Here is a 55,309-nt window from a genome sequence, read left to right as displayed (position 1 = left end):
CAACAAGTCCATCGAGGACTTCGCGCGGGCCTCCTTCTCCTACGGCCTGCAGCGCAACTACCCGGTGTACATGTCGACGAAGAACACCATCCTCAAGGCCTACGACGGTGCCTTCAAGGACATCTTCCAGGCCATCTTCGAGGCCGAGTTCAAGGCCGAGTTCGACGCCAAGGGCCTCACCTACGAGCACCGCCTGATCGACGACATGGTCGCCGCCGCGATGAAGTGGGAGGGCGGCTACGTCTGGGCCTGCAAGAACTACGACGGCGACGTCCAGTCCGACACCGTCGCCCAGGGCTTCGGCTCCCTCGGCCTGATGACCTCCGTGCTCTCCACCCCCGACGGCCGCACCGTCGAGGCCGAGGCCGCGCACGGCACCGTCACCCGGCACTACCGCCAGCACCAGGCGGGCAAGCCCACCTCGACCAACCCGATCGCGTCCATCTACGCCTGGACCCGCGGTCTGGCCCACCGGGGCAAGCTCGACAGCACCCCCGAGGTCACCGGCTTCGCCGAGACCCTCGAGCGGGTCGTCATCGAGACCGTGGAGAGCGGCCGGATGACCAAGGACCTGGCCCTGCTGGTCAGCAAGGACCAGGAGTGGCAGACCACCGAGGAGTTCCTCGCGACGCTGGACGAGAACCTGCAGAAGGCCGCAGGCTGACGCGTTCTCCCTTCGACGGCCCCCGCACCCAGGTGCGGGGGCCGTCGCCGTTTCCCCGCGCACCCGCTCCTGCGGGTCTGCTGGAGGTCCCGGCGTGCGCCGCGGTGCGCCGTGACTGTCGGTGCCCGGCGTTGGCTCCAGTGGGTGGTTCGGGCCACGGGCACTGGCGCGGGTCGGTGTGGTTGCGGGACCGTGGTGGGGAGCCGTCCGCGCACCGTGGAGTGTGAGTCGTGTTGCTGCCCAAGGGCACCCTGCTCGTCGGTGGTGGGATCATCGCCGTCGCGATCATCTATTCGATGGGGGTCGACCCGCCCAACGGCGAGTCGGCGCCGACCAGTGGCGTGGGTGGCTGCCGGGTCGCGGTCACCGCCGACGTGCTCAACGTGCGCGCGGCGCCGGAGGCCGCCGGGGCGATCGTCGGCAAGTTCAAGAGCGGCGCGGAGACCGACGCGGACAAGCTCGTGCAGAACGGCTACCGCAAACTCGGCGAGAACCGGTGGGCGTCGAACGAGTTCCTCAAGCCGCTGGACGGGCGCGACTGCGGGTAGCCATAGGGTGGTGGCGTGCTGACTGTCGCCACCGTCAACGTGAACGGGCTGCGTGCCGCCGCCAAGAAGGGCTTCCTGGAGTGGCTCGCCGCCACCGAGGCCGACGTGGTCTGCCTGCAGGAGGTGCGCTCGCCGGTCGACGAGCTGCCCGCCGAGTTCAGCGAGGGCTGGCACGCGGTGCACGCCGAGTCGACGCTGCTGCGCGGGCGCAACGGGGTCGCGGTGTACTCGCGGGAAGCGCCTGAGGCCACCCGGGTCGGCTTCGGCGTTTCCGAGTTCGAGGCCAGCGGCCGCTACGTAGAGGCCTGGTTCCCCGGCGTGGTCGTAGGCAGCGTCTACCTCCCCAGCGGTGAGGTCGGCACGCTGCGACAGGACCAGAAGGAACGCTTCATGGAGACGTTCCTGCCCTACCTAGTCGAACTCCGCGCTAAAGCCGCCGCCGACGGTCGAGAGGTCCTCATCTGCGGCGACTGGAACATCGCGCACCAGGAGATCGACCTGAAGGCGTGGAAGGCCAACCGCAAGAACGCGGGCTTCACCCCGGGCGAGCGCGCCTGGATGACCACCGTCTTCACCGACGCCGGCTACCGCGACGTCTTCCGGCAGCTGCACCCTGAAGGCCCCGGCCCGTACACCTGGTGGTCCTACCGCGGCAAAGCCTTCGACAACGACTCCGGCTGGCGCATCGACTACCACGTCTCCACCCCGCGCCTGGCCGACCGCACCACCACCATCACCGTCGAACGCCCCGAGAGCTACGACGCCCGCTGGACCGACCACGCCCCGGTCACCGCCGTCTACAACTGGCCGCCCACCGACTGACGCCCAGGCCGCGCTCCGGGCGGGCCTGTGCCGTGGCCGAACGGAATCTCGCGGAGCGCCGGAGGTGATGGCGGTGCACGAGCTCGTCGCGGCCAGGCTGCCCGCGATCGAAGACCTCTGCCGCTGGACCGGGGTCCGCAGGCTCGACCTGTTCGGATCGGCGCTCGGCGAGCGCTTCGACCCCGAGACCAGTGATGTCGACGTCCTCGTCGAGTTCGCGGGTGGTCCGGGGTTCGACCACTTCGACGCCTACTTCTCGCTCAAGGAGGGGCTCGAAGCCCTCCTCGGGCGCCCGGTGGACGTCGTGACCACCGCTGGGCTCCGAAATCCCTACTTCCGGCAACAGGTGCTGGAGAGCAGGGAGATGCTCTATTTCGCTGTGTGACGCCCGGGGTGCGACGACGTGGTCAGCTTTGCTCCCGTGGTGGTGGGTTCTGGGCAGCTGGGCACGTGATCGGGTGTCACCCGGGTAGGTGGTCTGTGGGGCGCCTGTGGGTCACCAGGTGCAACCGCGCGCCTACCCAGCGTCCCGGTGTCCGGCCAGGCCAGCGGTGACCTGCGCCACTGCGCAGACTGCGACGTGGCCATCTGGTGATCGACTACCCCGTGCCGCCGGGCGCTGTGGACAGGGCTAGTCTCGCGGGCGTCAACCGAACGTGCGGTCCAGGCCGCCACGATCGGTCGCGGGTTCCGGGGACCAGGCCGATGGTGCTAGTCCAATCGAGGGACGGTAGCGCAGTGTCAAGTGGTGTCGATTCGTGAGCGCGCGGACTCTGCGCGCGCTGGGGTCGCGCGTGGCGGTCGCCACGACCGGGGCGGTGGCCCTCGTCCTCGGGTCCACCCAGGTCGCCTCGGCGGCCGTTGACGGTGCGGTGGAGAGCAGCGTGCCGTTCACCGTGGCCGGTCCGGTCGGGATCGCGGCCGTGATCGTCGGGGTCGGTGGGTTCGCCGTGGGGCTCGTGCGCAGGCGCAAGGCGACCAAGGCGCCCGCGCCCGCGGTGACGCCGTTGAAGGTGCCCGCGCCGCGCAGGGCGCACCAGGCCGACAACCGGGCCTGACCCAAGAACAACGCGAGAGCCCCCCGTGCGCGAAGCACGGGGGGCTCTCGTCGTCGAACGGAGTCGAGCGGGTCGAGCGGACTAGCGGACCGCGGCCAGGGCGTCGATCAGGCCCGAGCCGTAGAACCCGCGACCGGAGCGACCACCCTCGCAGGTCGCCGCCCAGACGCCGGTGCCGTCCGGGTCGTACACGCCGCTGGGGCACGCCTGGCGGTCGGCACCCACGTGCAGGGCGCCGATGACCAGCGGGGCGGGCCAGTTGCGGTGCGTGGAGCGGATCAGCGCGACCACACCGGCGGCGTGCGGGGACGCCATCGAGGTGCCCTGCTTGTAGCCCCACGCGCCACCGACGACGGTCGAGAGCACGCGGCCGTTGGCGTCGGGGGTGGTCGGGATCTGCATCCGGTCACCGCCGGGGGCGGCCACGTCGGTCTCGGTGATGCCGTAGTTGGAGAAGTAGGACTTCTCGTTCTTCACACCGGTCGAGGACACGCCGACGACGCCGTCGATCTCGCTGGGCAGGTTGAAGCACTCGGGGCCGGTCTCGCGGGTCACCGGGGTGCCGTTGTTCGGGCTGCCCGAGTCGGTGATGTCGTGCGAGAGGTCCCAGTTGCTGTTGCCGAGCGCGGCGACGTTGACCACGCCGCGGTGCGCCGAGTAGTTCACCGCGCGGGTCACGGCGGTGATCACGGCGCGCTGGTCGGCGTCGGTGCGGCACCACAGGAACCACGGGTCGATGAAGTACGAGTTGTTCGTGACGTGGATGCCCTTCTCGGCCGCCCACACGAACCCGCAGATCGCGTACTCGGGGTAGATGTAGCCCTCGTCGTCGACGACCTTCACCGAGGCCAGCTTGACGTTCGGGGCGACGCCGACGACGCCGACACCGTTCTTGGCCGCGGCGATGATGCCCGCGACGTGGGTGCCGTGGTCGCTGGTGGTCGGCGCCCAGGCGGCCGGGTTGGTGTCCGGCACGCCCTCGTTGGTGCAGCCGACCGAGCGGGACGCGTCGACGTTGGCCGCGAGGTCGGGGTGGCTGGCCTCGATGCCGGAGTCGAGCACGCCGACGACGACGTTGGGGCTGCCGCCGGAGCGGGCGTGGGCCTGGTCGGCCTTGATGGCCTTCAGGTTCCACTGGTTGACGCTGAGCGGGTCGCCCGGGTCGGTCGGCTTGCCCTTGCCGCCGTTGGTGACGACCGCCTCGGTCGCCTCCAGCGCGCGCGAGTTGCCCTGGGCCGCGGCGATGCGGGCCGCGGGCGGGGTGGTGGCCAGCTCGACGCGGTCGCGGGTCGCCCCGGCACCGCGGACACCCGGCTTGCCGCGGACCACGGTGGCGAAGTCGGCGTTGGGCGAGGTCGCCACCACGACGCCGATCTGCGGCCAGCTCTTGACCACGGTGCCGCCCGCGGCGCGCACCGCGCGCTCGACCTGGCCGAGGTTGCGGCCCTCGTCACCGAGGACGACGAAGTGGGCACCGCCCGCCGCCACGGCGGCCGAGTCCTGCGCCGCGGGTGCCGCGTTGGCCTGACCCGCTGCGGTCGCCAGGCCGGTCGCTGCGGTGGCGAGCACCACCGCGGCGCCGATCAGGCGGAGTCGGGAACGTCTGTGCACGGGAGAACCTCCAGGTCGGGGATCGGGCGGCCAGGCGCCGGTCGGGCGCGCGCGAGGCGCGGCTGGCCTGCCGAGAACCTGTCACCTTGGGACGGTGGGCACAATCCGCCGGTTGGGCCAGCGCATCCGGCGGGGGCCGCGCCTGCGACACTGGGCGCCGTGTCCACCGAGAGCAGCCCGGAGCGCAAGCCGCGCGTGTTGTCCGGCATCCAGCCGACCGCCGACTCCTTCCACCTCGGCAACTACCTCGGCGCGGTGCGCCAGTGGGTGGCGCTGCAGGACACCCACGACGCCTTCTACTTCCTGGCCGACCTGCACGCGATCACCGTCGAGCACGACCCGAAGCTGCTGCGCAAGCGGACCAGGACCTCCGCGGCGCAACTGCTGGCGCTGGGCCTCGACCCGGCGCGGACCACGCTGTTCGTGCAGAGCCAGGTGCCCGAGCACGCCGAGCTGGGCTGGGTGATGCAGTGCCTCACCGGGTTCGGCGAGGCCGGTCGGATGACCCAGTTCAAGGACAAGTCGGCCAAGCAGGAGGTCGTCAGCGTCGGCCTCTTCACCTACCCGATCCTGCAGGCGGCCGACATCTTGCTCTACCGGCCGCAGTACGTGCCGGTGGGCGAGGACCAGCGGCAGCACCTAGAGCTGACCCGTGACCTCGCGCAGCGGTTCAACTCGCGGTTCGGCAAGACCTTCACCCCGCCCGAGGCCTACATCCTCAAGGACACGGCCAAGATCTACGACCTGCAGGAGCCGGGGGCGAAGATGAGCAAGTCCGCCTCCAGCCCCAACGGCATCATCGAGTTGCTCGACGACCCGAAGGTGTCGGCGAAGAAGATCCGCTCCGCGGTCACCGACACCGGCCGGGAGGTCGTGTTCGACCAGGAGAACAAGCCGGGGGTCAGCAACCTGCTCGGCATCTTCTCGGCGCTGACCGACCGGACCATCGATGACCTGCAGACCGCCTACGACGGCAAGGGCTACGGCGACCTGAAGAAGGACCTCGGCGAGGTCGTCGCCGAGTTCGTCACGCCGGTGCGCGACCGGGTCAAGTCCTATTTGGACGACCCGGCCGAACTGGACAAGATCCTGCGCGCCGGTGCCGAGCGGGCCCGAGAGGTCGCCTCGGCCACGCTGTCGCGGGTGTACGACAAGACCGGCTTCCTCGCCTAGTACCCCTTCGCCTGGTACTCAGCGCCCGGTACGCCTGGTGCCTGGTGCCCTCGTGCTGAGTGCCCTGGTACCGGGTGCCTGGTGCTGGGTGCCCTGGTATCGGGTTCCTGGTGCTGAGCCGGACAGCCGGGCACTCCCGGCTCCCCGACCTGCGACTCCGCGCCAGCGGGGTGACCTGGATTCACCCGCCCCAGCGACAGAAGTTATCCACATGTGGATCTTCGCCGCCCCACTTTCAAGATCCTTTGTCGGTGGGGCCCAGTAGACTGGCCCTGGGGCCGCCCCCCGGTGAGGGTGGGGGCTGCGCCCCCGACCCGCGCGCGGGGGTCTGGTGGTTGGCGGGGTGCGGTGGCGCTAGCTGTAGTCGATCGTCCAGGTGCTGCCGGTGAATACCGCGTTCGCCTTGGTCTTCCCGCCGGGGAAGCTCAACCGCACGGCGGCAGCGGTACCGGGGTCGATGACGGCTCCGGCGGCATAGCGCGCCAGGGTGAGCCAGTACTCGGGGTGCGGGTCGAAGGTGAGGTCGACGCCCGGTTCGGTTGGGGCGACGAAGGTGGCCGCGCCGTCCATGCCGATGCCGACGCAGCCGCGGCGGTACGCGCCCGCGCCGGGGACGGTGTCGTCTTGGAACACGGCGAGAACGCCGTCGGGGTGGTTGCCGAGTTCGCGGTGGAAACCGAAGTTCCCGGCCCGGTAGGACAACCCGGCGACGTTATAACGGGCAAGTCTTGCGTCAAGAATTCCTGCGCGGCCGTAATCGACTCCGTCGTGCAGGTTGCCCTGCCTGCCGTGGACGAAGCAGTAGTTCAGCGACCATTCCAGCGTGGCGGTCGTGCCGGGGCGGGAGAGGCGGGCCAGCCAGGCCAGCGGGACGGCGTTGTCCGGCAGCGACGGCGAGCTCTGGAACACCACGGCGTTCCGTCCGTCCACAGTGGAACGGTTGGTGACGGTCACGGAGTGCTGGGCGCCCAGCGACGGAACCAGGTCGGCGACGTCGACGCCCTGGAGGGTGTGGGTCATGGTGGCCTTTCATGATCGGTGCAGACGCGGATCCCGCCGACGCTAGGGGGTCGCGGGCCGCCGGGAGAACGATGATCACCCGTTCTCCGCACAACTGCGCCCGTTCGGGCGATGGGCCGGTCGGAAACCCGCGCGCCTGAAGATCTTTCGCGTTGCGGTCCCGGCCTGGGCGGCTAGAGTTCCCGTGGTGACCGAGAACGAGTCGGCCCTGACCCGGCTGCGCGCCCGTCGCCCTGCCATCGACCACCTGATCCGGGCCTTCGACGCGTTCACCGAGCGCTACGGCAACCACTTCGCCGCGTCGATCACCTACTTCAGCGTCCTGTCGCTGTTCCCGCTGACGCTCATCGGTGTCGCGGTCATCGGTTTTGTGGTGGTGGGCCAGCCCGACACGTTGTTGGAACTGCGCGGCACCATCATCGAGGCGGCGCCGACCAGCATCCGGCGAACTCTCGACGACCTCGTTCAAACGGCAATCGACGAGCGCGGGAAGGTCGGGATAATCGGTCTTCTTACCGCCGCTTACACCGGTCTCGGCTGGATGAGTAACCTCCGTGACGCCCTTACCGCGCAGTGGGGCCAAAAGCTCGACCAGCGCCCGTTCTTCCGCGGGATGCTGATGGACCTGTTGGCACTACTGGGCTTGGGCGCCGCGCTAGCCGTGTCGTTCGGCCTTAGCGCTATCGGCAGCGGTCTTGCTGACACCTTGCTCGACGCGGTAGGCCTAGGTGGCTACGGGTGGGCCAAGGTCGTGCTGTTCATCGTGACCACGGTGCTGTCTATAGGCGCGAACTGGCTTGTGTTCCTGTGGGTCATCGCTCGGCTGCCCCGCAGGCCGGTAAGCGTCAAGAGTGCTGTGCGTGGTGCTCTTGCCGCCGCTATTGGGTTCGAACTGCTTAAGCTGGTCGGCGCCCTCTACTTGAATACCGTGCTGGGCGGACCTTTGGGGACAATCATCGGCCCGATCGTCGGTCTGCTGGTGTTCGCGAACCTGGTCTCCCGGTTCCTGCTGTTCATCACCGCGTGGACGGCCACCGCCAAGGAGAACATCGTCAAGGAACCCCCGGCGGCCCCACCCCCCGCGGTGATCCGCCCCTTGGTCGAGGAAGCCCGCACCCCCCGCCTCAAAGAAGCCCTCGGCCTCATCGGCGTCGGCGCCGCCCTAGGCCTGGCCTGGCGCCGCCGGAAGTAAACCCTTCCCACCCACCGCAGCTTTCACCCCAACCGGCCACCCCAGCCGACCCACTCCGCTGCCCCAAATCCCCAAAACCGCTGCCCCACAACCGCCCCAGGCCGACCAAGATCGCCCGCCCCAGCCCCCACCCTCTCCGGGGGGCGGCCCCGATGCCAGTCTATCTGGTTACAAGATCAAACGGTGGGTCGCCGAAAATCTGTGGATAACTTGGGCGTTGTGGATAACTTCGGCCCGGACGGAGTTCTTCCGGGGCGAGTTCGTGCGCTGAAGTGGGTTTAGCCGAGGATGCTGCCCAGGGGGCGATGGCATTCGAACCGTGAAGCTGAATGGTCAACGCAAGTTCGCACAGTGGGCCCGGCACGGAGTGGCGACTACCAGCCCATGTCCCGGGCGACCGCTTCCTGCGCCGCGGCGATCTCCTCCGCCGTGGACCCGGCGATGTCGCTGTCCACGTCCGCCTCCAGCCGGGACAGCAGGTCGGTCAGCGCCTGCTTCTGCGCCGGGTGGGTGATCGGCACCGTGTTCAGGTCGGTGCTCATCAGCCAGTCGAACAGCACAATGGCGTCAGCTCGCCACAAGGGGATGTTGACGTTGTCCACGTCGCTCATCCTGCCCGCAATGCCCGCATCGGCAACCCCGGCCGGGTCAGCCGGTGGCGGTGCGGGCAGCTCGGGCGGCGCGGGCTCGCTTGCGACGGAACCACAGGCCGAACGTGACCAGTACCGCCACGCCTGCCAGGGCCACCAGCGGCGCGCCGTAGTTGCCGAACGCTGACCGTTGCGCGTCCGGCGGGAGGGCGGTGTCTGCGGCCGGGGCGCTGCCGCTCGAGGGCTGCTGCGGTTCGTTGGACGACGTCGTGCCCAGGCCGGTGTCCTGCTTGGGCTGCGCCTCCGGGGCGTGGTCCACGAGCTGTCCGACCGGCTTGGCCTTCTCGGCGGCCAGGGCGAAGCCGTAGTCGAGTAGCCGGGATGCCTGCTCGGCCAGCGGGTTCGGGTTCAGCTCGCCGCGCAGCAACACGACCGCGATGCGGGTGTTGCCGCGCTTGGCGCCGCCGACGTAGGTGTGCCGGGCGTCGTCGGTGAAGCCGGTCTTGCCACCGGTGAAGCCCTGGTAGCGGCCGAGGAGCTTGTTGTCGTTGATGACCTTGTAGCCCGGCTTGGTGCCGTAGCCGGGGAAGTCGAGCGACTTCGTGGCGATGGCCTCGGCGAACTCCTTGTGCTTCATCGCCGCGCGGAAGACCAGGCTCAGGTCGTAGGCCGAGGTGCTCATGCCGGGCCCGTCGAGGCCGGACGGGGTCGCCGCGCGGGTGTCGAGCGCGCCGATCTCCTTGGCCAGCGCGTTCATCTTCTCCAGCGCAGCAGGCACGCCGCCGAGCTGACCGGCCAGCGCGTGCGCCGCGTCGTTGCCTGAGCGCATCAGCAGGGCGAACAGCAGTTGGCGGACCGTGTACTGGCCACCGGGGCCGATGCCGACCTTGGTGCCCTCCTGGTTGGCGTCGTCCTGGGTGCCGGTGACGACCTCGTCGAGCCGCAGCTCGCGGATCACCACCACGGCCAGCAGCGTCTTGATCAGCGACGCGGGCCGCTCCCTGGCGTGCGGGTCCTTGGCGGCCAGCACCGCGCCGGTGTCGACGTCGGCGATGACCCACGACGCCGAGGTGATGTCACCGGTGATGGCGGCCTTCGCGCCGTTGGGCACCACCAGGCCGCACTCGCCCATCCGCGTGCCGCCGACCGGCTCCTTGGGCACCGGCAGCGGCTCGGGGCTCGGCTGGCCCGGCTTGGGCTCCTCCGAGGTGTCCACCGGGGGCGGCGGCCGGTCGTGGTTCTGGCACTGGGCGCTGTTCGACGTGGGCGCCTGGGTGCCGGTTGTCTGCTGCTGGGCCTTGCGGACCACCGGCTGCGCGGCCACCGGGGTCGCGAGCGTGGCCCCGAAGAGCAGGGCGCACAACGGGACGAAGAGGGCGGTCACGGTCCTGCGGGCTGCGAAGCGCACCCCTGCAGGGTAGGGCCTGTCACGATCCGGCCACGATCCGGCCTGTCACCCACACGTGGGCAGCCGCCGTCCGCGCTGGATACTGCCCGTATGAGTCGGCGCGCGGCGTTGTTCCTGGTGGGCTTCGGGGTGTGGTCGTGGGTGATCTGGCCCATGTTCTTGCGCAACATCTGGGCCGACCCGCGGTCCTTCGCGCCGGGGCCGACCGGTTTCTTCCTGGTGCACGCCCTGCTGACCGCCGCGTCACTGCTGTTCGGCACGATGATCGGCGTCATCGGCTGGCGGGCCTGGAGGAGGAGTTAGGCGTGGAGTTCGTCCGACACTTGCTGGTCTTCCTGCACCTGCTGGGCATGGGTGCCCTGATCGGGGCGTTGCTGCTGCAGTTCCGTTCGCCCGAAGAGGTGAACAAGGGCTGGTTGCACGGCGCCGGGCTGCAACTGGTGACCGGGATCGCCCTGATGGCGTTGGCCCCGCTCACCGGGGCCGAGTACAACCACATGAAACTGGGCATCAAGCTGCTGGTCGTCGTGGCGGTCCTGGTGCTGGCCGTCACGTTCACCGCCAAGAAGGCGAACCCGCGCTGGCTGCCACCGACCCTGGGCGGGTTGGTCGTGCTCAACGTGGGGCTGGCCGTCTTCTGGACGTGAGGTTACCGGTCGGTAAGATGAGGTCATGCCTACCGGCCGCAGGTTCGACGTCGTGTTGTTCGGGGCCACCGGGTTCACCGGTCAGCTGACCGCTGAGTACCTGGCGCGCCACGCGCCCACCGGGACCCGGTGGGCGCTCGCCGGGCGCAACCGGGCGAAGCTGGAGGCCGTGCGCGACCGCCTCGGCGTCGAGGGCGTCGACCTGCTGACCGCGGATGTGAACGACCCGGCCTCGCTCGCCGCCGTCGCGGAGGCGACCCGGGTCGTCATCACCACCGTCGGCCCGTACATCACCTACGGCGACCCCCTGGTGGGCGCGTGCGCCGCCGCTGGCACCGACTACGTCGATCTCACCGGTGAACCCGAGTTCGTCGACCGCACCTACCTGCGCCACCACGCGAAGGCGGTGGAAACAGGAGCCCGGCTCGTCCACTGCTGCGGTTTCGATTCGATCCCTTACGACCTCGGCGTGCTCTACACCGTGAACCAGCTACCGGCCGACGTACCGCTAACTGTCAACGGTTACCTCACCGTCTCAGCCTCCATCTCCGGCGGGACGTTCCAGTCAGCCGTGAACGCCTTCTCGCGCCTCGGCGACATGCGCAAGGCAGCTGCTGAGCGTCGCAAGGTCGAGCCAAGGCCCGCTCGTAAGGCTCGGGGTCGGGGTAAGGCGGGGCGGGTGGCTGATCTGGGTATCTGGGCGGTACCGCTACCGACCATCGACCCACAGGTGGTCCTACGGTCCGCCCGCGCGCTGGACCAGTACGGACCCGAGTTCAGCTACGGCCACCACCTGGCCGTCAAACGCTTCCCCGCGGCCCTAGCCGTCTCCGGCGGCGCTATAGGCCTCATCGCGGCATCTCAGGTCCCACCACTGCGCAACTGGCTGCTGACCCGCAAGCCCGCCGGTGAAGGCCCGACCGAAGCCCAGCGCGAACGCTCTTGGTTCAAGGCCACCTTCATCGGCACCGGCGGCGATAGGCGCGTCCACACCGAAATCACCGGCGGCGACCCCGGCTACGGCGAGACCTCCAAGATGCTCGCCGAATCAGCCCTCTCCCTAGCCTTCGACGCCCTCCCGCCCACCGCGGGCCAGGTAACCACCGCGACAGCCATGGGCACCGCGCTCATCGACCGCCTAGTGGCCGCAGGCATCGAGTTCCGCACAGTGTCTTCCGCCGTTCGAACCTGACCTATCGCGGTAGCTCTGCCGCGATAGTGACGGCTTGCTGGAAGATCGCTGGATCTGGCTTCCCAGACACAACAGCACCTTCGGCGACGACAAGGACGTCCTTACTCGGCCGTGAGCGGAAGGGGGTGCCGGTGAACCGCACGCCTTGGTGCTTAAGCAGGTCGAACCCGAGCGACTTGACGCTGCCGGTGCCATCGGTGTCGATGAGCTTCTTAAGCGGCGGCACATCCTTCGCTGACCGCATGCGCACCCACGAGACGGACACGACGAACGTGTTCCCTGCCGGATCAGCGAGGGTGAACAGCGTCCGGTCGAGGTCGGCGCACGGGTTGCGCAGGAAGAAGTCCCGCACCTGGCCGTAGGAGTTGATCGCGCAGTCGAGCGCGTTCTCCGTGGCCTCGCGGACATTGCGCAGCCGCAGCTTGCGCCAGCCGTCATCGGCCTTGGCTTTGCGCGCACCGCGGTTCGGCTTCGCCGCCGCTTCAGCCCTCGCCGCATTCGCCGCCTGTGCCGCACCATCCACTACCGCGCCGCCCGCCGCCGCACCACCCGCCCCGCCCCCGCCGACGACCGCCAGCCCCACAGCCACCGCCGCGACGCTCACCCCGGCCCCACCCTTGATCCACTTGCCATCCGGTCCGCGCGGTTGATCCCACCAGCCCATGAGTCCCCTCTCCTCGGTGCCGGAGACTGGCAGCGGGACCGCCTGGAAAAGTACGCATTGGCACGGATTCACCCCATCGTGAGCACTCTCACGCCATGCGGAGGCATTGGCGGTCCAGGCGAAGCCCTCGCCCTTGATCCACCGCAGTCGGCGGTCGTCCGGTGCGTACGAGTGGTGATTCGATCGTTTGTCCGGCTTCTGTCGTCAAGATCGACCGGACGGTCTCCGGCGGCGGGGGTCGTGAACTGGGGGAGCGAGCGGTTCCGAAGCTCGTCACCTGATCGTGGGTACTGTCGCGGCATGTGGAGGAGTCTGTTGGTGGTGCTCGCGCTGAGCGCGGTTGTGGGGTGTGCCGCTCCTGAAGAGGAGCCCGCGACCACTTTGGCCGAGTTCGGTGTGCGGCCGGTTGCCCTGATCACCGGGGACGCGCTGGGTGAGGTGTTCCCCGAGACCGCTGGGCAGGTTCTCTGCGGGGCTGTGCGGTGGGGTGAGGTCGTGGGGCCGGTCGACGCAACTGTCACGGTGGCGGGGGCGTGTGTGCTGCGGGGCGGGGACCGCGTTGTCACGGTGCGGCTTGGGGGGCCGGGCTTGGATCTGGGGGCCACTTCGGTCAATGTGACTGTTGAGCCGGAGGACGCCGCGTTGCGGGAGCGGGCGTTGGCCGCGTTGCGCCCGGTGCTCACCGGGCCGTCCAACCTCGACGGTGCCAAGCTGGTTGATCTGCCCAAGCCTGTCCGCACGGAACGGCTCTGTGCGCTCCTGGCGGCGGAGAAGGGCGACGGGAAGTGCACCGCGGGGCGCAACGAGGTGGGGTTGGAAGCGAGCCTGTACAGCGTCTCCAGCTACAACGAGCACGTAGGTGGGCGGCCCGCGCTTGTCACCGGTTCCGCGGTCTTCGTCCGCGTCCACCCCGATGTCCCGGTAGATCTAAGAGTGTCCGGTGAGGGCGCGCGTGAGCTAGCGGAGACAGTGGTGCCGAAATTGAAAGAGGCCGCGTCCGGGTGAACGCGGCCTCTAGATAGAGCACAACTCAGCGGCGGAACAGGAGGGCGCGCTTGACCTCTTGGATCGCCTTGGTCACCTGGATGCCGCGCGGGCAGGCGTCCGTGCAGTTGAACGTCGTGCGGCAGCGCCACACGCCTTCGGCGTCGTTGAGGATGTCCAGGCGTTCTTGGGCGCCCTCGTCGCGGGAGTCGAAGATGAAGCGGTGGGCGTTGACGATGGCCGCGGGGCCGAAGTAGCTGCCCTCGTTCCAGAAGACCGGGCACGAGGTGGTGCAGCAGGCGCACAGGATGCACTTGGTGGTGTCGTCGAAGCGCTCGCGGTCGGCGGCCGACTGGACGCGCTCGCGGGTGGGCTCGTTGCCGTAGGTGATGAGGAACGGCTTGACCGCGCGGAACGCCTCCATGAAGGGCTCCATGTCGACCAGCAGGTCCTTGTGCACCGGCAGGCCCTTGATCGGCGCCACGGTGATCGTGGTGTGCTTGCCGCCGCCTGCCATCAGGTCCTTGACCAGGACCTTGCACGCCAGCCGGTTCACGCCGTTGACCTGCATGGCGTCCGAGCCGCAGATGCCGTGCGCGCAGGACCGGCGGAAGGTGAGCGTCCCGTCGAGGTACCACTTGATGTAGTGCAGCAGGTTCAGCACCCGGTCGGTGGGCAGCGCGGGCACCCCGAAGGACTCCCAGCGCGGTTCGGAGTCGACCTCCGGGTTGAACCGCATGATCTTCACGGTGATGGTGATCGCACCGTCGGGCACCGGCGGCTGGTCCCCGCGCGCGCCCGAGGCCGCCCGGTCCACAGTGGCAGCAGTCATCAGTACTTCCGCTCCATGGGCTTGTACCTGGTGAAGGTCACGGGCTTGTAGTCCAGCCGGATCTCGCTCTTGAGACCGTCGCCCTGCTTGTAGAACATGCTGTGCCGCATGTAGTTCGTGTCATCGCGGTTGGGGTAGTCCTCGCGGGCGTGGCCGCCTCGGGACTCCTTGCGCTCCAGCGCGCCCACGACCAGGATCTCGGCCAGTTCGAGCAGGAAGCCGAGCTCGACCGCCTCGAGCAGGTCGGTGTTGAACCGCTTGCCCTTGTCCTGCACGGAGATGTGCGCGTAGCGGTCCTTAAGCGCCTGCACGTCGTGCAGTGCCTGCTTGAGCGTCTCCTCGGTGCGGTACACCGAGGCGTTGGCGTCCATCGTGGCCTGCAGCGCGGTGCGGATGTCGGCGACGCGCTCGCGGCCGTGGTCCGACAGCAGCAGCGCGACCTGCTCTTCCACTACCGTCGTCGGGTTCTCCGGCAGGTCGATCAGCTCGTGGTTGGCCGCGTAGTTCGCCGCGGACAGACCTGCCCGGCGGCCGAACACGTTGATGTCCAACAGCGAGTTGGTGCCAAGACGGTTCGCGCCGTGTACCGAGACGCAGGCGCACTCGCCTGCCGCGTAGAGGCCGGGGATGACGTTGTCGTTGTCCCGCAGTACCTCGCCGTGGATGTTGGTGGGGATGCCACCCATCGCGTAGTGCGCGGTCGGGTACACCGGCACCGGTTCCGTCACCGGGTCCACCGCGAGGTAGGTCCGGGCGAACTCGGTGATGTCGGGCAGCTTGGTCTCCAAGACCTCCGCGCCCAGGTGCGTGCAGTCGAGCAGCACGTAGTCCTTGTTCGGACCGGCGCCGCGGCCCTCCAGCACCTCCAGGGCCATCGAGCGGGCGACGATGTCGCGCGGCGCGAGGTCCTTGATGGTGGGGGCGTAGCGCTCCATGAACCGCTCACCCGAGGCGTTGCGCAGGATCGCGCCCTCGCCGCGGGCACCCTCGGTGAGCAGGATGCCCAGTCCGGCCAGGCCGGTCGGGTGGAACTGGTAGAACTCCATGTCCTCCAGCGGCAGGCCCTTGCGGAAGATGATGCCCATGCCGTCACCGGTGAGGGTGTGCGCGTTGGACGTCGTCTTGAAGACCTTGCCGAAGCCGCCGGTCGCGAACACGACGGCCTTGGCCTGGAACACGTGGATCTCGCCGGTGGCCAGCTCGTAGGCGACCGCGCCGGTGCAGACCGGACCGGACTCGGTCTCGGTGAGGCAGATGTCGAGCACGTAGAACTCGTTGAAGAACTCGATGCCGTGCTTGACGCAGTTCTGGTACAGCGTCTGCAGGATCATGTGGCCGGTGCGGTCGGCCGCGTAGCAGGCCCGGCGCACGGCGGCCTCGCCGTGGTTGCGGGTGTGGCCGCCGAAGCGGCGCTGGTCGATGCGGCCCTCCGGCGTCCGGTTGAACGGCAGGCCCATCTTCTCCAGGTCGAGGACGGCGTCGATGGCCTCCTTCGCCATGATCTCGGCGGCGTCCTGGTCGACCAGGTAGTCACCGCCCTTGATCGTGTCGAAGGTGTGCCACTCCCAGTTGTCCTCTTCGACGTTGGCCAGCGCGGCGCACATGCCGCCCTGCGCCGCGCCGGTGTGCGACCGGGTCGGGTACAGCTTCGTCAGCACCGCGGTGCGCGGCGCGTGCCCGGCCTCGGTGGCCGCCGCCAGGGCCGCGCGCATGCCCGCGCCACCTGCCCCGACGATCACCACGTCGTACTTGTGGAACTGCATGGGTCAACCGCTTCTTCCGACTCGGGTGTGGTGGGGGCGCGCTCAGTGCGTGGTCGGGATCGTGGCGTCGAAGGTGAAGATCACGTAGGTGCCGAGGAACAGGATCAGCACCATCGACACGTACAGCATGATCTTCAGCCAGAACCGGGTGCTGTCCTTGCGCGCGTAGTCGTTGATCACCGTGCGCAACCCGTTGCCGCCGTGGATCTCGGCCAGCCACAGCATCAGCAGGTCCCACACCTGCCAGAACGGGCTCGACCAGCGCCCGGCGACGAAGGCGAAGTTGATCCGGTGCACGCCGCCGTCGAGGATGTTCATGATCAGCAGGTGCCCGAGCACCAGCACGACCAGGGCCAGCCCGGACACCCGCATGAAGACCCAGCTGATCATTTCGAAGTTGCCCCTGCGCGCGGCGGGGCGCCGCGGCGAGCGCGGCTTGTCCAGGGCGAGCGCCATGATCAGTTGCCCCCGAACATCTCGCGCACGGTGCGCTCCATCATGAAGTAGGCACCGGGGACCATCACCACGACCCAGATGCCCAGGATCGTCCACAGCATCGGCTTCTGCAGCCGGGGTCCGCGCGACCAGAAGTCGACGAGCAGGACCCGCAGGCCGTTGAGCGCGTGGTAGAGCACGGCGCCGACGAGACCGACCTCGAGCAGGTTGACCACGGGGGTCTTGTACGTCTCGATGATCTCGTCGTAGGCGTTCGGCGAGACCCGCACCAGCGCGGTGTCCAGCACGTGCGCGAAGAGGAAGAAGAAGGTGAGCACCCCGGTGATCCGGTGCGCCACCCAGGACCACATGCCCGGGTCGCCGCGGTAGAGGGTCCCGGTCCGCCGGGATCCGCGCGGCGCCACCTGCTCGGTGGCGATGGCCGAGTCGGACATCGGAAGCAGGCCTCCTTCCTCGCTGACTGACCAGCACTGGCTGACCAGTGCTGACTGGTGCCGGCTGACTCGCCGGTGCTGCGCCGCGGCGTGCGGGGACTCCACACGAAACGGGTCTTGACTCAACGGATGCTAGACCTGACAAGCGGAGCGCACCCAACCCGCCGATCCCCTCTGTGACGGACAAGACACGCGCTGGACCGCCGTCCCCCGCTGGTGGGGCCACTGCCGCCCGGCATCCCGGCGGTGGTGGTGACGCAGGGTCGCGGTCGCTCCCCGGTCGGGGTGGCGCTGGTTCTGGATCGATTCGGCGAACCCCTGGTCCTGGCCACCCGGCACCCCTACCGGCGACCCCTATATGTCCACACTGGACAGGTGGGCGGCGCTGGTCGGGCCGGGTCCACCGGTCTGACCACCCGGTCGGGTCGCCCGGTGGCCACGCCGGGTGGTGCCAACCAACAATTGGGTCACGCCCCGGGTCGTGCCGGGGAAAGTCCCGTACCGGGGAGTACGGTCCTGCGGAACGACAGCGTCCGGCGCGGACGGCTGGAGATCCGGAAGGAGAACGCCTTGCGTCGAGTGCGAGGACTTCGTCTCGCGGCAGGCCTGATGGCGCTGGGGCTCACCCTGGCCGCCTGCGGCTCCAAGAACGACAGCACCACCGGTGGGACGAGCGGCACCCCGAGTGCAGGCAAGCCCGCGTCCAACCTCAAGATCGGGTTGGCCTACGACATCGGTGGTCGCGGCGACCAGTCCTTCAACGACTCGGCCGCGCGTGGCCTGGACAAGGCCAAGTCCGAGTTCGGCTTCGACATCAAGGAGCTGGAGGCCGCGGCGGGGGAGACCGACGCGCAGAAGGAGGACCGGCTCCGCCAGCTCGCCGAGGGCGGCTACAACACCGTGATCGCCGTCGGGTTCGCCTACGCGACCGCGCTGGAGAAGACCGCCAAGGACTACCCGGACGTCAAGTTCGCCATCATCGACAGCGCCGACCCGAAGGTCGACAACGTCGCGAACCTGACCTTCGCCGAGCAGGAGGGCTCCTTCCTGGTCGGTGTCGCCGCCGCGCTCAAGAGCAAGACCGGCAACGTCGGGTTCATCGGCGGCGTCAACGTGCCGCTGATCCAGAAGTTCGAGGTCGGCTTCGCCGCGGGCGTCAAGGCCGTCAAGGCCGACGCGACGGTGCAGGTCAAGTACCTGACCCAGCCGCCGGACTTCACCGGCTTCAACGACCCGGCCAAGGGCGAGACCGCCGCCAAGGGCATGTACGACGCGGGCGCCGACATCGTCTACGCCGCCGCGGGCGGCTCGGGCAACGGCGTGTTCAAGACGGCCAAGGCGAACGGCAAGTTCGGCATCGGTGTCGACTCCGACCAGTACAACCTGCCCGCGCTCGCCGACGTCAAGGACGTGATCATCACCTCGATGATCAAGGAGGTCGACGTCGCGGTGTACGACTTCATCTCCTCGGTGAAGGACGCGAAGTTCGCCAAGGGCGAGAAGGTCTACGACCTCAAGGCCGGTGGCATCGACTACTCCACCAGCGGCGGCAAGATCGACGACATCAAGACCAAGGTCGACGAGTACAAGGCCAAGATCGTCTCGGGCGAGATCAAGGTCCCGTCGACCAAGTAGCGGGTACCCCGACTCGAACGGGCCCGGGTTCCGCCTCGCGCGGCCCCGGGCCCGTCGGGCATTCCCCGCGAGTCCCCACCAGCCAGCGACGAAGGATTCGGCAGTGTCAACGGAGCCACCAGCGGGCGGTGCGCCCGCCCCAGCCGTCCAGTTGTCCGCGATCACCAAGCGCTTCCCCGGCGTCGTCGCCAACTCCGACGTCAACATCAGCGTCCGGGTCGGCACCGTGCACGCGCTGGTGGGGGAGAACGGCGCGGGCAAGTCGACCCTCATGAAGATCCTCTACGGCATGCAGCAGCCGGACGAGGGCACCATCGCCATCGACGGCGCCCCGGTGATCTTCGCCTCGCCCGCTGACGCCATCCGCGCCGGTGTCGGCATGGTCCACCAGCACTTCATGCTGGCCGACAACCTCACCGTGCTGGAGAACGTGGTCCTGGGCAGCGAGCCGCGCAAGGGCGTCGGGCTCGACTTCGCCACCGCGCGCGCCCGGATCACCGAGATCTCCTCCGCCTACGGCCTCGGGGTCGACCCGGACCGGCTCGTGGCCGACCTCGGTGTCGGTGAGCGGCAGCGCGTCGAGATCCTCAAGGTCCTCTACCGCGGCGCGCGCACGCTCATCCTGGACGAGCCCACCGCCGTCCTGGTGCCGCAGGAAGTCGAGGAACTCTTCGGCAACCTGCGCGATCTCAAGGCCGAGGGCCTGACCATCCTCTTCATCTCGCACAAGTTGGACGAGGTGTTGTCGGTCGCCGATGACATCACCGTCATGCGGCGGGGTACGACGGTGGCGAGCGTGTTGCCGCAGGACGTCACGGCCCGCAAGCTGGCGGAGTTGATGGTCGGTAGCGCTCTGCCGGTGCCGGAGCTGCGCGAGTCCACTGTCACTGATGAAGCTGTCTTGTCTGTCGACGGTCTTACCGTGGTCAACGCTGATGGCCGTACCGTGCTCGACGACGTTTCCTTCACCATTCACGCCGGTGAGGTGCTTGGCATCGCGGGCGTTGAAGGCAACGGGCAAGCGGAGCTCGTTGAGGCTCTTATGGGTATCAGGCCATGTAGCGCTGGCACGATCACCTTGTCCGGTAGGGATATCACGCGTGCGACGACCAGGCAGCGCCGAGAGTCCGGTATGGGCTACATCCCCGAAGACCGCCACCGCCAAGGGCTGCTACTAGAGGCGACCCTGTGGGAGAACCGGGTCTTGGGCCACCAGACCAGCAAACCCAACGTGCGCGGCCCGCTGCTGGACCGCCGGGGCGCTAAAGCCGACACCGAGCGGATCGTGGCGGAGTACGACGTGCGCACCCCGGGGATCGAGGTGCACGCCGCCGCGCTCTCGGGTGGCAACCAGCAGAAGCTGATCGTCGGCCGGGAGATGAGCGGCTCCCCGGTGCTGCTGATCGCCTCCCACCCCACCCGCGGCGTCGACGTCGGCGCCCAGGCCGCGATCTGGGAGCACATCCGCCGGGCCCGCGCCGAGCGGCTCGCGGTCCTGCTCATCTCCGCCGACCTCGACGAGCTGATCGGCATGTCCGACACCCTGTCGGTGATCCTGCGCGGCAGGCTCGTCGCCGACCACGACCCGGCGGCGGTGACCCCGGAGCAGCTCGGCTCCGCGATGACCGGCGCGGGGAGGGAAGACTGATGCGCAACCTCACCCTCCGCTCCGTCCTGCTCGGCCTCGCCGCCCCGGTCGGCGCGCTGGTGTTCGCGGCGCTGCTGTGCGCGGGGATCCTCGCCGTCACCGGGCACTCGCCGGTGGACACCGTCGACGCCATGTCGGCCTCGGCGCAGCGGCCGCGGACCCTGGTCAACTCGCTCAACACGGCGGTCTCGTACTACCTGTCCGCGGTCGCGGTGGCCATCGGCTTCCGGATGAAGCTGTTCAACATCGGCGTCGACGGCCAGTACCGGATGGCCGCGCTGCTGGCCGCGGCGCTCGCGGGCGCGGCGTTCATGGAGGGCGTCCCGCCGGTGCTGCGGGTCACCATGACCGTGCTCGCCTCGATGCTCGTCGGCGCCGCCTGGGCCGGGATCGCCGCGCTGCTCAAGGTCACCCGCGGCGTGTCCGAGGTGATCTCCACGATCATGCTCAACGCGATCGCGACGTACCTGGTGTCCTACCTGAACAACCCCGCCAGGCTCGCCGAGGTCAACCCGGGTAGCAACGACGTCAAGACCCCGGACATCACCGCGGGCGGGCAGGTCCCCGGCTTCGAGGTGACCGGGTCCTCGAGCAAGGTCTACGGCCTGGTGTTCCTGGCCGTGCTGGTCGGGTTCCTGTACTGGTTCGTGCTGTCGCGGACCCGGTTCGGGTTCGAGCTCAAGGCGACCGGCCTGTCGGAGTCCGCCGCGGTCGCCAGCGGGGTCAGCGTGAAGAAGATGGTCGTCATCTCGATGCTGCTCTCCGGCGCGGTCGCCGGACTGGTCGGCATTCCGGAGCTGCTCGGCGCCTCGCACAGCTACTCGCTGAACTTCCCGGCGGGCGTGGGCTTCATCGGGATCGCCGTCGCCCTGCTCGGGCGCAACCACCCCATCGGCATGGCCGTCGCCGCGCTGCTGTGGGGCTTCCTGTTCAACACCGCCAACTCGCTGGACACCGCGGGCGTGCCCCGCGAGATCGTCGACATCATGCAGGGCGTGATCGTGCTGTCCGTCGTCGTCGCCTACGAACTCGTCCGGCGCTACCGGGTGCGTGCCGAGCAGCACGCCGTCGGGCACGCGCTCGGTCGCACCAAGACCGCCGAGGAGGTGTCGGCATGACCGTCGGTGGACTGTCGGTGGGGTTGGCGAAGGCTCCCGCGCGGCGCAGTAGGCGGATTCCGCCGTACGTGTACCTGCTTATCGCGGTCGGGGCGCTTGCGGTGGTGTCGACCGTGCGCGTCTTTACCGGCGCTACAGACCTCACATCGTCTGGCACCGTGCAGGCAGCTCTTACCGCCGCTGTGCCTCTTGCCATGGCCGCGCTAGGCGGGGTGTGGACCGAACGCGCAGGCGTGGTCAACATCGGGCTAGAGGGCATGATGGTGCTGGGTACGTTCGGCGCCGGATACGCGGGCTACCAGTGGGGTCCTTGGGCCGGTGTGGTGTTCGGGTTGATCCTCGGTCTTGTCGCGGGGTTGCTGCACGCCGTCGCCACGGTCACCTTCGGGGTCGACCACATCGTCTCCGGTGTCGCCATCAACCTCTTGGCGCCAGGGATCGCTTTGTTCCTGTCGAAGCTGTACTTCGCGGACGCGCCCGGTGGCGGCCAGAAGCAGTCACCGCGGCTTGAAGACGCCGCGAAGGTGACGCTGCCTGGGTTCTCGGACTTGATGGGGACTATCGAGACTAAGCGGTGGTTCTTCGTGTCGGACCTCGCGGGCGTCTTGCGCGGTCTTACGACGCAGGTCTCGCTATTGACCCTGCTCGCGGTAGTGCTGATTGTGGCTACCGCGTGGGTGCTGTGGCGGACACCGTTCGGACTGCGCCTGCGGTCTTGCGGTGAGTCGCCCTCGGCGGCGGAGTCGCTGGGTGTGAACGTCTACAAGTACAAGTACCTCGCGGTGACGGCGTCCGGTGCGTTCGCCGGGCTCGGTGGCGCGTTCTTGGCGGTGAGCTCCGGGCAGTTCCGCGACGGGCAGACCGCTGGGCGCGGGTTCATCGGGTTGGCCGCCATGATCTTCGGCAACTGGCGGCCGGGCGGGTTGGCCACCGGCGCCGGGTTGTTCGGCTACACCGACGCGATGGCGTTGCGCAGCGCGGACGCAGTGCACGCCTTGTTGCTGCTGTTGGGGATCGCGCTGATCGTCGTGGCCGCCATCCAGTACCGGTCGGGGCACTACGTGCTTTCCGGTGTGGCCGCCGCGATCGGGGTCCTGTTCGGGTGGTGGTTCTTCGCCAGCGACGAGGTGCCGCCGGAGCTGGTCGGTGCCGCGCCTTACGTGGTGACCTTGCTGGTGCTCGGGTTGGCCTCGCAGCGATTGCGGCCGCCCAAGTTCGTCGGTGAGCCCTATAGGCGGGGGCAGGCGGTATGACCGTCGACTGGGACGCACTGCGTTCGGCAGCGGTATCGGCGGCTGCGTTGGCCTACTGCCCGTACTCCGGGTTGCAGGTCGGCGCGGCTGCCGTGGTCGACGACGGCAGGATCATCACCGGGTGCAACGTGGAGAACGCCTCTTATGGCTTGGCGTTGTGCGCGGAATGCACCCTGGCTGGACAGTTGAGGCTGACTGGCGGCGGTCGACTTGTCGCGCTTGCTTGTCGTAGTGGCACGGGCGACCTGTTGATGCCTTGCGGTCGGTGCCGCCAAGTCATCTACGAGCTCGGCGGCCCCGACTGCCTCGTCGACACCCCTGACGGGCCACAGCCGATGACCGTGGTCCTCCCGCACGCCTTCGGTCCGCACGACCTGCCCGCGAAAGAGGCCTGATGTTCACCGCCATCGACGTCATCCGCGCCAAGCGCGACGGCCACCGGCTCAGCGACGACCAGATCGACTGGGTGATCGACGCCTACACCCGGGGCGTTGTCGCCGACGAGCAGATGTCCGCGCTGGCGATGGCGGTGTTCCTCAACGGGATGGACGCCGAGGAGACCGCGCGCTGGACCGCCGCGATGGTCGGCTCCGGCGAGGTGCTGTCCCTGGCGGTGGACCGGCCGACCGTCGACAAGCACTCGACCGGCGGCGTCGGCGACAAGATCACCCTGCCGCTGGCACCGCTGGTCGCCGCGTGCGGTGCGGCCGTCCCGCAGCTGTCCGGCCGGGGCCTCGGGCACACCGGCGGCACCCTCGACAAGCTCGAGGCGGTGCCCGGGTGGCGCGCGCAGCTCTCGGTCGAGGAGATCCAGCGCCAACTGGTCGAGGTCGGCGCCGTGGTCTGCGCCGCGACCACGGGCCTGGCCCCCGCCGACCGCAAGCTCTACGCCCTGCGCGACGTGACGGGCACGGTCGAGTCGATCCCGCTGATCGCCAGCTCGATCATGAGCAAGAAGCTCGCCGAAGGCGCCTCCGCGCTGGTCCTGGACGTCAAGTTCGGCTCCGGCGCCTTCATGAAGACCCTCGCCGACGCCCGCCGCCTCGCCGACGCCCTGGTCGCCATCGGCACCGCCCACGGCGTCCGCACCTCGGCCTTGCTGACCGACATGTCCATCCCCCTCGGCCGCGCCGTGGGCAACGCCGTCGAGGTGGCCGAGTCCGTCGAGGTCCTCCAAGGCGGCGGTCCGGCGGACGTCGTCGAGCTGACCCTGGCGCTGGCCCGCGAGATGCTGTCCCTGGCCGGTCTGTCCCATGTGGACCCCGCCGCGGTACTCGCTTCCGGTGCGGCCTACGACGTGTGGTCCCGCATGATCGCGGCCCAGGGCGGCGACCCTGCGGCCCCGCTGCCCAAGCCCGCTCACATCCACACCATCACCGCCCCCAGTGACGGCATCGTGTCCACCCTGGACGCCTACGCCGTCGGAGTGGCCGCTTGGCGCTTGGGTGCTGGTCGAGCCCGCAAGGAAGACCCGGTCCAACTCGCCGCGGGCATCCTCTGCCACGCCAAACCCGGCGATGTCGTCCGTGCAGGCGACCCCATCCTCGAACTCCACACCGACACCGAAGACGCCATCCCCGCCGCCCTGGCCTCACTGGACGGCGCCTTCACCCTCGGCCCCACCGCCCCCGCTCGTGGACCGCTGGTGGCTGACGTCATTCGGCCCTGAACCGCCACTTGGTGATGGCGGCCCGGGTCTTCTCCGTGGCTGGGTGGTGCGGCCCGCGGGTCCGGATCAGGTCCGCGAGTACCGCCTCTAGTTCGGTGAGCCCGGCTGCCCTTTCGCCCGCCTCGGCGCGGAACTGGGCGATGTTGTGCCGGGTGTTCAGTGTGCTTGGGTGCTCTCGACCGATTTCGCGGACTTGATCCGCCAGTACCGACTCTAGTTCGGTGAGCGCCGTGACGAGGTCGCCCGCCGCTGCGCGCCAGTAAGCGATGTTGTGGCGGATGGTAAGACCGCTGGAGTGGCTCCTGTCGACTTTGGTGAACAGGGTGGCGAAGTAGGCCTGTGCGTCGGCGGGATGCCCTGCTTCGCCCAAGCTGTTGCCCGCCTTGAACAGGACGCTGTGAACGCCGTTGCGCCACAACGACGAACCCGTCCTCTTGGTCAGAAACGCCGTGTTGTCGCGGAATGTCGCCGCGAGGGGGTCATCGCTCGCAGGCCACGCCGCTGCGAGAGCGTCTGCGGCGACCTGGGCGGCGCTTTGCTTTGGACCGGCCTGTTCCCAGGTGGCCCGCTGGACGACGGGGTGGAGGCGGATTGTCTTGTCGTCAAAGGTGATCAGGGAGAGTCGGTTCAGGCAACCGAGGGCGTCCCAGGCGTCTTCACGGGTTGTGGACAGGTCGTCCAGAACGGGTTGTGAGGTCAGGGCCGTGATGGGAATGCCGCGCGGGTCCAACACGGCGGCGATGTGCAGCAATGGGGCCGCTAAGCCCGCCGGCTCCAGGGAGTTGGCCAGCTCGATCGAGAGTTGCCAGGTGTGGGCCGGGAACAGCTCGCGCAACGGCTTGGTGCGCCAGCGGGTCAGGTACTGCGCACAAGTGAGGTTCCGGTCGGCCATGTAGGCGCCCGCGTGACCGACGGCCAGCGGGAGGTGCCCCAGCGCCGATGCCAACTCCTCGGCGCCGAACATCAACGGCGGGTCCAGGTGTGCGGACAGGCACGTGCGGGATTCCTCCGGGGTGAACAGGTCCACCGGCACCCTGCGCCGACCGTGGCCGACCAACTCGGAGTCCTGGCGGCGAGTGGTCACCAGCACCCGCCCATTGGGCGGCGGCCACAAACCGTCGAGATCCCGCGGATCCCGCACGTCATCGAGGACGACCAACCAGGCGGTTGTGGTCTCGCCGAGCCAGCCGAGCGCCCACCGCACCGCGCGATCGGTGGGCATGTCGTCGCCGGTGAGCCGGTGGGCCAGGTCCGCATAGGCGGAGACGAGGCCGTCACGACTCGAGGCCGTGATCCACGCCAACAGACCGAGCTCCCCCGTCAGCCACTGGTCCTCGGCGAGGCCCGCGGCCAGCTGAGTCTTGCCGTGACCACCGCTCCCGCTCAACACAACACAATCCCGGGTATCCGGCACCGCCCGCCGCTGATAGCCCCCCGCCAGCGGCGGAACCGGCCCGAACCGACACGGCAGAACATCGGCGGCCCGGCTGCCATAGACGTTGACATCTCCATGGATGTGGCTCGCCTGAACAACATTCTCAACGCTGCCACTGACCTGGTTCGCGGCGTCCATACCCCCAGGATCGTACGGCCTACCCCACCCCCGGACGACCCCTTCGCGCCAACCCCCGGCGGCCATCAGATCCGCTAGAAAGCACCCCGACCAGGCAAACACGAGCCCCGACCGACGGCTCTCAACTTCGCCAGCCGCAACCACCGGCCGACACCCAGCCCCCACCCTCACCGGGGGGCGACCCCGGTGCCAGTCTATCAGTTCTGAGCTGCGGAAACAGGGCCGCCGAGAATCTGTGGATAACTCAGGCGTTGTGGATAACTCATCGTGGCGTGGCGTGGCGTGGCGTGGCGTGGCGTGGCGTGGCGTGGCGTGGCGTGGCGTGGCGTGGCGTGGCGTGGCGTGGCGTGGGCAGGGCAGGGCAGGGCAGGGCAGAGCGCGGACTCCGGGGTGTGGAGAGGGCCGGGGTCGGCTCGCCGGGGTCCCGGGCGGGCCGGGGTCGGTGTGGTGTGAGCACTCGCCGCCGGGGGGCGGTGGGGTGTGGAGGTGGTGACAGGCGGGTTGGGGCTACTGCGACTTCGCGGTGATCAATGCGGCGAGGCCGTCGAGGAAGCGGTCGAGGGACCAGGCGAACTCGACGTCTGGGTGGTCGTCTTGGGTCATGACGTCGGTGTCGAGCATGGCGAACAGGTGGGGGAACTCGGCCTGCGGCAGCAGGTGGCGCAATGCCTTGGCGTAGTTCGGCATCATGTCGCCGGTCGCGCCGATGTCGTGGGCGAGGGTGGCGTCGTTGCGGGCCAGGCCGCTGAGCATGAGCAGGGTGCTCATCTTCTCGGCTGCGGTCAGCGGCGTCGGCGCCAGGGCGGCCAGGCCTGCTTCCAGCCAGCGCAGCTGGTTCGGGGTCACCGGGGGGCCGCTGATGGGGATGCGGACGGTCCACGGGTGGGCGCGGTAGCCGCGGATGCAGCCCCAGGCCAACTCGGTGAGTGCGGTGCGCCAGTCCGCACCCGGGGTCACCTCGGCCGCGTCGCCGAAGACGGCGTCGGACATGAGGGTCAGCAGTTCGTCCTTGGCGGAGACGTAGCGGTAGAGCGACATCGCGCTGGTGCCCAGTTCGGCGGCGACCCGGCTCATGGACAGGCCGTCGAGGCCCTCGGCGTCGGCGACGACCACCGCGGCGGTGACGATCCGGGCCAGGCTCAACGCGCGCTTGGGTCCGCGCGCGGGCCGCTGCACGCCCCAGGCCGCCTCGATGCTGGCCGGGAGTCCGGTTTCGGTCATGTCCTCGTTCCCTGGATCGGCTTGACGTCCCACCCTACAGCTGCGTATAACGTAAACAGAAGTGCGTACGACATAAACAACCAGGAGCGGTCATGATCGAGCCACGTGCCGGGCGCAGGGAGTGGATCGGCCTCGCCGTCCTTGTCCTGCCGTGTTTGTTGATCTCCATGGACGTCAGCGTGCTGTTCTTCGCGCTGCCGTTCATCAGCGCCGACCTGCACCCCAGCGGCACCGAGCAGCTGTGGGTGATGGACGTCTACGGGTTCGCGCTGGCCGGACTGCTGATCACCATGGGCGCGCTCGGCGACCGGATCGGCAGGCGCAAGCTGCTGCTGATCGGCGCGGCCGCGTTCGGCGTCGCCTCGGTGGTCGCCGCCTACTCGTGGTCGGCCGAGGTGCTGATCCTCACCCGCGGCCTGCTCGGCGTCGCCGGTGCGACCCTGATGCCCTCGACGCTGTCGCTGATCCGGGCGATGTTCCACGACGGCGCGCAGCGCAAGACCGCCATCGCGGTGTGGACCGGCGGGCTCACCCTGGGCGCCACCGTCGGCCCGATCGTCGGCGGCTTCCTGCTCGAGCACTTCTGGTGGGGCTCGGCGTTCCTGATCAACGTGCCCGCCATGGTGCTGCTGCTGGTGCTCGGCCCGGTCCTGCTGCCCGAGTACCGCAACCCCGACGCGGGCCGGTTCGACCTGCGCGGCGCTGCTCTGTCGCTGGCCGCGGTGCTGGCGGTGATCTACGGCATCAAGCAGTTGGCCGTCGACGGGTTCGCGCCACTGCCGGTGGCCGCGCTCGTCGTGGGGCTGTTGCTGGGCTGGGCGTTCGTGCACGGCCAGCGCACCGGCCGCTCCCCGCTGGTCGACGTCGCGCTGTTCCGGGTGCCCGCGTTCAGCGGGGCCGTGGTGGTCAACGTCATCGCGATGTTCTGCTTCATCGGGTCGACCTACTTCACCACGCAGTACCTGCAGTTGGTGCTCGGCATGCGCCCGTTCACCGCCGCCCTCTGGTCGCTGGCCGCGATGCCGCTGGTCATCGTCGGGATGACGGTGACCGGGGTGCTCGCCAGCAAGGTCCGCGTCGCCGCGCTGGTCGCGACCGGGCTGGTCGTCCTCGCGATCGCCTTCCTCGTGCTCACCCGACTCACCCCGACTTCGCCGCTGTGGCTGGTACTGCTCGGCGCGGGCGGTGTCGCCGCCGGTGTGTTGATGACCACTTCGCTGACCTCGGACCTGATGCTCACCGCCGCCCCCGCCGAACACGCGGGCGCCGCCTCGGCGGTCTCCGAGACCGCGAGTGAACTCGGTGGGGCACTGGGTATGGCGATCCTCGGCACCATCGGCACCGCCATCTACCGAGCCGACCTCCCGGCAGGCCCATCAACCCTCGGCGAGGCAACCGGCAGCGGCGACCCCGCCCTCATCGCGGCAGCCCGGGAAGCCTTCACCCACGGTTTAACCGTGACAGCAACGGTTACCGCCGCCGTGGCCGCAGTGCTCGCCTTCTTCGCCTATCGCATCCTGCGGCACATCCCGGTCACCACAAACGAACCGGTAGCCGCCTAGAACACCTCAGGCAGCCCGCAAGAGCCGCTGTTGCCGCGGTGCTCGCCTATCGCATCCTGCGGCACATCCCAGTCACCCAAGGATCCGATAGTCGCCTGACAACGCCGATGGGGCCGCCCTCAAGAGAGGGCGGCCCCATCAACACGTCGTCTTAAGCGCCTGCGGCGATGTCGCTGTCTTCGGCGTTGTCGTCGCGCTTCTCGGCGGGTACGACGCCCTTGCCGTTGGAGCGGCGGCGGGTGCCCTGCCGGGGGAGCGTGGTCGGCGGGGGCGGGGTGGGCTGGCCGCCGCCGAGCATGAGCTCGGCGAAGGTGGCCATCGCCTCGTCCAGGTGACCGCCGATCCGCCGGACCGACTCGTCGTTGCCGCGCTTGACCAGCGACTCCACCGAGTCCGCGTCGGGGCGGTGCGACAGCGTGCCCTCGACCTTGCTCAGGCCGCGCTCGATGGCCCCGCCCAGCTCGCCGAGCCGCTCGGTGAAGCCGTCCTCGACCGTGTCCAGCCGGGTCGCCATCTCGTCGAGCCTGCTGGTGACCTTCTCCAGCCGCTGCGCCAGCGACTCCAGCCGGTCGCTCGCGTCGACCGTCTCCTTGGTCTCGCGCAACGCCTCCTGCAGCGCGCCGGTGGCCTCGTCGAGGCGCCCGTGCACCGCCTCGCGCGACTCGCCGACCGCGCCGCGCAGGTCAACCAGGGCCGCGGCGGTCGCGTCGTGCTTGCCGTGCAGGGAGTCCGAGGTCTCGGTGAACCGGCCGTGCAGCGCGCTGGTCGACTCGTCGACGGCCCCGCGCACCGCGGTACCGGACTCGGTCACCGCGGCGCGGATCGTGTCCGACTGCTCGCCGACGACCCGGGCCAGCGCGTCCTTGGTGCCGTCGAGGTGCTCGTGCACGCCCTCGTCGACCTCGTCGATGCGCCCGCGCAGCGCGGTCTCCAGGATCTCGATCCGCTCCCGCACCGGGCCGTGCACCGCGCCGGGCACCTGCTCGAGCCGGTTGTCCTGCTTGTCCAGGTGGCTGTCGAGCTCGTCGATGCGCCGGTGGATGCTGGAGAGCTTGTCCTCCAGGCCGTCCATCCGCCCCGCCACGCCCTCGAACCGGCCCGCCACCCCGTCGAGCCTGCCGTCGAGCTGCGCGAACGGCGTCGCCAGCTTGTCCACGATGCTCTCCACCGCGCGCCCGATGGCCGCGATCGCCGCGTCCTGCGCGTCGAGCTTGGTCATCGCCTCGTCCAGCCGCTCGGCCAGCACGCCGACCTCGGTGCGGTCGGGCATCTCCGAGAGCCGCTTGCGCACCGACCCGATCGACTCCAGCGGGGCGAGCCTGGCGTGGATCTCGTCGAGGGCGTCGAAGATCTGCTGCTGTTCGCTCTCTCGGATCTCGGCCGCGCGGGTGAGCATGTTGCGCATCCGGTCGAACGACACCGTGGGATTGTTTTCGTTCACGGAGGTGACCTTCGTCCTGGGGAGGGGAGAGGGGACGGGGCTGGGAGATGGGCCAGCGCTCGGAGTTGGGGCGGACGCAGGGGAGCCTAGCCAGTCCCAGAACGCGTCCATACACCACCCGTGGCTCGTACGTCGGTCTCGACACGATCGATTAGCCCGATCGGTCGACGGCCATCCAGCGGTACGCGGACGGCTGGACCCACCTTACGTGACCACCCGGCTACCCGATCGGGTGGAGGCCGGGGCATGGGTACCGTGATCGCCATGGCCGCCTCCCAGCCGGTGCCGCTGACCGCCGACACCATCCGCGACGCCCCTAAAGTCCTGCTCCACGACCACCTCGACGGTGGCCTGCGGCCCGCGACGGTGGTGGAACTGGCCGCCGCGGCCGGCTACGGCGCGCTGCCCACCACCGACCCCGCTGCCCTCGGGCAGTGGTTCCGCGACGCGGCCGACTCCGGCTCGCTGGTGCGGTACCTGGAGACCTTCGCGCACACCTGCGGTGTCATGCAGCACGAAGATGCACTCGTTCGGGTGGCAGCCGAATGCGCGGAAGACCTTGCTGCGGATGGAGTCGTGTACGCCGAGGTGCGGTACGCGCCCGAGCTGTTCACCGAACGCGGGCTTGATCTCGACACGATCGTGAACGCCGTTCAAGCGGGCTTCCGCGAGGGCGAGCGCCGGGCCGCAGCGGCGGGCCGGGTGATCCGGATCGGGACCCTGCTGTGCGCGATGCGGCAGAACGCGCGGTCGCTGGAGATCGCCGACCTCGCCGTGCGCCACCGCGGCGCCGGGGTCGTCGGGTTCGACATCGCGGGCCCGGAGGCGGGCTTCCCGCCCACCCGCAACCTCGACGCGTTCGAGTTCCTGCGCCAGCAGAACGCGCACTTCACCATCCACGCGGGCGAGGCGTTCGGGCTGCCGTCCATCTGGGAGGCCATCCAGCACTGCGGTGCCGAGCGGCTCGGGCACGGCGTGCGGATCGTCGACGACATCGAGGTGACCCCGGACGGCGTCGTGCTCGGCCCGCTGGCCGCCTACGTGCGCGACCGGCGCATCCCGCTGGAGATGTGCCCGACGTCGAACCTGCAGACCGGCGCCGCCAGCTCGATCGCCGAGCACCCGATCGGCCTGCTCACCGAGCTGCGCTTCCGGGTCACCGTCAACACCGACAACCGGCTGATGAGCGGCTGCACCGTCAGCAGCGAGATGGCCGCCCTCGTCGACGCCTTCGGCTACGACTGGACTGACCTGCGCTGGTTCACCATCAACGCGATGAAGTCCGCGTTCATCGACTTCGAGCAGCGCCTGGAGATCATCAACAACACGATCAAGCCCGGGTACGCCGCGCTGCTCGGCACCCCGTGACCGTCGTGCGCGCACAGTAGAAGCGGACAGTAGAAGGGGGCCACCGCGAGCGGTGGCCCCCTTCCTCGTCCGTGATCAGCGCTCGGTGAGCCGGTCCTGCAGGTCCTGCACCAGCTTGTTCCACTTGGCCGCCTCGTCGGCGAACGGCGGGCTCGGCGCCAGGCGGGTCGGGTCCGGGGCCAGGATGAAGCTGACCAGCCAGCCCAGCGACTCGGACTGGTTGAGCGCCTCGGCGACCGACTCGTCGCCCGCCCAGTCGGCCGCGTCGGTGAGCAGCTCGACGGCCAGGTCCAGCTGCACCGGGTCGACCGCGTCGACGCCGTCGCCGAGGTCGTCGCCCAGTCCCTCCAGGACGTAGGTGTTGTCCGCGTCGACGGTGATCTCCAGGCTGCCGTCGGTCGCCTTGATCGCGACCTCGTCCCAGGTGGAGACCTCGGTGAGGTCGTTGTCGGTCAGGTCGGTGGTGGCCAGCAGCTTGGCCAGCCCGCGCGCCGAGGTGGCCACGCCGATCTTGCCCTCGCTGCCGAGGAACACCGGCTCGTCGTCGAGGTAGCAGCGCAGCGTGTAGTACTCGCTGCCGCCGGTGATGATCTTGATCGGGTCGATCCCGACCTCGCCCCAGAAGCCCACCGGCGCGGCCTCGGCCTCGGTCTCGGCGGTGTCGACCGGCTCGATGTCCTCGCCGTCGGCGGCCTCCTCGGCCTCAGCGGCCTCGGCGTGGAACGCGGCGAGCTCCTCGGCGCTCTTCTCCAGCGCGGTCTCGTCCACGTCCGGGACGGTCACCACCGAGTCCAGCGCGTCGAGCACCTCGTCCCAGCGCTCGGAGATGGTCTCGGCCATGTCCGTCCACAACCGCTCGCCGTCGCGGCCGGTGAACGGGAAGGTGCCCTGCTCGAGCACGGCGAACCCGTCGGCGGAGTTGAGCACCTCGTGCACCTCGTCGAGCTCGCACACGTCGGCGAGGGCGCGCACGATCCCGACGATGTCGGCGAGCTCGCCGACGGTCCACGTGTCGGGCTCCTCCGCGACCAGCTCCGGCACGCCGACCAGGTCGAACTGGTGGTCCTCGTCGGGCATCAGCTCGGCCACCGACAGCGCGGGCACCAGGTGCCACGCCGGGTGGTCGGACAGGTCGTGCTCGCTGGTGGTGCGCACGAACGCCGCCAGGTGCGCGGCGTCCGGGAAGGCGTAGAGGTCGTCCTCGTGGCCGAGGAACGCCTCCCACTCCTCACCGTCTTCCCGCCACCGCGGCGCCCACAGCGTGACGACGTCACCCTGCGGCAGCCCCAGCTCGATCGGGACGATGTCCTGGGCCATTGGAGGTCCTCCTGGTCGCGCAGCCATCGGCGTACGGTGCGCGCGCACACCCGCGCGGCGCGTCGGCAGCCTACGGGGTGCGGATCACCGGTCGGAACGTAGGGAGGACAGGTCGAACGCGAGCGGGTCGTCCGGGTCGAAGCCGTCGTCCGCCCCGGCCCGCCCGCGCCCGTCGTCGGCCCGTCCGGCCGCCGTCGTCGCCCCGCTCGGCGCCACCTGCCCGGCTGCCGGATGTGCTTGTCCGCCAATGGTTCCCGCACCGGGCGCGGGTTGTCCACCCGGGACGCCGTCCCCCTCGGCCGCCGGTGCGCCCGCCGAGCGCGCGTGCATCCGCTCGTCGCGTCTGCGCTGGAACTCCTCGGCGGTGATCCCCGGGCGGGTGTCGCGCCTGGCCGGGGCCGCTCGACCGGAGAGCAGCTCGATCGCCTGGGTCATCGAGTCGCCGAGGATCGGGCCCAGCTTGTTGTAGCCCGCCTGGGTGGCCTGGGCCAGCGCCGCGTCGGCCACCGCGACGATGAGCGCGCCGAGCCGCTGCGGCCCCCAGCGCACCGCGTCCTGGCGCAGCCACAGGTCCAGCAGCTTCCCGCGACCGTCCACGGTGACCCGCACGCTGCCGTGCTCGTCGTAGGCGGTGCCCCGGACCGCGGCCAGGACCGCGTCCACCCCCGCCATCGCCTCCTGGCGGGCGCGGCCGTCCTCGATCAGCTGCCGGGTGCTGCGCTCCACCGGGTCGCGTCCGGTCATCGGCGCGGCCGCCTCGGCGGGCCGAGCGGGCTCTCGAACACGGTGTCCGCGACGTCCTCGACGTCGTGGTCGATCGGTTCGTACCCCAGCGAGGTCAGGTGCTTCTCCCCGTCGGGCCCCAGCACCGGCGCCAGCGCCTGGTGCATCGCGGCCCCGGCGCGCCGGGTGGCCTGCTCGGCGAGCGCCATGATCCGGGCCGCCAGCTGCTCGGCGCCGCCCGCGAGGGCGGCCGGGGTGAGCTGCACCTGCGACAGCTGCCCACCCGGCCGGACCTCGACGCCGACGGCGCCGTCGCTGGCCTGACCGGTGATCGGGCCGACCTGGTCCAGCCGCGCCAGCGCCCGCTCCTCGGTCTGGCGCACGCGGCGGTCGACCGCGTCCAGCTCGTAGTCGATGTCGATCTCCACAGGACTCCCGTCAGCCGGTCGGGCGGTAGAAGCCCACGAACGGCATCCCCGAGTTGGTGGTGCGCAGCGGCCCCACCTGCACCGGGTCGCCCGCCTCGACGATCTGGCCCTCGCCGATGTACATCGCCACGTGGCCCTCCCAGCACACCAGGTCGCCGGGCAGCAGCTGGTCGGCGGAGGGCACCTCGGCGCCGATGTCCTGCTCGCGGGAGGTCCGCGGGATGTCCAAGCCGCCCTCGCCGTAGGCGTACTGGGTCAGGCCGCTGCAGTCGAGGCCCACGCCGGGAGCCGTGCCGCCCCAGACGTAGGGGACGCCCAGCTGGCTCAGCGCCGCGCGCACGGCCCGGGCCGCGGTCTCGTTCGGGGCCATCACCGTGCTGCCGTCCGGCAGGTTGATCGCCACGCCCGAGCCCGGCTGCGGCGGGATCGCCATCGGCAGCCGCCGCTTGGTGACCCGGCCGCCACCGCCCCCGCCACCTCCGCCGCCCGCGTAGCCGCCACCTCCGCCGCCCCCACCGCCACCGCCGCCCTGGTGCTGGTTGTACGCGGCGGGCGGCGGGGGAGCGGTGACCGGCGCGCTCGCGGGCGAGGTCGCGCCCGCGCCGCCGGTGAGCGTCGTGACGACCCCGGAGAGCTGGGTCATCACCGTCTCGAGGTTCTGCGAGGTGTCGCCGGTGAGCCTGGACGCGTACTGGGCCAGCTCGGTGAGCTTCTGCTGCGCCCCGGCGGGGTCACCGGCGCGGCGTAGCGCTGCCGCCGCCTGCAGCAGCCCGGCGGCGACCCGGTTGAAGTCGTCGATCTGCGCCTGGTTGGTCCGCTGGCCGACCTTGAGGATCGCTGCGGCGTCGTGCACCGCGCGCTGCACCTCGGCGCTGTACTGGCCCAGCTCCGCGCCCGCCGCCCGCTGCGCGACGACGTCCTGCTCGTGGCGGGCCGACCCCTGGCCGGTCCACCCCTCGCGCAGCGACCCGGCGTAGCGGGTGGCGTCGTGGTCGACGGTCGCGAAGGTGGTGCTCATGGCGCCGTGGGCCTGCCCGAGGCGGTCCACGGCGTCGTCGTCGGTGGCCAGGTGGCGCTGGGCGGTCGCGGCGGGCTGGATCATCGGTTCCAGCAGGTCGCGCACGGACGCGGTCACGTGAGCTCACCTGCCGCGCGGCGCACCGCTGCCCCGGAGTCCTGCTCGGTCGCCTCCAGGTTCGTCCAGGTGTTGCGCACCGCGTCCACGGTGCCGCCCAGGCTGTCGGCCAGCCCGCGGGCGCCGTCGAGTTGGCGCTGGGTGGCCGTGCGCAGCGCGTGCGACAGGCCCACCTCGCTGCCGATCTTGGAGAAGGCGTGCTCGTCGAACGCGCCGGGCCCGGCCAAACCGCGCTCGGCCGACTCCCGCAGCTGCTCGGCCAGCGGCCGCACCCCGGTGGTGTACGCCTGGAAGGCGTCCTCCTCGCCCCGGTAACCCGAGGTCACCACCTGTTCGCCAGCGTCGGACTCCCCGCCCATGGCTCTCCCCTCTCCCGCCGCGCACCCGTCCGGCCCGACCCCGCCCGCACTAGGACGTACACCGGACGCGATCGGCTCCCCTGACCGCTGGACCAGGTTAGGACAACGCCGTGGCCCGGCGTGCGAAGTTGTCCACAACCCCGGGGTGGTGGGGGTCGCGGGCGGTATGATGGAGGGGAACACCGAGCCGAGGAGCATGGCGTGGCGTCAGTGCACGATGTGGTGGCCGCCATCCTGGACCGCACCGGTCCGGAGTCGCCGATGAAGCTGCAGAAGCTGCTCTACTACACCCAGGGCTGGCACCTGGGTCTCACCGGCGAACCGCTGTTCCCCAACCGGATCGAGGCGTGGACCGCGGGCCCCGTCGTGCCGGAGGTGTACCTCTGCCACGAGGGCAGCCGGGAGGTCGACGGGTGGCCGGGCGGTGACGGCGGCAGGCTCAGCGAGTCCGACGCCGACCTGGTCAGCACGGTCGTCGACCGCTACGGCAGCTTCGACCGCCACCAGCTCAGCGCGATGACCCACGAGGAAGAACCCTGGCGCTCGGCGCGGGGGGACCTGCCCGACACCGCCCCCAGCACGGCCCGGTTGTCCGAGGCGGTGATGGCCCGCTTCTTCGGCAGGATGATCACCGATCCGGCCACCGCGGTCGCCGAGGCGAAAGCCAGCGCGCACCTCGAGGGCCTAGAGGTCTCCGACAGCGCGGTAGCCGCATGTGCTGACGTCGCGAGCGGGGCCATCACCACTGATGAGGCTGTCCAGCGACGGTTGCGCCAACTGCTCAAGACCGCCTGACCGCCGCCCATCGCGCTTAGCCCGACGTACAAGGACGAACCCCGGGTGTTATCCCCGCCGCGCCCTAGTGGGCCGCGCACGTGACCGACCCGTATGTCGACCCCGCCTCCGGGGTCCTGCGCAACATCCACGACTTCACCGACGCCACCGTCCTCGCCGAGGCCGAGCGTGACCTGGCCTTCCTGCGGGACGAGGAGCTCAAGCGCTTCCCGCTGCCGGGTGGCTACGACACAGCCCACCTCCGCGCTTTCCACAAGCACCTCTTCGGGGACGTCTATGCGTGGGCAGGCCAACCGCGCAACGTTGACCTAGCTAGAGGTGGCTCCCCTTTCGCGCACTGGCGGCACGTTGAGCCTGCCTTGGATGACTTGTTCACCAAGCTTCACGCGGAGCGGTTTCTCGGCGGTCTAGAGCTCCCTGACTTCCTTGAGCGGTTCACGTACTTCTTCGCCGAAATCAACGTCGTCCACCCGTTTCGCGAGGGCAATGGTCGGACCCAAAGAGCCTTTTTCCGGCAGTTGGCCCTCTTCGCCGGATGGCGTGTCGACTTCAGCAGGCTTGACCGCGAGCGCTACTTGGTCGGTTGCGTCGCCGCCATGGTCGGCGAGTTGGACACCCTGGCCGACCAGTTCGCGTTAGCGCTCGTGGGCAAGGCGTAGAGATGCCCGTGCCCCGGCAGTGGGGACCACCGCCGGGGCACGGGTTCCTCGGCACAGGGCTACCGAGGCTGGTAGAGCGGGTTTAGCCGACGCGCCAGAGGGCGGGCACGTTCGGCGGCTCCCAGCCGGGCTGGGCCTGGTGGCCCTGCAGGCAGGTGTAGCTGCTGCCGCCGTAGGTGACCTTGGCGCCCGCGGCGTAGTTGGTACCCGCCGCCCACGAGCCACCGGGGGAACCGGTCGTCGTCGTGGTGGTGGTCGGGTTGGTGGTCGTCGAGTTGGTCGGGCGCGTGGTGGTCGTGGTGGGGCGGGTGGTGGTGGTCGGCCCGGTGACGTTGAGGACGAAGTCGAACGACGCCTCCTTGCCGCTGCCCACGGTGCGGACGTTCATCAGCAGTCGCGGGTCGTAGATGGTGTCGGTGTTGTTGCGCGGCTCACCGGGGAAGTACGTCTGCGTGGTGAGGATGCGGCCGCCGGGGTTCTGCACCTTCATGTGGATGTGCCGGGTGCGGCCGGGGTAGAGGCCGGGCACGATCGTGGTGAGGGTGTACTTGCCGGTGGCGTCGGTGTACTGGTGGCCGCGGAAGCGGTAGGTGGTGTTGTCGTAGTTGCCGCCGTTGTCGGCCTGCCAGAAGTCCAGCAGCACGTTCGCCAGTGGCTGGCAGTTGCGGCCGAACACGTAGCCGGTGACGGTCAGCGGGGTGCCGGGGTAGCCCGGCTCGATCAGCGAGGTGCGCTGCGGTGAACCCGGCTTGAAGTACGGACCCTCGGTCTGCGCGATCGTCGGCGCGTCGCCGTCGCTGCAGTCGGGGGTCAGTTCGAGCAGGGTGCCGTTCGCGGCCTCTTCGGCCTTGGTGCGGGCGAGCGCGGGAACACCGACCAGCGCGATAGGTGCGGCCACACCGGCGGCCAGCGCGGCGCGCAGCACCGCCTTGCGGCTGATGCCCTTGTCAGCTGATGGCTGTACCTCGTTCGAACCTTCATCGCCGTGCAGGGGCGCGTCCATGCCTAGCTCCTTTTGGTGGGGAGGCCGGGGAATGAACACGAACCTACGTTCGGGAATCGGTGGCGACGATGGACTCAATCGGTCGGACGTGGTGAATCTCAGGGTGGCTGTTACCACTGTGGACGCCATTCACACGTTCGTCATTCACGTCCCGGCCGCGGGGCCGACTCGCCGCGTCTGCGGAAATCACCGGGGCTGACCCCGGCCTCGCGGCGGAAAAAGCGACAAAAATACGCCGCGTCGGCGAAACCGATCCGCCCGGCGACCTGCCGGACGGTCAGGTCGGTGCGCGCCAGCAACCGTTTCGCCTCCGCCGCCCGCGCCTGTCTGACCAGCTCCGACGGGGTGCGCCCGGTCGCCGCCTTGACCGCCTCGGTGAGGTAGCCCGGTGTCACGCCGATGTGTTCTGCATACGCCCGCACCGACCACAGGTCAAGGTCCACCCGGCTGGTCAGCCTGCTGAACTCGTCGGCGACCGACCCGGCCCGCGGCGGCACCTGCGGCGCGGCTGGCGGGGTCAGCGGCAGCCTGCCCGCGCGCACGACCAGCACGTGCAGCAGGGCCCGCAGCACCGTGTGGCCGTCCTCGGCGCCGCGCTGGAACTCCGCCGCGAGCTCCTCCACCAGCCGGGTCGTGCTGGCGTCCTCCTCGGCGCTCAGCGTCGTCCACGGCCGCTCGCCGAGCCTGCGCAGCCGGTCGCGGTCGGCCGGGTGGTCGAGCAGGAAGTCGTCGGTGAACAGGACCACCGATCCGCGCAGCTCGCGCAGGTCCTCCCAGTGGTGCACCTGACCGGGGTTGATCACGCACAGGTGCGGCGGGCGCAGCGGCAGCCGCGCCAGGTCCAGCACGTGGGTGCCGGTGCCGCCGGTGATGTGCACGATCTCGTAGAAGGTGTGCCGGTGCGGGAACGTCGCCCGCGACAGCGGTCCGACCTGCTCGAAGGTGCCGACCACGAACGGCAGCGCGGTCGGCGCGGAGATCTCCAGGCGGTGCATGGGCAGCTCACCGCCGCGCGGTGCCCTGCTCGGCGTGCCAGGTAAGACGGTGCTACCGCGCATGTCCCGATCCCCTCGCTACCCGGACAAAAGGTCCAGACCAATGAATCGCGAGGTCCACGATGGCACGCCGTACGCCGGCGGCAAACAGGACGGGGCATCCCAACCTGGACTAGACCCCCGTGGGATGCCAGACGGTCTTCGTCTCCACCAGCGCCCGCAGCCGCTTGATGTCGGGCCGCTCGGTCCAGTCCGGCTCGGCCGACGGCGCCCGCAGCACCCGCTTCACCGTGCCCGCCGCGGCCTTCTCCAGGTCGGTCCGCAGCTCGCCGGGCGCACCGGTGAGGTCGAGCGCGTTGACGTCGGCGTGCGCGGCCAGCCACGGTGCCAGCTCCGCGGTGTGCCCGGTCAGCAGGTTGACCACACCACCGGGCACGTCCGAGGTCGCCAGCACCTCGGACAGGGTGATCGCGGGCAGCGGCCGGTCCTGGCTGCTCACCACGACCGCGGTCGCGCCGACGGCCAGCACCGGGGCGAGCACGCTGACCAGCCCGAGCAGCGAGGACCTCTGCGGCGCCAGCACCCCGACCACGCCGGTCGGCTCCGGCACCGAGAACGAGAAGTACGGCCCGGCGACCGGGTTCGCCGCGCCCAGCACGGTGGCGATCTTGTCGGTCCACCCGGCGTACCAGACCCAGCGGTCCACCGCGGCGTCCACCAGCGCCTGGGCCCGCCGCGCGGGCACGCCCTCACCGGCGGCGACCTCCTCGGCGAACTGCTCCCGCCTGCCCTCCAGCAGCTCGGCGACCCGGTAGAGCACCTGGCCCCGGTTGTAAGCCGTCGCCCCAGACCACTTGCCGAACGCGCCGCGCGCGGCGACCACGGCCTCGCGCAGGTCCTTGCGCGAGGCCTGGGCCGCGTTTGCCAGGAAGCGGCCCTTGCTGTCGGCGACCGGGTAGGTGCGGCCGGACTCCGAGCGCGGGAACGCCCCGCCCAGGTAGAGCTTGTAGGTCTTGGACACCGTCACGCGATCAGACATCGAGGTACGCCTCCAGCCCGGCCCGGCCGCCCTCGCGACCGAAGCCCGACTCCTGGTAGCCGCCGAACGGGGCGGTCGGGTCGAAGCGGTTGAACGTGTTGGCCCACACCACGCCCGCGCGCAGCCGGTCGGCCATCCACAGGATGCGCGAGCCCTTCTCGGTCCACACGCCAGCGGACAGCCCGTAGGGCGTGTTGTTGGCCTTCGCCAGCGCCTCGTCCGGGGTGCGGAAGGTCAGCACCGACAGCACCGGGCCGAAGATCTCCTCGCGGGCGATCCGCATCGACTGGGTGACGTTGGCGAACACCGTCGGCGCGAAGTAGAAGCCCTTGTCCGGCAGCGGGCACGGGCTCGTCCAGCGCTCGGCGCCCTCCCGCTCACCGGAGGCGACCAGCTCGGTGATCTTGGTGAGCTGCTCGCGCGAGTTGATCGCGCCGACGTCGGTGTTCTTGTCCAGCGGGTCGCCCACGCGCAGGGTGGCGACTCTGGCGTGCAGCTTGGCCAGCAGCTCCTCGGCGATCGACTCCTGCACCAGCAGCCGCGACCCGGCGCAGCACACGTGGCCCTGGTTGAAGAAGATCCCGTTGACGATCCCCTCCACGGCCTGGTCGAGCGGGGCGTCGTCGAAGACGATGTTCGCCGCCTTGCCGCCCAGCTCCAGGGTCAGCTTCTTGCCGGTGCCCGCCAGCGCGGACTGGATGATCTTGCCGACCTCGGTGGAACCGGTGAACGCGACCTTGTCCACGCCCGCGTGGTTGACCAGTTCCGCGCCGACGTCCCCGGCGCCGGGCAGGATGTTGACCACCCCGGGCGGCAGCTCGGCCTGCTGGATGATCTCGGCGAGCACCAGCGCGGTCAGCGGGGTCGTCTCGGCCGGTTTGAGCACCACGGTGTTGCCGCAGGCCAGCGCCGGTGCGATCTTCCACGCCGCCATCAGCAGCGGGAAGTTCCACGGGATCACCTGACCGGCGACACCCAGCGGGCGCGGGTCCGGGCCGTAGCCCGCGTAGTCGAGCTTGTCGGCCCACCCCGCGTGGTAGAAGAAGTGCGCCGCGGCCGTGGGGACGTCGGTGTCGCGCGCTTCCTTGATCGGCTTGCCGTTGTCGAGCGACTCCAGCACGGCCAGCTCACGCGCCCGCTCGGCGATCATCCGGGCGATCCGGAAGATGTACTTGGCCCGCTCGGCGCCGGGCATCCGGCCCCAGGTCTTGTCGTGGGCCCGCCGGGCCGCCTTGACCGCGCGGTCGACATCGGCCGAGCTCGCGGTGCTGACCTCGGCCAGCACCTCCTCGGTGGCCGGGTTGACCGACTTGAGCGGCTCGCCCGCGCCCTCGACGAACTCGCCGTCGACGAACATCCGGTAGCTCGGCTTGAGGTTCGCGATCGCCCGCGACTCGGGCGCCGGTGCGTATTCCCAGTTCACAAGGTCCACCGTCGCCCTCTAGTCAACAGAAAAGTAGTCGGGGCCGCTGTAGTGGCCATCGAGCTGGGTGCGGCGCTGCATGAGCAGGTCGTTGAGCAGGCTGGAGGCGCCGAAGCGGAACAGGTGCGGGGTGAGCCAGGCCGCCCCGGCGACCTCGTGCACAGCGACCAGGTGCCGGATGGCGTCCTTGGTGGTGCGGATGCCGCCCGCTGGTTTGACGCCCCGGTGCTGGCCGGTGACCCCGTGCCAGTCGCGCACGGCCTGCAGCATGAGGTTGGTGACCGGCAGGGTCGCCGCGGGGGAGACCTTGCCGGTGGAGGTCTTGATGAAGTCGCCGCCCGCGAGCAGGGCCAGCCAGGACGCGCGGCGCACGTTGTCGTAGGTGGCCAGCTCGCCGGTCTCCAGGATGACCTTGAGGTGGGTGTCCCCGCAGGCCGCCTTGATGGTGCGGATCTCGTCGAACACCTGCCCGTAGCGGCCGGACAGGAAGGCGCCCCGGTCGATCACCATGTCCACCTCGGTCGCGCCGGACTCGATGGCGAACTCGGTGTCGGTGAGCTTGACCTTGAGGGTCGAGCGGCCGGACGGGAAGGCGGTCGCGACGCTGGCGATGTTGACCCCGCTGCCTGCCAGCGCCTCTTTGGCGGTCGCGACCAGGTCGGGGTAGACGCAGACCGCGGCGACCGGGGGGACGTCGTCGTCGGGTCTGCGGGCCTTGGCGCACAGGGAGCGGACCTTGCCCGGTGTGTCCGCGCCCTCCAGCGTGGTCAGGTCGACCATGCTGATCGCGGTGTCGATGGCCCACAGCTTGCTGGCCTTCTTGATGCTGCGCGTGGCCAACCCGGCACTGCGCTGCTCAAGCCCCACCGCGTCGACCCCGGGCAGACCGTGCAGGAACCGCCGCAGCGACGCCTCGTCCCGGGTGACGTCGGTCAACTCTGTCGTGCCGCCCATGGGGTCGAGTCTAGGGGGTTCTTGGTGGACCTTGGGCGCACGCTGATCGCGAGCACGATGAGCCAGACCGTGTAGAGGATGTACCCGATGAAGTTGGCCATGTCTGTGCCAGGCACGCCCAACGGGATGAGGACACCGAGCGCGACAAGGCCCGCGGCAGGGTAAGCGAGGAACTTGAGGCCGTAGTAGTGCGCGACTCGGACGGTCCAGATTGCGGTAAGGGCGTAGCCGAGGGTTTCGCCGATGACGGTACCGAGCACAGTGGACAGTGTCTTGAACGTGTCGGGGTCATCGATGAACGGGACGATCAGCGGCCACCGCAGGAGTCCGATGACCTGGACCAGGGCCGCCGCGGTGCCGAGGGCGATGAGGTCGGGCTTGTTCATCTTCCTCGAGATGGGGATGAGCAGGGCGGCGCTGGCGGCCAGCAGCAAGAAGAGCGCGGACACGGCCAGTTGGTTCTGGTGGAAGGCGTCCAGCGCCTCTTGCGGCGGCTTCGCCAGGACGTCGGGGTAGTCGAAGACCATGCCGAGGCCGATGAAGGCCAGGTTGGCGCCAACCGCGCCCGCGACGAGGAGCAGGGTGAGGAGCATCGGGGTCCCTATCTCTGTACGGTGTGCAATGTTGTCCACTGTACAGTGATCTCCCGTGGACGAGAAGACCCGACCCGGCCCCAAACGCAGCCTGTCCGCCGACCAGATCGTCGACGCCGCCCTAGCCCTCTTCGACGGCGAAGCCCCCTCCATCCGCGGCGTCGCCGCGCGACTGGGGGTGCGGCCGAACACGCTGTACACGTACCTGCCGGACCGGGCAGCGATGGAACGCGCACTCGTCGACCGGTTCCTGGCCATGGCCGACCCGGACCTGCTCACCGGCCGCCGCAGCTGGCGCCGGAGGGTGGAGGACTACGCGTGCGCTTTGCGGGGCGTGCTCCTGAGCCATAGAGGCGCGGCAGCCTTGCTGCACACAGCCCCCATGGACGGCCCCACCTCAGCCCTCGTCGGCGAACGCCTCTTGGCCATATTCGTAGGGGCAGGCCTAACCCCAACCCACGCCGCCCGCTCCACCTACGCGGTAATCGTCCACGTCCTCGGCTCAGCGACTCTCACCGCCGCCGACCTCAACGGCTATACGGAGCAGGACATCGTCACTGCCCGCCTGTCGGTGACCATCGACCCCAACATCCTGCCCCTAACAGCCCAAACCTGGCCTGTCGTGGCAACTTGGAACACAGAGGAGCAATTCCGCTGGTCCCTACGCACCCTGCTCAACGGCTGCGCCGAGACCGCTTAGCAACCCACAGACGGCATCCGCTCGATCGCACCAGGCGCAAAGTCTTCCTAGCGCAACCACGCTTGCCTATCGCCAACTAGAGCGGCCCACGCTCGCCGGCCGGTATTCGCGCGGTGCGAGGGTGCACTGCGCGCAGCCGGTGGACTGGCGCATCTGCTCGCCGCCACGGTGCCACTCAGATACGTCATCGAACTGGTCGCGGCCCAGGACAAGGCTCGCGATTGTGGCCGTTGTGATGTTTGTCGGCTCACTGTCGTGGCGCGCGGGATTCTCGACGAACTCATCCCAGGTGGGCCACCTGGCCATCGAACGCTGGGGTCGAAGCATCGGCAGGTGCGCCACCCCACGGAGGTGAGCTGTCCACAAGGGCGGTCAGCCCTCTTCGATTTCCTTCTGCTTCTTGTTCTTCGGCTTCTTAGGTGGCCGAACGTCCACGCCGCCCATGATGGCCATGCCGGTGATGCGGACGATGGGGCTGCCGGGGGGACCTTGGGTGCGGATGGAGTTGCCGAAGCCGCCCATGAAGCCGGAGCCGGTTACGTAGACGGTGACGTCCGGGGGGACGGTGATCTCGATGCCGCCCATGAGGGCGAAGGCCTGGATGGTGGTCTCCTGGGCCTCGAACGTCGCGTACGTGAGGTCGATCTCCACACCGCCCATCAGGGCGAAAGCGTTGAAGGTCGGCGGGATCGTCCACGGGCCCTTGCGCTCGGAGCCGGACATGATCGCGACCGCGCTCGACGAGGTGCCGCGGCCGCCCACGCGGGTGGGGTGGGTGGACGGGGCCGGTTGCGGGAGGGGCGACTGGTAGGCGACCAGCTGCTGGTTGGGCAGGTCGCGGACCAGGGGCTCCAGCTCCCCGAACGTCCTGGCGGCGTAGACGTGGTCGAGGCGTTCTTCGAGTTCGGTGACGGTGAGTCTGCCCTCGGCCATGGCGTCGTGCAGGACCTTGGCGAATCGCTCCCGGTCGGCGTTGGACGCGCGCATCTCTTGCGGTCCGGGCAGGTGCGGTTGCTCACTCACGGAGACGAGGGTAGCGCCACCCACCCCCGATAGGGGCACGCCGCCACCAGCGAATAAGCGGACCGGTCTACCGTGTCCGGCCATGGACGTGCTCACCGTCGACCACCCGCTGGCCAAGGCCAGGCTCACCGTCATGCGCGACGCGCGGACCGACAGCGCCACCTTCCGGGCCGCGCTGCACGAGCTGACCGTGATGCTGACCTACGAGGCCACCCGGCACGCGCCGCTGCGCACCGAGCGCATCCACACCCCGGTCGCCCGCACCGACGGCTTCTGGCTGGCGAACCCGCCGCTGCTGGTGCCGGTCCTGCGCGCCGGGCTCGGCATGGCCGACCAGGCGCACAAGCTCATCCCCGACGCCCAGATGGGCTTCGTCGGCCTCGCCCGCGACGAGCACACCCTCAAGCCGACCCCGTACATGGAGTCGCTGCCCGAGGACCTCTCCGACCGCCCGGTCTTCGTCCTCGACCCGATGCTCGCCACCGGCGGCTCAATGGTCCACACCATCCGCCTGCTCACCGACCGCGGCGCCACTGACGTCACCGCCATCTGCGCCCTCGCCGCCCCCGAGGGCATCGAGCACCTCGCCGCAGCCAACCTGCCCGTCCGCCTGGTCACCGCCAGCATCGACGAACGCCTCAACGACTCCGGCTTCATCGTCCCCGGCCTCGGCGACGCGGGCGACCGCCAGTACGGCGCGGTCTAGACCAGCCCCCACCGCCCTCGACCCGATTCCGGAGGCCCTCCCCGCTGGCCCCGCCCCCCACCACACCACGGGGGGCGTCCCCGGTGCCAGTCTACCCGGTCCCTGGGGCGCGGCGGGGGTTCGCGAAAAGCTGTGGATAGCCGGGGAGGTTGTGGATAACGGCCACCTGGGCAACACGGGCGCGGGTCGAGAAGGTTCACCCAGAAGCGCGGTTCAACCAACCAGCGGTGTTGGCGCGCAGCGAGCGCTCGTAGGTCGCGGCCACGTCCATGCCCGGGGGTAGGTTCCCCAGCAGTTCCAGCGACACCAGTCCGTGGACGATTCCCCAGCACCCCACCGCCATCGTGCCGCCGGAGTCGAGGAACACGCCCGTCTCCACCCCGGCCGCGATCACCTCTAGCAACGGTGCGAGAGCAGCGCGGGAGTGCGAGGTGGCCTCATCGTCTGGTTCGAAGCCTGGGATCGCCCCGCCGAACATCACTCCGTACAGGTGCGGGTCGGCAAGCGCGCTTTCGCGATAGGCCACCCCCAGTAGTACCAAGTCCTCGGCGGGCCTACCTGTCATAGGTACAGCGCGCAGGCGGGTGCCGAGGCGGTGGAAAGCCTCTACGTAGAGCTCTCGGACCAAGCCTGGTTTACCGCCGAAGAGGGAGTAGACGGCGGTGGTTGAGGTGCCCGCGTCGGCGGCTAGGCGGCGCAGGCTGAGGGCGGTGGCACCTTCGGCGGCGATGAGTTCACCCGCGCGGTCGAGCAGGCGGACTCGGAGCGCCTCGTCGTGTGTCCTGGGTCTGGGCACCGGAGGAGTCTAGCGTTCCATAACACTGTCACGGGACGCTGTCGCGAGTGGTACCACGGTGGTACCATGGCCAACCATGGCGATGACCTTGCGGTTGACCGAGGAAGACAACGCCAGGCTGGACGAGTTGGCCGAGGTCGAGGGCCGCTCCAAGCAGGAGGTCCTGCGCCTGGCGCTGGCCGACCGGTGGGCCAGGTTGCACAAGCAGGAGCAGCTCGACGAGGTGCTCGGCCGGGTGCTGCCGCGCTACCGCGGCCTGCTCGACCGGATGGACCCCGTGTGATCATCTCCGGGTGACCGCCTACCTCGACGCCAGTGACCTGTTGGTGCTCGCCGCCGCCGTGACCGGGGGTGACCTGGTGGTGCGCGACCTCGGGCTGCTCGACTCCGCGGCGCACCGGCCCCAGGCCACCGTGCTCGGCGTCGAGGCCTACGACACGCTCTGGCTCAAGGCGGCCGCGCTGCTGGACTCGGTGGTGCGCAGCCGCCCGCTCGCCCAGGGCAACTGGCGGTTGGGCTGGGTCGCCGCGGTCACGATGTGCGACCTCAACGGCTGGTGGATCGACGCCGAGACCGACGCGGCGCTGGAGTTGGTGCGCGAGGTCGGCCGGGGCGCGGTCGAGGTGCCGAAAATGGCCGCGCACCTGCGGGCGTGGGCGCTGCCGAAGTCCTGAGCACGCGGAATACCGGTGAACCGGGTTGACCTGGAGTGCACTCCAGCTTCTACGGTCGTCGGGTGACGTACGCGATCGCCGAGGCCGCCCACCGCAGTGGGCTCTCGATCGACACCCTCCGCTACTACGAGCGCATCGAGCTCATCGACCCGCCCGCGCGCGACTCCGGTGGCAGGCGCGCCTACTCCGATGACGACCTGGCCTGGCTGGTCTTCCTGACCCGGCTGCGCACCACGGGCATGCCGATCAAGCTCATGCGCGAGTACGCCCGGCTCCGCCACCAGGGCGTCGCCACCTTCGGCCAGCGCAAACGCATCCTCGAGCGGCACCGCCAGGACGTCCGCACGCGCATCGACGAGCTGCGCTCCTGCCTGGGCGTGCTGGACTACAAGATCGACAACTACGAGCGGTGCATCGGCGCCGAGCACATCCAGGAGGCCTCGGCATGAGCATCCCCACCCGCGCGCTCGGCGCGTTGACCGTCAGCGCGCAGGGCCTGGGCTGCATGGGCATGAGCCAGGGCTACGGCGTCGGCGACGAGACCGAGTCCATCGCCACCGTCCACCGGGCCCTCGAGCTGGGCGTGACCCTGCTCGACACGGCGAACGTCTACGGCGACGGCGCCAACGAGGACCTGGTCGGCCGGGCCATCCGGGGCCGCCGCGACCAGGTCGTGCTCGCCACCAAGTTCGGCATCGCCGGTCGCGGCCCCGACGGCCCCGCCGTGCGCGGTGACGCCGCCTACGTCCGCGAGCAGGTCGAGGCGTCGCTGCGCAGGCTCGGCGTGGACCACATCGACCTGTACTACCAGCACCGGGTCGACCCGGACACCCCGATCGAGGAGACCGTGGGTGCCATGGCCGAACTGGTCGCCGAGGGCAAGGTCGGCCACCTGGGCCTGTCGGAGGCGGGCGCGGCCACCATCCGCCGCGCGCACGCCGTGCACCCGATCGCCGCGCTGCAGAGCGAGTGGTCCCTGTGGACCCGCGACATCGAGGCCGAGATCCTGCCGACCTGCCGGGAACTGGGCATCGGCGTGGTGCCGTTCTCCCCGCTCGGCCGCGGCCTGTTCACCGGCAAGCTCACCGCCGAGCAGATCGGCGCGGGCGACATGCGCGCGGGCCTGCCCCGGTTCAACGCCGACAACCTCGACCGCAACCAGGCCGTCGTCGCCGCCATCGCCGCGCTCGCGGCCGACCGCGGCGTGACCCCCGGTCAGCTGGCGCTCGCCTGGGTGCAGGCCCAGGGCGCCGACGTGGTCCCCATCCCCGGCACCAAGCGGCGGACCTACCTCGAGGAGAACGTCGCCGCCCCCACCATCGAACTGTCCGAAGCCGACATCGCCGCCATCGAGGCAGCCGCCCCCGCCGACGCGTTCGCCGGTGCCCGGTACGCCCCCGGCATGATGCGCGCCGTCGGCAGGTAAGGAGATCCACTGTGGACAAGTCCAAGTTGGACAACCGGCGGCTCGGCGGACTGACCGTGGGCGCCCAGGGCCTGGGCTGCATGGGCATGAGCGAGTTCTACGCAGGCCGCGACGACGCCGAGTCGGTGGCGACCATCCACGAGGCGCTCGACCGCGGCGTAACACTGTTTGACACCTCGGACATGTACGGGCCGCACACCAACGAGGAGCTCGTGGGCCGTGCGATCGCGGACCGGCGCGACCAGGTTGTGCTGGCCACGAAGTTCGCCATCGTCCGCGACCCGGCGAACCCGGCCCAGCGCACCGTGCGTGGCGACGCCGCCTACGTGAAGCAGGCCTGCGAGGGGTCCTTGCGCCGCCTCGGGGTGGACCACATCGACCTGTACTACCAGCACCGGGTCGACCCGAACACGCCGATCGAGGAGACCGTCGGCGCGCTGGCCGAGCTGGTCGCCGAGGGCAAGGTCCGGCACATCGGGCTGTCCGAGGCGGGCGCCTCGACCCTGCGCCGGGCCGCGGCGGTGCACCCGATCGCCGCGCTGCAGAGCGAGTGGTCGCTGTGGTCGCGCGACATCGAGGCCGAGATCGTGCCCACCGCGCGGGAACTGGGCATCGGCATCGTGCCGTACTCGCCGCTGGGCCGGGGGTTCCTCACCGGCCGCTACACCTCGGCCGCGGACTTCGGCGATGGCGACTTCCGGGCGGCGATGCAACCGCGCTTCCAGGAGGAGAACCTGCGCAAGAACCTGGCGATCGTCGAGGCGTTGCGCGCCCTGGCCGACGAGCGCGGGGTCACGGCCGGGCAGTTGGCGCTGGCCTGGGTGCACCACCGCGGCGCCGACGTCGCCCCGATCCCGGGGACCAAGCGTCGGACGTACCTGCGGGAGAACCTGGCGGCGCTGGAGATCTCGTTGTCCGAAGAGGACTTGAAGCGGATCGAGGACGCGGTGCCCGCGGGCGCTGTCGCTGGTGAGCGCTACCCGGAAGCGGGGATGCGGGCGATCGCCGGGGAGACCCGGGCCAAAGAGGACTGACGGTCACAGCGGGCGGTTAGAGGTCCACAAAACAAAAAGGAACGGGTTCCGCCGCGGTGGGGGCATCACCGCGGCGGAACGCCGTTCATCTCCGTGGCCACCGAAGGAGGGGCCGGTGGCCACGGATGTCCTCGGTCAGAGACCGCCGGGGGTCGGTCCGCAGATCGCCAGGATGAAGCCCAGCGTGGTGCAGCTGGTCGGGGCGGCGACGTCGTTGGTCGGGTTCGGGTCAGCCGGGACGCTCGCGGTCCGCTGCGCGGTGACCTTGAACGTGCCGATGGTGAACAGCGCCAGCGGCGCGGAGAACGTCTTCACCGTGGACGCGCCGACCGCGAGCGCGCCGACCTGGCAGGTCACCGTGCGACCGGTGACGGAGCAGCCGGGACCGGCGACCGGGGCGAGCGGCGCGGGCAGGGTCGCGGTGACGGTGCCGGAGGTCAGCGCCTGCGGGCCGACGTTCTTGACCGTGATCGCGTACTGCAGCGCGGGCACCAGGATGCCGAACTTCGGCGACGCCTGCAGCGAGACCGCGAGGTCGCTGGCCGGGGGGACCGGCTTGGTGGTGCGGTTGAGCAGCACCGAGATGCCGTCGGCGTAGCGGTTGGTGGTGATCAGGTCCGCGCGGCTGTCGCTGTCGAGGTCCGCGGCGTGCACCTCGGTCGGCGCGGTGCCGGTGCCCAGGGTGGCGGCCTGCTCGAAGGTGCCGTTGCCGTTGTTGAGGACCGTGACGCTGTCCGCGCCGGAGAGCGAGACCGCGAGGTCCGGGTCGCCGTCGAGGTCCAGGTCGGCCACCGCGACGCCGAACGGGTTCGGGCCGATCGGCTTGGCGGTCGGCAGCCCGAAGGTGCCGTCACCGTTGCCGAGCAGGACCGAGACGGTGCCCTGGCCGTAGTCGGCGGTGGTCAGGTCCAGCTTGCCGTCGCGGTTGAAGTCACCCGCGGCGATGTCGATCGGGTTGACGCTGGCCGGGAACGGCAGCGGGAGGCCGAAGGTGCCGTCGCCGTTGCCCTTGAACACGGTGACGGTGCCGGTGAAGAACCCGCCGATCGCGATGTCGGTCTTGGCGTCACCGTTGAAGTCGGCCAGCACGACGCCGCGCGAGTAGCCACCCGCGAGCAGGTCGGTGCCCGCGCCGAGGGTGCCGTCGCCGTTGCCCAAGAGGACGGTGATGCCCTCGGGGCGGCTGATGACGACATCGGCCTTCTTGTCGCCGTTGAGGTCGCCCGCGGCGATGCCCTCGGCGCCCGCGCTCACCGGGAACGCCTGGCGCGGGGCGAAAGTGCCGTCGCCGTTGCCCAGCAGGACCGACACCGAACCGGCGGTGGTGACCGCGACGTCGGCCTTCTTGTCGCCGTTGAAGTCGGCGGTCGCCAGGGCGGTCGGCTCGTCGCCGGGGTAGACGGTGGTGCGCGGGCCGAGCGCGCCAGCGCCGGTGCCCAGCAGCACGGTCAGCTGCCACTCGTAGCGGTCAGCGGTGATCACGTCGGGCTTGCCGTCCCCGTTGAGGTCGGCGTCGATGACCGCCTCCGGGTGGTTGCCGGTCGAGTAGTCCACCCGCGGGGCGAAAGTGATCGGGTTCGCCGCGGCGGCGGGCACCGCGGCCAGGGTCAACGTCGTCGCCACCACGGCGAGGACTCCGAGCGCCCGGGTACGAGCGGTCATGGGTAGGTACCTCCTCAACCGGCTGCTCATCCACGAGCCGCCGTATGACCGCCGCATCGCTGCCGATCGAGCCGCCGTTTCGCCTTTTCCCGGTTACCTCGCTGCGTATTCCGTCCGGTTCGGACAGTTACTGGTCCGGACCAGTGCGACGAGGTGGTCGGGATACCGGGTCACCCCGCAGCTCTCGGTGGGATTACCAGTCCTTCTTGACCGGTTCACCATGAACAACCACGCTCTGAGCAACCCCTGCTGCCCGAATGCGATGGTGACGGAGTCCACATCGCGCGCGTGTTTCCCGTTGCCTGGCGCGGATCAAGCCCCGAGTAGTGCGGCGATCTCGGTGGCGACCGCGTCCAGTCGTTGGGTGGCGACGGTGCGTGCGTTGGGGAGGTCTTCCCTGGTGGCGGCCGGGGCGGAGGTTTCGAGGTATGCCTTGATCTTCGGCTCTGTCCCGGATGGGCGGACGAGGACGCGGACGCCGTCGCCGGTGTAGCGGAGGACGTCTGCCTCTGGGCGTAGGTCTTCGGCGGTCACGGGGATGCCTGCGAAGGAAGCTGGGGGGTTCGCGCGGAGGGCGGACATCAACGCTGGGATTTGGGGCAGGTCTGCCACCCGTAGCGAGACCTGGCGGGTCAGGAATACGCCGTGGGCCAAGGCGAGATCGTCGAGCGCGTCGAGCAACGTCCGCCCGGAAGCGCGCAGGGTCGCTGCCAGGTCGCACAGCAGTACCGCGGCGGAGATGCCGTCCTTGTCGCGGACGTTCACCGGGTCGACGCTGTGGCCGAGGGCTTCTTCGTAGGCGTAGACCAGGCCCTCGCCCGCGCGCATCAGCCACTTGAAGCCGGTCAGGGTGGCCGCGTAGCGGGCGCCGTGGGACTCGGCGATCGACTTCAGCAGCGACGAGGAGACGATCGTGTTGGCGACCAACGGGTTCGGCGTTGAACCGGTGGACAGGATGTGCTCGCCCAGCAGTGCGCCGGTCTCGTCGCCGGTCAGCATCCGCCACGCGCCGTCGCGCACCCCCACCGCGCACCGGTCGGCGTCCGGGTCCAGCGCGATGGCGATGTCGGCATCCACTTCGGACGCCCGGGCCAGCAGCAGGTCCGTCGCCCCCGGTTCTTCCGGGTTGGGGAAGCCGACGGTCGGGAAGTCGGGGTCGGGGACTGACTGCTCCGGTACCAGCGCCAAGTCGGTGAACCCGGCGCCGTGCAACGCCAACGCCAGTGGTCCCGCACCGACCCCGTGCAACGCCGTCGCAGCGACCCGGAGCGTGCGGGCGGTGCCCCGGGGCAGCACGACCACGCTGTCCAGATAGGACTGCAGTAGGTCAACTTCCACCCAGGCGGTGGAAACGGGAACCGACACGGCGGGACCAACCGCGGCGATCGCCGCCTCGATCTGGCGGTCGGCGGGCGGGATGATCTGCGCGCCGCCGTCCACGTACAGCTTGTACCCGTTGTCTGCCGGGGGGTTGTGCGACGCCGTGATCTGCACGCCCGCGACCGCCCCCAGCGACCGCGTCGCGAACGCCAGCACCGGAGTGGGCAGCGCGTGCGGCAACACCCGCACGTCGAACCCGGCCGCCGCCAACACCCCCGCGGCGTCCGAGCAGAACTCCTCGGAGCCGTGCCGCGCGTCCCGGCCGACCACCACGACCCCGCCCGCGTGACCGGCGGCCACCAACCACGCCGCCAGCCCGGCCGTCGTCCGCACGACCACGGACCTGTTCATCCCGTTGGGCCCCGCCCGCACCGGCCCGCGCAGACCGGCCGTACCGAAGGTCAGCGGTCCGGCCATCCGGTCCGCCAACTCCTCGGCGGCTTCCGCCACCCCGCCCATCGCCCGGGCGACGAGCTGCTGCAGCTCCGCGCGCGCGGCGGGGTCGACGTCGTCGGCGATCCAGCGGAAGGCGCGGTCGCGCAGGTCCGGGGTCAGCCGGGTCACGCGCGCACGACCAGCTCGCGCAGCAGCCCGCCCATCCCCTCCGCGGCCTTGCGGCCCGCCTCCAGCACCTCGATGTGGTCGAGCGGTTCCCCGGTGATCCCGGCCGCCAGGTTCGTCACCAGCGAGAGCCCGAACACCTCGACCCCGGCGGCGCGCAGCGCGATCGCCTCCAGCACCGTGGACATCCCGACCAGGCCCGCGCCGAGCACCCGCAGCATGTGGATCTCCGCGGGCGTCTCGAAGTGCGGCCCGGGTAGTCCGGCGTAGACGGCCTCGCGCAGCGTCGGGTCGATCTGCTTGGCGATCGCGCGCAGCCGCGGCGAGTACAGGTCGGTGAGGTCGACGAACTCGGCGCCGACCAGGGGGGAGCGGGCGGTCAGGTTGAGGTGGTCGCTGATCACCACCGGCTGTCCGACCTGGACGCCCTCCATCAGGCAGCCCGCCGCGTTGGTCAGCACGACCGCCTTGACCCCGGCCGCCGCCGCGGTCCGCACCCCGTGCACGGCCCGCGCGACGCCGTGGCCCTCGTACACGTGGGTGCGGCCGAGCAGGACCAGCACCCGCTTGTCGCCGACCACGATGGACCGGATGGTCCCGCCGTGCCCCTGCACGGTCGGGGCGAGGAACCCGGGCAGCTCCGCCATCGGCACCTCGGCCTCCGGCGCGCCGAGCTGCTCGACCGCGGGCCGCCAGCCGGAGCCCAGCACCAGCGCGAGGTCGTGGGTGGGGGCCCCGGTGCGCTCGGCAAGCGCTTTCGCGGCCTCGTCGGCGAAGCGGCGCGGGTCAGTGTCGAAGTCGCTCACGCACCGGAGCCTACGCGGACCCGTCCGTCACGTGCTGGGAATCCCAGGCGCACCAGCAGGTACAGCGGCAGCCCGATCGGCGACAGCAGGATGGTGAACACCAGGACCGGCCCCATCAGCAGCGGGTGCACCCCGCGCGCCCGGCTGTCGAGGTACATCCACCGCCCCACCAGCAGGTCCCACGCCAGCACCTGCGCCCACACGGCGGCGACCGCGTTGTCGTCGCGCAGGAAGTCCAGCCAGAACTCCAGCGTCGGCGCGGTCACCCCGGTCCACAGCTGACCGAACACCGGCACCGCGGCGACCGCCCACACCACCAGCGCGGGCAGCGCGATCCACGGCGACTCGATGATCTTGCGGGTCCACGACCAGGTCGGGGCGAACACCATGAGCGCCCAGAACGGCGCGACGACGTAGAACGCGAGGTTGAACACGGTGCTCATGCGGTGATCCTCTCCTCGACCCTGGCCTTGCCGCGCGCCGACAGCAGGCCGAGCGCCACCCCCGCCGCGATCACGCCGAGCGCGGTCCCGGTGACCCAGTCCGGCGCGAACAGCGGTTGCCCGCGCAGCGCCTGCCAGGTCGTCAGCACGACCACCGCCAGGTAGCCCAGGCTCGCCGTCCAGATGATCCGGACCGAGGTGCTCTCGGCGCGACCGCGGATGGCCAGCGCCAGCAGCGGCAGCAACTGCAGCGCGTGCATGCCGATGAAGTGCCCGATCCGCAGGTCACCGCCGGTGGTGCTCCACCCGGTCAGCGGCATGCCCGGCCCGCCGTCGAGCACGCCGACGCTGTGCGCGCCGACGAAGCCCTCCATCCCGCTGGACGCGGTCGTCATCAGGATCCCCACCGCCATGCCCACCAACGAGATCCCCATGCCGAAGCGGATCGCCAGCAGTTCCGGCGCGGGCGCGAGCCTGCGCGCGGCGATGTAGACGCTGAGCACGAGCGTGCCGAGGAACAGGATTGCCACCGTCGCGCCCATGATGCTGAACAGCATCGAGTCGAACGCCGTTGTCACGTTGAAGTGGCTCTGCCGCCCGCGCACGACCTGGCCGATGATGATCACCATCTCCAGCAGCGACCCGGCGATGATCACCAGCGCGGTGCCGCCGAGGAACCGCGGCCTGCGCTCGGGCAGCGACAGCAACCAGGCCCAGGACAGCCCGAACGCCACGAAGGACAGGCTGAACTTCAGCGGCTTCATCCAGATCGGGGCGCCGAGCAGCTCCCGGTCGTCCACCAGCAGGCCGATCGCCGAGGCGACCGCCGTGAGTGCCATGAGGCCGCTGAAGAGAACTAAGGGTCTGTACCAGGTCCGCATGTCTCGCCCCTCGAACAATGGATAGTAGTGCTGTCTGCTTTCGATAAGTACACTATCCATCCCGGGATGTCGAGTGGCGGGAGCACCGTGCGGATCGGCGAACTGAGCAAGCGCACCGGCGTCGCGGTGCCGACGATCAAGTACTACCTGCGCGAGGGGATGCTCCCGCCCGGCGAGCTCACCAGCCCCAACCAGGCGCGCTACGACGAGACCCACGTGCACCGGCTGCGCCTGGTGCGCGCGCTGAT

The 55,309-nt window shown here is 70.1% G+C and carries 59 protein-coding genes (2 of these 59 cut by a window edge); 29 read left to right on the top strand and 30 right to left on the bottom strand.

What is annotated here, in order from left to right; translation table 11 throughout:
- The 5 genes from LV75_RS24465 to LV75_RS24445 form a co-directional block, all read left to right on the top strand.
- Positions 1-664, top strand: the 3' portion of a protein-coding gene (locus LV75_RS24465; protein ID WP_253889333.1) for an NADP-dependent isocitrate dehydrogenase. The gene continues 554 nt to the left of window position 1, outside the view; the window shows 664 of its 1,218 coding nt (coding positions 555-1,218); its start codon lies off the left edge, out of view; its stop codon occupies positions 662-664.
- Positions 665-894: 230 nt separating this feature from the next.
- On the top strand, positions 895-1,212 hold the full coding sequence (locus LV75_RS24460) for an SH3 domain-containing protein (RefSeq protein ID WP_253889332.1): 318 nt from the start codon (positions 895-897) through the stop codon (positions 1,210-1,212).
- Between the two features lie 15 nt (positions 1,213-1,227).
- Positions 1,228-2,034 (top strand): exodeoxyribonuclease III, encoded by an 807-nt coding sequence (locus LV75_RS24455; protein ID WP_253889331.1) that lies wholly within the window; start codon positions 1,228-1,230, stop codon positions 2,032-2,034.
- A gap of 73 nt (positions 2,035-2,107) precedes the next feature.
- Positions 2,108-2,419 (top strand): nucleotidyltransferase family protein, encoded by a 312-nt coding sequence (locus LV75_RS24450; protein ID WP_253889330.1) that lies wholly within the window; start codon positions 2,108-2,110, stop codon positions 2,417-2,419.
- A gap of 373 nt (positions 2,420-2,792) precedes the next feature.
- Entirely contained in the window at positions 2,793-3,092 is a 300-nt protein-coding gene (locus LV75_RS24445) for a hypothetical protein (protein WP_253889329.1), read from the top strand.
- An 81-nt stretch (positions 3,093-3,173) separates the two neighbouring features.
- Here LV75_RS24445 and LV75_RS24440 read toward each other — a convergent pair whose 3' ends face one another.
- On the bottom strand, positions 3,174-4,703 hold the full coding sequence (locus LV75_RS24440) for a S8 family peptidase (protein WP_253889328.1): 1,530 nt from the start codon (positions 4,701-4,703) through the stop codon (positions 3,174-3,176).
- A 159-nt stretch (positions 4,704-4,862) separates the two neighbouring features.
- On the opposite strand from LV75_RS24440, the gene trpS reads away from it, so the two are divergent.
- Positions 4,863-5,876, top strand: coding sequence for a tryptophan--tRNA ligase (gene trpS, locus LV75_RS24435; protein ID WP_253889327.1), 1,014 nt, complete (start codon positions 4,863-4,865; stop codon positions 5,874-5,876).
- A 354-nt stretch (positions 5,877-6,230) separates the two neighbouring features.
- Here trpS and LV75_RS24430 read toward each other — a convergent pair whose 3' ends face one another.
- Positions 6,231-6,896, bottom strand: a complete 666-nt coding sequence (locus LV75_RS24430; protein ID WP_253889326.1) for a RhiA family protein — start codon at positions 6,894-6,896, stop codon at positions 6,231-6,233.
- A gap of 184 nt (positions 6,897-7,080) precedes the next feature.
- Here LV75_RS24430 and yhjD point away from each other — a divergent pair, with 184 nt between their 5' ends.
- Positions 7,081-8,088, top strand: coding sequence for an inner membrane protein YhjD (yhjD, locus tag LV75_RS24425; RefSeq protein ID WP_372504225.1), 1,008 nt, complete (start codon positions 7,081-7,083; stop codon positions 8,086-8,088).
- 374 nt (positions 8,089-8,462) lie between these two features.
- On the opposite strand, the gene LV75_RS24420 is transcribed toward yhjD, so the two are convergent.
- Positions 8,463-8,699 (bottom strand): hypothetical protein, encoded by a 237-nt coding sequence (locus LV75_RS24420; RefSeq protein ID WP_253889324.1) that lies wholly within the window; start codon positions 8,697-8,699, stop codon positions 8,463-8,465.
- A gap of 37 nt (positions 8,700-8,736) precedes the next feature.
- Positions 8,737-10,086, bottom strand: coding sequence for a D-alanyl-D-alanine carboxypeptidase family protein (locus tag LV75_RS24415; protein ID WP_253889323.1), 1,350 nt, complete (start codon positions 10,084-10,086; stop codon positions 8,737-8,739).
- Positions 10,087-10,176: 90 nt separating this feature from the next.
- Between LV75_RS24415 and LV75_RS24410 the strand changes: the two genes are divergently transcribed.
- Genes LV75_RS24410 through LV75_RS24400 form a run of 3 tightly spaced genes read left to right on the top strand, consistent with a single transcriptional unit; the run spans position 10,177 to position 11,925 of the window.
- Positions 10,177-10,389 carry an SCO4848 family membrane protein gene (locus LV75_RS24410; protein ID WP_253889322.1) on the top strand — a complete coding sequence of 71 codons (213 nt, stop codon included), beginning with the start codon at positions 10,177-10,179 and terminating at the stop codon, positions 10,387-10,389.
- Between the two features lie 2 nt (positions 10,390-10,391).
- The gene (locus LV75_RS24405) at positions 10,392-10,733 is read left to right on the top strand and encodes a hypothetical protein (protein ID WP_253889321.1); all 342 of its coding nucleotides are present in this window, start codon (positions 10,392-10,394) and stop codon (positions 10,731-10,733) included.
- 25 nt (positions 10,734-10,758) lie between these two features.
- On the top strand, positions 10,759-11,925 hold the full coding sequence (locus LV75_RS24400) for a saccharopine dehydrogenase family protein (protein WP_253889320.1): 1,167 nt from the start codon (positions 10,759-10,761) through the stop codon (positions 11,923-11,925).
- 1 nt (position 11,926) lies between these two features.
- Here LV75_RS24400 and LV75_RS24395 read toward each other — a convergent pair whose 3' ends face one another.
- Positions 11,927-12,589 (bottom strand): hypothetical protein, encoded by a 663-nt coding sequence (locus LV75_RS24395; protein ID WP_253889319.1) that lies wholly within the window; start codon positions 12,587-12,589, stop codon positions 11,927-11,929.
- Between the two features lie 300 nt (positions 12,590-12,889).
- Between LV75_RS24395 and LV75_RS24390 the strand changes: the two genes are divergently transcribed.
- The gene (locus LV75_RS24390) at positions 12,890-13,594 is read left to right on the top strand and encodes a hypothetical protein (RefSeq protein ID WP_253889318.1); all 705 of its coding nucleotides are present in this window, start codon (positions 12,890-12,892) and stop codon (positions 13,592-13,594) included.
- Positions 13,595-13,619: 25 nt separating this feature from the next.
- On the opposite strand, the gene LV75_RS24385 is transcribed toward LV75_RS24390, so the two are convergent.
- From LV75_RS24385 to sdhC, 4 genes are read right to left on the bottom strand one after another with little or no spacing between them, the layout of a single operon-like run.
- Positions 13,620-14,405: a succinate dehydrogenase iron-sulfur subunit gene (locus LV75_RS24385; protein WP_253889317.1), complete on the bottom strand. Its 786-nt coding sequence runs from the start codon at positions 14,403-14,405 to the stop codon at positions 13,620-13,622.
- Positions 14,405-16,168, bottom strand: coding sequence for a succinate dehydrogenase flavoprotein subunit (sdhA, locus tag LV75_RS24380; RefSeq protein WP_253889316.1), 1,764 nt, complete (start codon positions 16,166-16,168; stop codon positions 14,405-14,407). Before sdhA ends, LV75_RS24385 begins: the two co-directional genes overlap by 1 nt.
- A gap of 42 nt (positions 16,169-16,210) precedes the next feature.
- Positions 16,211-16,624, bottom strand: coding sequence for a succinate dehydrogenase hydrophobic membrane anchor subunit (locus tag LV75_RS24375; RefSeq protein WP_253889315.1), 414 nt, complete (start codon positions 16,622-16,624; stop codon positions 16,211-16,213).
- 2 nt (positions 16,625-16,626) lie between these two features.
- Complete coding sequence (gene sdhC, locus LV75_RS24370; RefSeq protein ID WP_253889314.1) at positions 16,627-17,058, bottom strand: succinate dehydrogenase, cytochrome b556 subunit; 432 nt, start codon at positions 17,056-17,058, stop codon at positions 16,627-16,629.
- Positions 17,059-17,628: 570 nt separating this feature from the next.
- On the opposite strand from sdhC, the gene LV75_RS24365 reads away from it, so the two are divergent.
- The 6 genes from LV75_RS24365 to LV75_RS24340 all read left to right on the top strand — a co-directional run bounded on the left by LV75_RS24365 (position 17,629) and on the right by LV75_RS24340 (position 24,381).
- A complete protein-coding gene (locus LV75_RS24365) occupies positions 17,629-18,693 on the top strand; it encodes a BMP family lipoprotein (protein WP_253889313.1) in 1,065 nt (354 codons plus the stop codon).
- A 103-nt stretch (positions 18,694-18,796) separates the two neighbouring features.
- Positions 18,797-20,341 carry an ABC transporter ATP-binding protein gene (locus LV75_RS24360; RefSeq protein ID WP_253889312.1) on the top strand — a complete coding sequence of 515 codons (1,545 nt, stop codon included), beginning with the start codon at positions 18,797-18,799 and terminating at the stop codon, positions 20,339-20,341.
- The gene (locus LV75_RS24355) at positions 20,341-21,459 is read left to right on the top strand and encodes an ABC transporter permease (protein ID WP_253889311.1); all 1,119 of its coding nucleotides are present in this window, start codon (positions 20,341-20,343) and stop codon (positions 21,457-21,459) included. Before LV75_RS24360 ends, LV75_RS24355 begins: the two co-directional genes overlap by 1 nt.
- A complete protein-coding gene (locus LV75_RS24350; RefSeq protein WP_253889310.1) occupies positions 21,456-22,712 on the top strand; it encodes an ABC transporter permease in 1,257 nt (418 codons plus the stop codon). The genes LV75_RS24355 and LV75_RS24350 overlap by 4 nt, the downstream gene beginning before the upstream one ends.
- Positions 22,709-23,107 carry a cytidine deaminase gene (locus tag LV75_RS24345; protein ID WP_253889309.1) on the top strand — a complete coding sequence of 133 codons (399 nt, stop codon included), beginning with the start codon at positions 22,709-22,711 and terminating at the stop codon, positions 23,105-23,107. Before LV75_RS24350 ends, LV75_RS24345 begins: the two co-directional genes overlap by 4 nt.
- The gene (locus tag LV75_RS24340; protein WP_253889308.1) at positions 23,107-24,381 is read left to right on the top strand and encodes a thymidine phosphorylase; all 1,275 of its coding nucleotides are present in this window, start codon (positions 23,107-23,109) and stop codon (positions 24,379-24,381) included. Before LV75_RS24345 ends, LV75_RS24340 begins: the two co-directional genes overlap by 1 nt.
- Here LV75_RS24340 and LV75_RS24335 read toward each other — a convergent pair.
- On the bottom strand, positions 24,368-25,954 hold the full coding sequence (locus tag LV75_RS24335) for an NB-ARC domain-containing protein (protein WP_344799164.1): 1,587 nt from the start codon (positions 25,952-25,954) through the stop codon (positions 24,368-24,370). The two genes, LV75_RS24340 and LV75_RS24335, sit on opposite strands and share 14 nt — an antisense overlap.
- Positions 25,955-26,461: 507 nt before the next feature.
- Complete coding sequence (locus tag LV75_RS24330) at positions 26,462-27,175, bottom strand: TetR/AcrR family transcriptional regulator (protein ID WP_253889306.1); 714 nt, start codon at positions 27,173-27,175, stop codon at positions 26,462-26,464.
- A 92-nt stretch (positions 27,176-27,267) separates the two neighbouring features.
- Here LV75_RS24330 and LV75_RS24325 point away from each other — a divergent pair, with 92 nt between their 5' ends.
- On the top strand, positions 27,268-28,737 hold the full coding sequence (locus tag LV75_RS24325) for an MFS transporter (protein WP_253889305.1): 1,470 nt from the start codon (positions 27,268-27,270) through the stop codon (positions 28,735-28,737).
- Between the two features lie 151 nt (positions 28,738-28,888).
- Here LV75_RS24325 and LV75_RS24320 read toward each other — a convergent pair whose 3' ends face one another.
- Entirely contained in the window at positions 28,889-30,142 is a 1,254-nt protein-coding gene (locus LV75_RS24320) for a lyase family protein (protein ID WP_253889442.1), read from the bottom strand.
- Between the two features lie 300 nt (positions 30,143-30,442).
- Here LV75_RS24320 and LV75_RS24315 point away from each other — a divergent pair, with 300 nt between their 5' ends.
- On the top strand, positions 30,443-31,546 hold the full coding sequence (locus LV75_RS24315) for an adenosine deaminase (RefSeq protein ID WP_253889441.1): 1,104 nt from the start codon (positions 30,443-30,445) through the stop codon (positions 31,544-31,546).
- 75 nt (positions 31,547-31,621) lie between these two features.
- Here LV75_RS24315 and LV75_RS24310 read toward each other — a convergent pair whose 3' ends face one another.
- From LV75_RS24310 to LV75_RS24290, 5 genes are all read right to left on the bottom strand, one after another.
- Positions 31,622-32,863 carry a SatS C-terminal domain-containing protein gene (locus tag LV75_RS24310; RefSeq protein ID WP_253889304.1) on the bottom strand — a complete coding sequence of 414 codons (1,242 nt, stop codon included), beginning with the start codon at positions 32,861-32,863 and terminating at the stop codon, positions 31,622-31,624.
- 84 nt (positions 32,864-32,947) lie between these two features.
- Positions 32,948-33,607, bottom strand: coding sequence for a YbaB/EbfC family nucleoid-associated protein (locus tag LV75_RS24305; protein ID WP_253889303.1), 660 nt, complete (start codon positions 33,605-33,607; stop codon positions 32,948-32,950).
- On the bottom strand, positions 33,604-34,014 hold the full coding sequence (locus LV75_RS24300; RefSeq protein WP_253889302.1) for a YbaB/EbfC family nucleoid-associated protein: 411 nt from the start codon (positions 34,012-34,014) through the stop codon (positions 33,604-33,606). Before LV75_RS24300 ends, LV75_RS24305 begins: the two co-directional genes overlap by 4 nt.
- A 10-nt stretch (positions 34,015-34,024) precedes the next feature.
- Positions 34,025-35,149 (bottom strand): C40 family peptidase, encoded by a 1,125-nt coding sequence (locus LV75_RS24295; protein ID WP_253889301.1) that lies wholly within the window; start codon positions 35,147-35,149, stop codon positions 34,025-34,027.
- A complete protein-coding gene (locus LV75_RS24290; protein ID WP_253889300.1) occupies positions 35,146-35,508 on the bottom strand; it encodes a hypothetical protein in 363 nt (120 codons plus the stop codon). The genes LV75_RS24295 and LV75_RS24290 overlap by 4 nt, the downstream gene beginning before the upstream one ends.
- Positions 35,509-35,709: 201 nt before the next feature.
- On the opposite strand from LV75_RS24290, the gene LV75_RS24285 reads away from it, so the two are divergent.
- Together LV75_RS24285 and LV75_RS24280 are read left to right on the top strand one after the other, a co-directional pair.
- Positions 35,710-36,303, top strand: coding sequence for a type II toxin-antitoxin system antitoxin SocA domain-containing protein (locus LV75_RS24285; RefSeq protein WP_253889299.1), 594 nt, complete (start codon positions 35,710-35,712; stop codon positions 36,301-36,303).
- A gap of 80 nt (positions 36,304-36,383) precedes the next feature.
- On the top strand, positions 36,384-36,962 hold the full coding sequence (locus LV75_RS24280; RefSeq protein WP_253889298.1) for a Fic/DOC family protein: 579 nt from the start codon (positions 36,384-36,386) through the stop codon (positions 36,960-36,962).
- 82 nt (positions 36,963-37,044) lie between these two features.
- Here the strand turns inward: LV75_RS24280 and LV75_RS24275 are convergent, their stop codons facing one another.
- The 6 genes from LV75_RS24275 to LV75_RS24250 all read right to left on the bottom strand — a co-directional run bounded on the left by LV75_RS24275 (position 37,045) and on the right by LV75_RS24250 (position 42,969).
- Positions 37,045-37,965 (bottom strand): dioxygenase family protein, encoded by a 921-nt coding sequence (locus tag LV75_RS24275; protein ID WP_253889297.1) that lies wholly within the window; start codon positions 37,963-37,965, stop codon positions 37,045-37,047.
- Positions 37,966-38,105: 140 nt separating this feature from the next.
- Positions 38,106-39,023 carry an AraC family transcriptional regulator gene (locus tag LV75_RS24270; protein ID WP_253889296.1) on the bottom strand — a complete coding sequence of 306 codons (918 nt, stop codon included), beginning with the start codon at positions 39,021-39,023 and terminating at the stop codon, positions 38,106-38,108.
- Between the two features lie 109 nt (positions 39,024-39,132).
- The gene (locus tag LV75_RS24265; protein ID WP_253889295.1) at positions 39,133-39,999 is read right to left on the bottom strand and encodes an aldehyde dehydrogenase family protein; all 867 of its coding nucleotides are present in this window, start codon (positions 39,997-39,999) and stop codon (positions 39,133-39,135) included.
- Positions 39,992-41,422 (bottom strand): aldehyde dehydrogenase family protein, encoded by a 1,431-nt coding sequence (locus LV75_RS24260; protein WP_372504224.1) that lies wholly within the window; start codon positions 41,420-41,422, stop codon positions 39,992-39,994. Before LV75_RS24260 ends, LV75_RS24265 begins: the two co-directional genes overlap by 8 nt.
- A gap of 18 nt (positions 41,423-41,440) precedes the next feature.
- Positions 41,441-42,376 carry a deoxyribose-phosphate aldolase gene (gene deoC / locus LV75_RS24255; RefSeq protein WP_253889293.1) on the bottom strand — a complete coding sequence of 312 codons (936 nt, stop codon included), beginning with the start codon at positions 42,374-42,376 and terminating at the stop codon, positions 41,441-41,443.
- Positions 42,355-42,969, bottom strand: coding sequence for a DUF4386 domain-containing protein (locus LV75_RS24250; protein WP_253889292.1), 615 nt, complete (start codon positions 42,967-42,969; stop codon positions 42,355-42,357). Before LV75_RS24250 ends, deoC begins: the two co-directional genes overlap by 22 nt.
- Before the next feature lie 55 nt (positions 42,970-43,024).
- Here LV75_RS24250 and LV75_RS24245 point away from each other — a divergent pair, with 55 nt between their 5' ends.
- On the top strand, positions 43,025-43,669 hold the full coding sequence (locus LV75_RS24245) for a TetR/AcrR family transcriptional regulator (RefSeq protein WP_253889291.1): 645 nt from the start codon (positions 43,025-43,027) through the stop codon (positions 43,667-43,669).
- Positions 43,670-44,041: 372 nt separating this feature from the next.
- Here the strand turns inward: LV75_RS24245 and LV75_RS24240 are convergent, their stop codons facing one another.
- Positions 44,042-44,692, bottom strand: coding sequence for a DUF1707 SHOCT-like domain-containing protein (locus LV75_RS24240; RefSeq protein ID WP_253889290.1), 651 nt, complete (start codon positions 44,690-44,692; stop codon positions 44,042-44,044).
- Between the two features lie 82 nt (positions 44,693-44,774).
- On the opposite strand from LV75_RS24240, the gene upp reads away from it, so the two are divergent.
- Complete coding sequence (gene upp / locus LV75_RS24235; protein WP_253889289.1) at positions 44,775-45,398, top strand: uracil phosphoribosyltransferase; 624 nt, start codon at positions 44,775-44,777, stop codon at positions 45,396-45,398.
- Between the two features lie 196 nt (positions 45,399-45,594).
- Here the strand turns inward: upp and LV75_RS24230 are convergent, their stop codons facing one another.
- Positions 45,595-46,194 carry a TetR/AcrR family transcriptional regulator gene (locus LV75_RS24230; RefSeq protein WP_253889288.1) on the bottom strand — a complete coding sequence of 200 codons (600 nt, stop codon included), beginning with the start codon at positions 46,192-46,194 and terminating at the stop codon, positions 45,595-45,597.
- A gap of 76 nt (positions 46,195-46,270) precedes the next feature.
- Between LV75_RS24230 and LV75_RS24225 the strand changes: the two genes are divergently transcribed.
- From LV75_RS24225 to LV75_RS24205, 5 genes are all read left to right on the top strand, one after another.
- A complete protein-coding gene (locus LV75_RS24225) occupies positions 46,271-46,477 on the top strand; it encodes a ribbon-helix-helix protein, CopG family (protein WP_253889287.1) in 207 nt (68 codons plus the stop codon).
- A gap of 10 nt (positions 46,478-46,487) precedes the next feature.
- Positions 46,488-46,868: a type II toxin-antitoxin system death-on-curing family toxin gene (locus LV75_RS24220; protein ID WP_253889286.1), complete on the top strand. Its 381-nt coding sequence runs from the start codon at positions 46,488-46,490 to the stop codon at positions 46,866-46,868.
- 62 nt (positions 46,869-46,930) lie between these two features.
- Positions 46,931-47,317: a MerR family transcriptional regulator gene (locus tag LV75_RS24215; RefSeq protein ID WP_253889285.1), complete on the top strand. Its 387-nt coding sequence runs from the start codon at positions 46,931-46,933 to the stop codon at positions 47,315-47,317.
- Positions 47,314-48,294, top strand: a complete 981-nt coding sequence (locus tag LV75_RS24210) for an aldo/keto reductase (RefSeq protein ID WP_253889284.1) — start codon at positions 47,314-47,316, stop codon at positions 48,292-48,294. The genes LV75_RS24215 and LV75_RS24210 overlap by 4 nt, the downstream gene beginning before the upstream one ends.
- A gap of 80 nt (positions 48,295-48,374) precedes the next feature.
- Positions 48,375-49,328, top strand: coding sequence for an aldo/keto reductase (locus LV75_RS24205; protein WP_253889440.1), 954 nt, complete (start codon positions 48,375-48,377; stop codon positions 49,326-49,328).
- A gap of 135 nt (positions 49,329-49,463) precedes the next feature.
- On the opposite strand, the gene LV75_RS24200 is transcribed toward LV75_RS24205, so the two are convergent.
- From LV75_RS24200 to LV75_RS24180, 5 genes are all read right to left on the bottom strand, one after another.
- Complete coding sequence (locus LV75_RS24200; protein WP_253889283.1) at positions 49,464-50,990, bottom strand: FG-GAP-like repeat-containing protein; 1,527 nt, start codon at positions 50,988-50,990, stop codon at positions 49,464-49,466.
- Between the two features lie 312 nt (positions 50,991-51,302).
- A complete protein-coding gene (locus LV75_RS24195; protein ID WP_253889282.1) occupies positions 51,303-52,934 on the bottom strand; it encodes a phospho-sugar mutase in 1,632 nt (543 codons plus the stop codon).
- Positions 52,931-53,737: a purine-nucleoside phosphorylase gene (locus LV75_RS24190; protein ID WP_253889281.1), complete on the bottom strand. Its 807-nt coding sequence runs from the start codon at positions 53,735-53,737 to the stop codon at positions 52,931-52,933. The genes LV75_RS24195 and LV75_RS24190 overlap by 4 nt, the downstream gene beginning before the upstream one ends.
- Positions 53,734-54,180 (bottom strand): ABA4-like family protein, encoded by a 447-nt coding sequence (locus LV75_RS24185; protein ID WP_253889280.1) that lies wholly within the window; start codon positions 54,178-54,180, stop codon positions 53,734-53,736. The genes LV75_RS24190 and LV75_RS24185 overlap by 4 nt, the downstream gene beginning before the upstream one ends.
- Positions 54,177-55,019: a hypothetical protein gene (locus LV75_RS24180; RefSeq protein WP_253889279.1), complete on the bottom strand. Its 843-nt coding sequence runs from the start codon at positions 55,017-55,019 to the stop codon at positions 54,177-54,179. The genes LV75_RS24185 and LV75_RS24180 overlap by 4 nt, the downstream gene beginning before the upstream one ends.
- A 108-nt stretch (positions 55,020-55,127) precedes the next feature.
- Between LV75_RS24180 and LV75_RS24175 the strand changes: the two genes are divergently transcribed.
- Positions 55,128-55,309, top strand: partial view of a MerR family transcriptional regulator gene (locus tag LV75_RS24175; protein WP_253889278.1) — the start only. It continues 490 nt past the right edge of the window; only the first 182 of its 672 coding nucleotides appear in the window; it begins with the start codon at positions 55,128-55,130; its stop codon lies beyond the right edge, outside the window.

It is taken from the genome of Actinokineospora diospyrosa, assembly GCF_024171925.1.
Classification (GTDB): Bacteria; Actinomycetota; Actinomycetes; order Mycobacteriales; family Pseudonocardiaceae; genus Actinokineospora; species Actinokineospora diospyrosa.
Note: the sequence above shows the minus strand (reverse complement) of the source record. Positions and strands in the feature narration are given on the sequence as shown.

Excerpts from the sequence above, each read along its gene's own strand:
- LV75_RS24430 (WP_253889326.1), bottom strand. The coding sequence starts at position 6,896 with ATGACCCACACCCTCCAGGGCGTCGACGTCGCCGACCTGGTTCCGTCG.
- LV75_RS24420 (WP_253889324.1), bottom strand. The coding sequence starts at position 8,699 with ATGAGCGACGTGGACAACGTCAACATCCCCTTGTGGCGAGCTGACGCC.
- LV75_RS24410 (WP_253889322.1), top strand. The coding sequence starts at position 10,177 with ATGAGTCGGCGCGCGGCGTTGTTCCTGGTGGGCTTCGGGGTGTGGTCG.
- LV75_RS24400 (WP_253889320.1), top strand. The coding sequence starts at position 10,759 with ATGCCTACCGGCCGCAGGTTCGACGTCGTGTTGTTCGGGGCCACCGGG.
- LV75_RS24395 (WP_253889319.1), bottom strand. The coding sequence starts at position 12,589 with ATGGGCTGGTGGGATCAACCGCGCGGACCGGATGGCAAGTGGATCAAG.
- LV75_RS24390 (WP_253889318.1), top strand. The coding sequence starts at position 12,890 with ATGTGGAGGAGTCTGTTGGTGGTGCTCGCGCTGAGCGCGGTTGTGGGG.
- LV75_RS24385 (WP_253889317.1), bottom strand. The coding sequence starts at position 14,405 with ATGACTGCTGCCACTGTGGACCGGGCGGCCTCGGGCGCGCGCGGGGAC.
- sdhA (WP_253889316.1), bottom strand. The coding sequence starts at position 16,168 with ATGCAGTTCCACAAGTACGACGTGGTGATCGTCGGGGCAGGTGGCGCG.
- LV75_RS24375 (WP_253889315.1), bottom strand. The coding sequence starts at position 16,624 with ATGGCGCTCGCCCTGGACAAGCCGCGCTCGCCGCGGCGCCCCGCCGCG.
- sdhC (WP_253889314.1), bottom strand. The coding sequence starts at position 17,058 with ATGTCCGACTCGGCCATCGCCACCGAGCAGGTGGCGCCGCGCGGATCC.
- LV75_RS24355 (WP_253889311.1), top strand. The coding sequence starts at position 20,341 with ATGCGCAACCTCACCCTCCGCTCCGTCCTGCTCGGCCTCGCCGCCCCG.
- LV75_RS24350 (WP_253889310.1), top strand. The coding sequence starts at position 21,456 with ATGACCGTCGGTGGACTGTCGGTGGGGTTGGCGAAGGCTCCCGCGCGG.
- LV75_RS24345 (WP_253889309.1), top strand. The coding sequence starts at position 22,709 with ATGACCGTCGACTGGGACGCACTGCGTTCGGCAGCGGTATCGGCGGCT.
- LV75_RS24340 (WP_253889308.1), top strand. The coding sequence starts at position 23,107 with ATGTTCACCGCCATCGACGTCATCCGCGCCAAGCGCGACGGCCACCGG.
- LV75_RS24335 (WP_344799164.1), bottom strand. The coding sequence starts at position 25,954 with ATGGACGCCGCGAACCAGGTCAGTGGCAGCGTTGAGAATGTTGTTCAG.
- LV75_RS24330 (WP_253889306.1), bottom strand. The coding sequence starts at position 27,175 with ATGACCGAAACCGGACTCCCGGCCAGCATCGAGGCGGCCTGGGGCGTG.
- LV75_RS24325 (WP_253889305.1), top strand. The coding sequence starts at position 27,268 with ATGATCGAGCCACGTGCCGGGCGCAGGGAGTGGATCGGCCTCGCCGTC.
- LV75_RS24320 (WP_253889442.1), bottom strand. The coding sequence starts at position 30,142 with ATGCGCAACATGCTCACCCGCGCGGCCGAGATCCGAGAGAGCGAACAG.
- LV75_RS24315 (WP_253889441.1), top strand. The coding sequence starts at position 30,443 with ATGGCCGCCTCCCAGCCGGTGCCGCTGACCGCCGACACCATCCGCGAC.
- LV75_RS24310 (WP_253889304.1), bottom strand. The coding sequence starts at position 32,863 with ATGGCCCAGGACATCGTCCCGATCGAGCTGGGGCTGCCGCAGGGTGAC.
- LV75_RS24305 (WP_253889303.1), bottom strand. The coding sequence starts at position 33,607 with ATGACCGGACGCGACCCGGTGGAGCGCAGCACCCGGCAGCTGATCGAG.
- LV75_RS24290 (WP_253889300.1), bottom strand. The coding sequence starts at position 35,508 with ATGGGCGGGGAGTCCGACGCTGGCGAACAGGTGGTGACCTCGGGTTAC.
- LV75_RS24275 (WP_253889297.1), bottom strand. The coding sequence starts at position 37,965 with ATGGACGCGCCCCTGCACGGCGATGAAGGTTCGAACGAGGTACAGCCA.
- LV75_RS24270 (WP_253889296.1), bottom strand. The coding sequence starts at position 39,023 with ATGCGCGGTAGCACCGTCTTACCTGGCACGCCGAGCAGGGCACCGCGC.
- LV75_RS24265 (WP_253889295.1), bottom strand. The coding sequence starts at position 39,999 with ATGTCTGATCGCGTGACGGTGTCCAAGACCTACAAGCTCTACCTGGGC.
- deoC (WP_253889293.1), bottom strand. The coding sequence starts at position 42,376 with ATGGGCGGCACGACAGAGTTGACCGACGTCACCCGGGACGAGGCGTCG.
- LV75_RS24250 (WP_253889292.1), bottom strand. The coding sequence starts at position 42,969 with ATGCTCCTCACCCTGCTCCTCGTCGCGGGCGCGGTTGGCGCCAACCTG.
- upp (WP_253889289.1), top strand. The coding sequence starts at position 44,775 with ATGGACGTGCTCACCGTCGACCACCCGCTGGCCAAGGCCAGGCTCACC.
- LV75_RS24225 (WP_253889287.1), top strand. The coding sequence starts at position 46,271 with ATGGCGATGACCTTGCGGTTGACCGAGGAAGACAACGCCAGGCTGGAC.
- LV75_RS24210 (WP_253889284.1), top strand. The coding sequence starts at position 47,314 with ATGAGCATCCCCACCCGCGCGCTCGGCGCGTTGACCGTCAGCGCGCAG.
- LV75_RS24205 (WP_253889440.1), top strand. The coding sequence starts at position 48,375 with ATGGGCATGAGCGAGTTCTACGCAGGCCGCGACGACGCCGAGTCGGTG.
- LV75_RS24200 (WP_253889283.1), bottom strand. The coding sequence starts at position 50,990 with ATGACCGCTCGTACCCGGGCGCTCGGAGTCCTCGCCGTGGTGGCGACG.
- LV75_RS24185 (WP_253889280.1), bottom strand. The coding sequence starts at position 54,180 with ATGAGCACCGTGTTCAACCTCGCGTTCTACGTCGTCGCGCCGTTCTGG.
- LV75_RS24180 (WP_253889279.1), bottom strand. The coding sequence starts at position 55,019 with ATGGCACTCACGGCGGTCGCCTCGGCGATCGGCCTGCTGGTGGACGAC.